Origin of the sequence: Streptomyces sp. NPDC002884 (genome assembly GCF_040295245.1) — a bacterium.
Lineage (GTDB): Bacteria > Actinomycetota > Actinomycetes > Streptomycetales > Streptomycetaceae > Streptomyces.
The window spans coordinates 57,672-115,342 of the sequence record NZ_JBEOVB010000014.1; the positions used below are offsets into that span (position 1 = coordinate 57,672).

Genomic DNA, 57,671 nt, shown 5'->3' on the forward strand with positions numbered 1-57,671 from the left:
ACGAGCTGGCGGGCGGGGCGCACGGCACGGCACGGGTACCGAGGGCGGCCGGCGCGCCGCGTCCCGGCTCGGCACGGAACCGTTCCGCCACCCGACGGCGCCGGATCACGCTGGGCGTCGCGACGGTGGCGTTGGTCGCCGCGGCGGGATTCGGCACCTGGGCGGCCACCTCCGGCGACGACGCGGGGGCGACCCCGCAGGACACGAAGAACTCGGCGCCGGCGTCACCGTGATCCCGGGGCCGCCGCTCCCGGACCTCCGGTTCGGCTGAAGGCGCCTCGTCCTCGAGCTCCCTGGAGGGGGGCGTCCCCGGACGGGCGGTGGACGGGCGCGGGCCGGGGATCCGGGGGCAGTGCCCGCAGGGAGGGGCCGCGGGCGGTGCCCGGCGCTCCCCGGTTGGCGGAGCCGTTACGCTGGAGGCGTGGCAGTCGTCGATGTATCCGAAGAGCTCAAGTCCCTCTCCTCGACCATGGAGTCGATCGAGGCCGTTCTGGACCTCGACAAGCTGAGGGCAGATATCGCCGTGCTCGAGGAGCAGGCGGCCGCGCCGTCCCTGTGGGACAACCCGGACGAGGCGCAGAAGATCACCAGCAAGCTGTCCCACCTCCAGGCCGAGGTCAGGAAGGCGGACACGCTGCGCGGCCGGATCGACGATCTCTCCGTGCTGTTCGAGATGGCCGAGGAGGAGGACGACCCGGACACTCTCGCGGAGGCCGAGTCCGAGCTCACCGCCGTCAAGAAGGCGCTGGACGAGATGGAGGTCCGCACGCTGCTCAGCGGTGAGTACGACTCCCGCGAGGCGCTCGTGAACATCCGCGCCGAGGCCGGTGGCGTCGACGCCGCCGACTTCGCGGAGAAGCTCCAGCGGATGTACCTGCGGTGGGCGGAGCAGAAGGGCTACAAGACCGAGATCTACGAGACGTCGTACGCCGAAGAGGCCGGCATCAAGTCGACCACCTTCGCCGTGCAGGTCCCGTACGCCTACGGCACCCTCTCCGTGGAGCAGGGCACGCACCGGCTGGTGCGGATCTCCCCCTTCGACAACCAGGGGCGTCGGCAGACCTCCTTCGCGGGTGTCGAGATCCTCCCCGTGGTGGAGACCACCGATCACATCGAGATCGACGAGTCCGAGCTGCGGGTGGACGTCTATCGCTCCTCCGGCCCCGGCGGCCAGGGCGTGAACACCACCGACTCCGCGGTGCGCCTCACCCACCTCCCCACCGGCATCGTCGTCTCCTGCCAGAACGAGCGGTCGCAGATCCAGAACAAGGCGTCCGCGATGAACGTCCTCCAGGCCAAGCTGCTCGACCGGCGCCGGCAGGAGGAGCAGGCCAAGATGGACGCGCTCAAGGGCGACGGCGGCAACTCCTGGGGCAACCAGATGCGTTCGTACGTCCTGCACCCGTACCAGATGGTCAAGGACCTGCGCACCGAGTACGAGGTCGGTAACCCCGAGGCCGTGTTCAACGGCGAGATCGAGGGTTTCCTGGAAGCCGGAATTCGCTGGCGCAAGCAGCAAGAGAAGTAGTTTTGTCGACAAGGCAACCGCCCCTGAATCAGGGGCGGTTGCCTTTTTATGTCACATTCACAGCACCAACATCGCGCAAAGCGCCCCGACTTGGACATTGCGTACGCAACGACCTTGACGCTGCTTTGAAAAATGGGGAAGGTGCAGTGTGGCATGCGTATCTCTGGGGCGCATGTGAACCGGGGGCTTCGGCTGCTTCTCAGCTACCCCCGTCGATCACGGCCCCGGACGCGGCCTCATCGACGATTCAGCTACTGGGGGTAGCAGCTATATGACCAAGAAGACGCGGATCCGTTTCGCGCGCATAGCCGCCGGCGCCATGATCGCCGCGGGCGCTTCGCTGACGGTCGCCGGCGTCGCCTCGGCCGACGATGACGCGCTTGTCGACACGAGCACGATCGTCCCCATGGACGGCGAGGACGACTGCACCATCATCGTCACCCCGGAGTGCGAGACCGGCGGTACGGAGAACGGCGGGAGCGAGAACGGCGGCACGGAGACCGGCGGGACCGAGACCGGCGGCACGGAGACCGGCGGGACCGAGACCGGTGGGACCGAGACCGGTGGCACGGAGACCGGTGGGACCGAGACCACGGGCGGTTCCACCACGACCGGTGGCTCCACCACCACGGGCGGTTCGACCACCACGGGCGGCTCCACCACCACGGGTGGCTCCACCACCACGGGCGGGTCCACCACGACCGGTGGCTCCACCACCACGGGCGGCTCCACCACCGGTGGCAGCTCGACCTCCGGCGGCGGCTCGACCACCGGCGGTGACGACTCCACCGGCGGTTCGAGCAGCACCGGCGGTTCCGGCACCACCGGCGGCGGCTCCACCGCGGGCGGTACCGACACCGACGGCACCTCCACCCAGGAGGAGGGCAGCTCCGCGCTGACCGACACCTCGGACGCCGCCGCCGACACCAGCGCGCAGGGTGGCGGCAAGGAGCTCGCCGAGACCGGTGCCGGTGAGACCACGTTCCTGATCATCGGTGCCGCCACGATGATCGCCGGCGGCATCGGCTTCCGGGTGCTGCCGCGCCTCGCGGCCGGCCGCGGCGGGGCCGCTGCCTGACGTCGGGTAGTCGCGTCCGTACGTGACGTACACGCGTAGGGGCCCGGAGCGATCAGCTCCGGGCCCCTTCACGTGCGTGTTCCAGGGGTTACGCGGTCTGGTGGGCCAGCAGCGCCAGCGCCGCCACCAGCACCGCGAGCAGCGCGATCAGCGCCATCGGGTTCAGCCCCGCGAAGAAGTTGTCCTGTTGCTGCAGCCGCTCGCGGTTCGCGCGGCACACCCGGCACCGGCCCTCGCTCACGGGCGCGGCGCAGTTAGCGCACACCAGCCGGTCGTACGTCATGCGCTCGCCCTCCTTGCACCGGTTCCATGTACACAACGCTTCGGGGAACGGGAACGTTCCCCCTCCACTGTGCCAGGTTCTTCCGGGGGCCGCGCGGCTCCCCCGGAGAGCGGGGGGCGTACAAAGTCCCGTACAAAAACGCACAAGCCCCACTCAACCCCTCGCGACGCCTGCGCCGCCCTCCCCGGTTCGCGTATGGTCACGCTCATCTACCCCCGGCGACCCGTGGTGCATCCGTGATCCGATTCGACAACGTCTCCAAGGTCTACCCCAAGCAGACCCGCCCCGCACTCAGGGATGTCTCCCTGGAGGTGGAGAAGGGCGAGTTCGTGTTCCTCGTGGGATCCTCCGGCTCCGGCAAGTCCACCTTTCTGCGGCTGGTCCTCCGCGAGGAGCGCACCAGCCACGGTCAGGTGCACGTCCTGGGCAAGGACCTCGCGCGCCTCTCCAACTGGAAGGTGCCGCAGATGCGCCGCCAGCTGGGGACGGTATTCCAGGACTTCCGGCTGCTGCCGAACAAGACGGTGGCGGAGAACGTCGCCTTCGCACAGGAGGTCATCGGCAAGTCGAAGGGCGAGATCCGCAAGTCCGTGCCGCAGGTGCTCGACCTCGTCGGGCTCGGCGGCAAGGAGGACCGGATGCCCGGTGAGCTGTCCGGCGGTGAGCAGCAGCGCGTCGCCATCGCGCGGGCCTTCGTGAACCGGCCCAAGCTGCTGATCGCGGACGAGCCCACCGGCAACCTCGACCCGCAGACCTCCGTCGGCATCATGAAGCTGCTCGACCGGATCAACCGGACGGGCACGACCGTGCTGATGGCCACGCACGACCAGAACATCGTGGACCAGATGCGCAAGCGCGTCATCGAGCTGGAGCAGGGCCGCCTCGTCCGCGACCAGGCGCGCGGCGTCTACGGCTACCAGCACTGACCGCCCCCGCCATCGCCTCCGCCCTCGCGGACGTCCCCGGAAAGGCCTGAACAACTCGCCATGCGCGCCCAGTTCGTACTGTCGGAGATCGGTGTCGGTCTCCGCCGCAACCTGACGATGACCTTCGCCGTCGTCGTCTCCGTCGCCCTGTCCCTGGCGCTCTTCGGCGGGTCGCTCCTGATGAGCGACCAGGTCACCACGATGAAGGGCTACTGGTACGACAAGGTCAACGTCTCGGTGTTCCTCTGCAACAAGAGCGACGCCGAGTCCGACCCGAACTGCGCCAAGGGCGCGGTCACCGCGGACCAGAAGAAGCAGATCAAGTCCGACCTCGACAAGATGGGGGTCGTCGAGAAGGTGACGTACGAGTCGCAGGACGACGCGTACAAGCACTACAAGGAGCAGTTCGGCGACTCCCCGCTGGCCAGCTCCCTCACTCCGGACCAGATGCAGGAGTCGTACCGCATCAAGCTGGAGGACCCGGAGAAGTACCAGGTCATCGCGACCGCCTTCGACGGGCGGGACGGCGTGCAGTCCGTGCAGGACCAGAAGGGCATCCTGGACAACCTCTTCGGGCTGCTCAACGGCATGAACTGGGCGGCTCGGGCGGTCATGGCGCTGATGCTCGTCGTGGCGCTGATGCTGATCGTCAACACCGTGCGCGTCTCGGCCTTCAGCCGACGGCGTGAGACGGGGATCATGCGGCTCGTCGGCGCCTCGGGCTTCTACATCCAGGCGCCGTTCATCGCCGAGGCCGCGGTCGCCGGACTGATCGGCGGCACGGTCGCCTGCGGATTCCTGGTGATCGCCCGGTACTTCATCATCGACCACGGCCTGGCCCTGTCCGAGAAGCTGAATCTGATCAACTTCATCGGCTGGGACGCCGTGCTGACGAAGCTTCCGCTCATCCTCGCCACGAGCCTGCTGATGCCCGCGTTGGCCGCGTTCTTCGCGCTGCGCAAGTACCTCAAGGTGTGACGCACGCCCCGAGGGCCGTACGGTCAACCGACCGTGCGGCCCTTCGCGTTCCCCTAGACTCACCGCCATGTCAGGCCGTGACCTGTTCTGTCAGCCCCGCCGTTTCGGCCGCGGGGCCGCCCTGACATTGGTGTTCGCGAGCGTGCTCGTCGCCGGCGCCGCCACCGGATCGCTGCCGGGCGACCCCGGAGAGGGCGGGCGGAGCGCCTCGGGCGCGGCCCCCTCCCCGGCCCCCGCCGGCCACTCCGAGGACGTGACGCGGGCCGCCGAGGAGGCCGCCGCGGACGGCAAGTCCCCGATGGAGGCCGCCGAGCGCGCCGTCAGCCGCAGCGGGGACCGCTGGGCGGCCGTCTACTCCGAGGGCGAGTACGAGGAGTTCGAGGCGTCCCTGGACGGCCGGTACACCGGCGTCGGCCTGGAGGCGCGGGGCGACCGGGACGGCCGGATCGAGGTGACCAAGGTGCAGTCGGGGTCGCCCGCGGCCGCCGCCGGGGTCCGCGCGGGCGACCGGCTGCGCAGCGTCGACGGCCGGTCCGTCGAAGGCCTCCCGGTCACCGACGTCGTCTCCTTACTGCGCGGTGACGCCACGGGGGCGACCGCCGGCAGCACCGTACGTCTCGGCCTGGAGCGCGGCACGCGCGCGTGGACCGAGACCCTGCGCCGGGCGCTCCTGTCCACGGACTCCGTCACCGTCCACCGGCTTTCCGACGACACCACCGTCATCACCGTCGCCGCGTTCACCAAGGGTGTCGGCGACAGCGTGCGCAGCGCCGTCAGCCGGACCCCGGCCGGCGCCGGGATCGTCCTCGATCTGCGCGGCAACTCCGGCGGCCTGGTCACCGAGGCCGTCTCCACCGCCTCCGCCTTCCTCGACGGTGGCCTCGTCGCCACCTACGACGTCGACGGCGACCAGCGCGCCCTGCACGCCGACGGCGGCGGCGACACCACCAGCCCCCTGGTCGCACTCGTCGACGGCGGCACGATGAGCGCCGCCGAGCTGCTCACCGGAGCCCTCCAGGACCGCGGCCGCGCGGTCGTCGTGGGCTCCCGCACCTTCGGCAAGGGCTCGGTCCAGATGCCGAGCAGGCTGCCCGACGGCTCGGTCGCCGAGCTGACCGTCGGGCACTACCGCACCCCCTCAGGTCACGGTGTCGACGGCCGGGGCATCACCCCCGACCTGGAAGCGGACGACGGGGCGCTGGAGCGGGCCGAGACCGTGCTGAGCGGACTCGGGGACGTGCCCTGAGCCTCCGGTAATCGACTTTCCCTTCGGCCCCCTCGGGGTGCGAAACTGGCTGCACTATGAGCAAGGGAATGTACGTACCGAAGGAGTCCCAGCCGAAGCAGGGCGGGGCGGCCGTGTCCGGCAAGGTCAAGGACGGCAAGCGCAAGATCGTCGCGCAGAACAAGAAGGCCCGGCACGACTACGCGATCATCGATGTCTACGAGGCTGGTCTCGTCCTCACCGGCACCGAGGTGAAGTCGCTGCGCGAGGGCCGCGCCTCGCTGACCGACGGCTTCGTCCAGATCGAGGGGAACGAGGCGTGGCTGTACGCCGCGCACATCCCCGAGTACTTCCAGGGCAGCTGGACCAACCACTCCGCGCGCCGCAAGCGCAAGCTGCTGCTGCACCGTGAGGAGATCGACAAGCTGTCGGTGAAGTCCGAGGAGACGGGTCACACGATCGTGCCCCTCGCCATCTACTTCAAGGACGGCCGGGCGAAGGCCGAGATCGCGCTGGCGCGCGGCAAGAAGGAGTACGACAAGCGGCAGACCCTGCGCGAGCAGCAGGACCGCCGGGAGACGGACCGGGTGATCGCGGCGGAGAAGCGCAAGCAGCGGCACGCGTAGCCGCCGCACACCGGGCGGCGGGGAATACAGTGGCATCGATGTGCGTTGGTCACGTACGATGGCACTCGTGCTCCACAGCGGGCACGCGGTTTGAAAAATCAACATGGGGATGATCGGTTTCGACAGCGACTGTTGAAGCAGGGGAAGCGTGTCGAGGAAGCGGCAATGATCTCGTAAACCATATGTCGCAAAAAATAATCGCCAATACCAAGAGCGATTCCCAGTCCTACGCCCTCGCTGCCTAATAAGCATCGAGTGTAGGACCCATAATGGGTGTCAGCCCGGAAGTGTTCCCGATCCGGATCCTGGCATAATCTAGGGGACTAAACCATCGAGCCCGGTCACGGGGTTCGATGGGAAATCAAACAGTGACTGGGCCCGTCGGCGACTTGTTCGCGTGATCACCGGGGCCGAGAAAATCACAGCGAACTGCACACGGAGAAGCCCTGATTCTGCACCGTTGGACGCGGGTTCGATTCCCGCCATCTCCACTCATCCCATGTGAACAAGAACCCCGTCGCTCCCGAGCGGCGGGGTTCTTGCCGTGACGACCGAGGGAGGGCCCGGTGGACGACTCGCTGCACATCACGCTCCTGGGCGAGTACCACGCGCGCCCCCTCCGCAGGGGCAGCGCCTCCTACGACGACTTCGCGCCGGACGACCCGGGGGCCGCCCTCGGCCTCTCCGACGTCCTGGTCGCCGATCTTTCCGCCTGGGCGAGGGGCATCGACGCCGCCATGAACACCTGGCTGGCCGACCGCGACGACATCCGCTGGGACGCCGCGTTCCTGCGCCTGCACGAGGAGGGCGAGACGCTGGCCGAACGCCTCGCCCGGGAACTCGCCCCCGGTCGGACCGTGGGTTACGAAGGCGTCCAGGGCGTGTCCTGCGCGCTCCTGGGGACCCGCCTCGGCAACCCGGTCAGCGTGGACTGACCGTCCGCGGCGCCGTGCTCGCCCGCCGGGTCATCGTCGGCGGCAGCAGCGTCGCCTCGGGCACGGTCTCGCCGTCGAGCTTGCGCATCAGCAGTTCCACCGCCCGTTCGCCCACCTCGGCGGACGGCAGCGCGATGGAGGTGACGGGCACCCGGAGCCCCGCCGCGAGCTCGTCCGGGCAGATCGCCGTGACCGACAGGTCGCCGGGGACCCGCAGTCCGAGCTGCTCGAACGCCTCGACGAGGGGCTCCAGGACCGCCTCGTTGTGGACCACCACCCCCGTCAGCGCGGGCTGCTCGCACAGGAGCTGTTCCGCCACCCGGCGGGCCGCCGCCGGGGTCGCCTCGCAGGGGTGGACGGCGGAGGCGAGCCCCGCCCGGTCGGCGGCCGCGGTGAACCCCTGGACCACGCGCTGCGCGAAGGCCGTCCCACGCACGTACACCTCCGGCGGCGACCCGACCAGGCCGACGACCCGGTGTCCGAGCTGCGCCAGATGCTCCACGCACCGCTCGCCAGCCGCCCGGAAGTCGAGGTCGATGCAGGTCAGCCCGTCGGCCTCGAGCGGGAAACCGATCATCACGGACGGCCGGTCCAAGGAGCGCAGCAACGGCAGCCGGGGGTCGTGGAGTTGGACGTCCATCAGGATCAGCGCGTCGACCAGGGCCGTGTCCGCGACCCGGCGCAGCCCCTCCTCGCCCTCCTCCTGGGTCAGCAGCAGCACGTCGTGGTCGTGCCGGCGGGCCGCCGTCACCACCGACACCGCGAACTGCATGACGACCGGGACATGGATGCCGGTCCGCAGCGGCACCACGAGCGCCAGCACGTTCGAGCGGCTGCTGGCCAGCGCGCGGGCGCCGGCGTGCGGCCGGTAGCCCAGGGCGCGGGCGGCCTCCTCGACCCGCCGCCGGGTCTCCTCGGAGATCGGGCGCTTGCCGCTCAGCGCGTACGACACCGTGCTGGGGGAGACCCCGGCGTGCCGCGCCACATCGGTGATCTTCACCATCAGCCCGCCTCCCGGTCGTCCCGGGTCCGCGGGGCCGGGGTCTCCAGGGTCAGGAACCCGGTGCCGGCCGCCGCCCGGGCGATCCGGTCCCCGGCCGCCAGCGCCCACGGCGCCGAGGGGTCGCTCGCGGACGCCCGCAGGGTGTCCCCCTCCCGTACGACGATGAAGGTCACGTCGCCGATCCGGACCGTCACCTGGGCGCCGCGCTCCAGGCCGTACGCGCGCAGGGTGACCCCGTCGGCGTGCGGGTAGTCCGGCCGGTCGGCGTGGGCGCCCACCGGGAGCACCGCGCCCGGCCGCACCAGCAGCGGCGCGCTGAGGAACCCGTGGCGCTCGCGCACCCAGCGCGGCCCGGTCACCGTCCGGCCGGTGAGGTAGTGGGTCCAGGTGCCTTCGGGGACGTAGTACGTCACGTCCCCCTCGTCGTCGAACACCGGCGCGACCAGCAGGTCCGGGCCGAGCATGTACTGCCGTTCCAGGTGCGCGCACCCGGGGTCCGCCGGGAACTCCAGCACCATCGCCCGCATCATCGGCGTGCCCTCCTCGTGGGCGACGCGGGCGGCCTCGTACAGGTAGGGCATGAGGCGCAGCTTCAGCCGGGTGAAGTGCCGGGCCACGTCCACCGACTCCTCGTCGAACAGCCAGGGCACCCGGTACGAGGAGCTGCCGTGCAGTCTGCTGTGCGAGGACAGCAGGCCGAAGGCCAGCCAGCGCTTGAACAGCGCGGGTGTCGGTGTGCCCTCGAAGCCGCCGATGTCGTGGCTCCAGAAGCCGAACCCGGACAGGCCCAGGGACAGCCCGCCGCGCAGCGACTCCGCCATGGACGCGTACGTCGCCTCGCAGTCGCCGCCCCAGTGCACCGGGAACTGCTGGCTGCCGGTGGTCGCCGACCGGGCGAAGACGACCGCCTCCCCCTCGCCCCGGTGTTTGCGCAGCACGTCGAAGACGGTGCGGTTGTAGAGGTACGTGTAGTAGTTGTGCATCCGCTCCGGGTCCGAGCCGTCGGACCAGGTCACGTCGACCGGGACGCGTTCGCCGAAGTCGGTCTTGAAGCAGTCGACGCCCTGCGCGAGCAGCGCCTCCAGCTTGGCCGCGTACCAGTCGCGGGCGGCGGGGCTGGTGAAGTCGACGAGGGCCATGCCGGGCTGCCACAGGTCCCACTGCCAGACACTGCCGTCCGGCCGCCTCAGCAGATGGCCGAGTGCCCTGCCCTCCGCGAAGAGCGGTGACCGCTGGGCGATGTACGGGTTGATCCACACGCTGACGTGCAGACCCTTCGCCTTCAGCCGGGCGAGCATGCCCTCCGGGTCGGGGAAGACCCGTGGGTCCCAGCGGAAGTCGCACCAGTGGAACTCCCGCATCCAGAAGCAGTCGAAGTGGAAGACGGAGAGCGGGAGTTCACGCTCGCGCATGCCCTCGATGAACGAGGTCACCGTCTCCTCGTCGTAGGAGGTGGTGAACGACGTCGAGAGCCACAGCCCGAACGACCAGGCGGGCGGCAGCGCGGGGCGGCCGGTGAGGGCGGTGTACTTGCGCAGGATGTCCTTCGGGGTGGGCCCGTGGATGACGTAGTACGTCAACTCCTGTGTCTCGGCGCTGAACTGGACCCTCGACACGGCCTCCGAGCCGACCTCGAAGGACACCTTGCCGGGGTGGTCGACGAAGACGCCGTAGCCCGCGTCCGTGAGGTAGAACGGCACGTTCTTGTAGGCCTGTTCGGTCGCCGTGCCGCCGTCGGCGTTCCAGATGTCGACGACCTGGCCGTTCCTGACCAGGGGGCCGAAGCGTTCGCCGAGGCCGTAGACGGAGGTCCCCACTCCCAGGTCGAGCTGCTCGCGCAGGTAGTGGCCGCCGGTGGCCGCGTCCCGCATGATGCCCATGCCCTTGGGGCCGCTGGAGGTGAGCGTGCGGCCGTGGGCGAGGAACTCCACGTGCCAGGGGCCGGAACGGGCGACCTTCACGGAGAGCGTGCCGGAGGTCAGGGTCGCGTACGCGTCGTCGTAGGAGAGCTGGGGGGCGGGCTCCGCCTCGGTGAGGCCGAAGGCGGGCTCGCGGGGCCGCTCGCCCGTGAAGTGGGTGAGGGTGAGGCCGACGACGTCGGGCATCGGGGTGTGGGCGGTGATCGTCATGACCGGTCCCGTCATCAGGTCGCCGCGGCTGCGGATGGGCCGGGTCGGCGCGTGGATCTCCAGGGCGCCGTGCGACTCGGTGACGTCGAGGACCTCGGCCGGGTGGGCGGCCGTGATGCCCTCCCGCAGCAGCCAGTAACCGTCGGTGAACTTCATGGGTGGGGGGTCCTTACTGCTCGGTCCTCACTACTTCACGGCACCCACGGCGATGCCACGGGTGAGGGTCCGCTGGAAGACGAGGAAGAAGACGAGGGCCGGGAGTACGCCGAGGAGGGCGGCCGCGTTGGTCATGGTGGCGTCCATCAGGCGCTGCCCCTGGAGGACGCCGAGGGCCACCGACACGGTCTGGTTGTCGTTGGAGATCAGCATGACCAGCGGGAGCAGGAACTCGTTCCAGGTCCAGATGAAGAAGAAGACCAGCAGCACGCCGAGGGTGGGGCGGCTGACGGGGACGACGATCCGCCACAGCACCTGCCACTTGTCGGCGCCGTCGATCCGGGCCGCCTCGATGATCTCGCGCGGGAACCGGCTCAGCACGGACGAGAGCAGATAGGTGCCGAAGGCCGCCTGGATCACCGTGAAGACGATGATCACGCTGAGCCGGGTGTCGTACAGGCCGGCCTGCTTGCTCAGGTAGTACACGGGGTAGACCAGCGCCTCCTGCGGAAGCATGTTGGCCAGCACGAAGAAGGCCAGGATCCAGGTGCGGCCCCTGATCCGCCCGATGCCGATGGCGTACGCGTTCAGCACCGACAGGACGACCGCCCCCACCGCCACCGAGCCGCTGATCAGGACCGAGTTCAGCAGCTTGCGGCTGTAGTCGACGCGTTCCCAGAAGTCCTTCAGACCGTCCAGGTACAGGCCGTCGGGCAGGCTCAGCGGGCCGTTGCGGGAGTACTCCGCCGGGGACTTGACCGCGTTCACGGCGACGACCAGAAACGGCACGATCATGAAGAGGGCGGCCAGGCAGAGGGCCAGCAGGACCGGGTAGCGGTGCAGGGCTCGGGAGGCCTTCATGTGCGCAGTCCTTCCTCCGCGTCCTCCGCCCTGGTCTGCAGCCTCAGGCCGACCAGGGAGAGGGCGAGGATGATCACGGTGAGCACGGTGGAGATCGCGGCGCCGTAGCCGACCTGCGTCTTCTCGAAGAACGTGGCGAAGGAGAAGTAGGAGGGGACGTTCGTCGCGCCGCCGGGACCGCCCTTCGTCAGGACGTACACCGCGCCGAACACCTTCAGCGCGGCGATCGTGCACCAGGTCAGGACGACGTAGATCTCCGGGCGGATCTGCGGCAGCGTGATGTGCAGGAAGCGCCGCCACCAGCCGGCGCCGTCCAGCTCGGCCGCCTCGTACAGCTGCGGGTCGACGCGTTCCAGTCCCGCCATGAAGACGACCAGCGGGAAGCCGAGCTGCACCCACACCATCACGCCCATGACGCTGTAGAGCGCCAGGTCGGGATCGCCGAGCCAGTCCTGCCGCCAGGAGCCGAGACCGACGGCTTGCAGCAGCGCGTTGAGCGAGCCGTCGTCGGGCGCGAGGATCCAGCTCCAGACGATGCCGGCGACCGCGACCGGCAGCACCTGCGGGAGGTAGAAGCAGGCGCGCAGGACGGCCGCCGTCCGGCCGCCGAAGTGCTTGCCGACGTGGTCGAACAGGGCGGCGGCCAGGACCAGTCCGACGGCCGTGGGGACCGCGGCCATCGCGACGACCATGAAGAGGCTGTGCCGGAAGCTCTCCCAGAACTCCGCGTCGTCCATCAGCTCGCGGTAGTTGGCGAGCCCGGACCACTCCGGACTGCCCACCCCCTGCCAGTCGGTGAAGCCCACCCAGGTGTTCATCAGGAACGGGACGACGATCACGGCGAGGAAGGCGAGAGCGCCGGGGAGCAGGAACAGGGCGTAGGAGTTCCCGGCGGGGCGCGGGGAGACGGCCCTGTGCTGTGCGCCGCTCACCCGCCCGCCGCGTTCGACGGTCACCGTCATGTCTTCGGTACGCCCTTGTCGTACGCCTTCTGCAACGCGTCCAGGTAGTCGTCCGGTTTCTCGCTGCCGGTGATCAGCTTCTGGGTCTCGGAGACGAGGACGTCGTAGAAGCCGGGGACCGGCCAGTCCGGGTAGAACGCCAGGCCGTCGCGGCCCGACAGGGTGTTGAAGTGGCCGATCAGCTCCTTGGCCTTCGGGTCGGTGACCGCCGCCGTGTCCGCGGCGACGGGGACCCCGCCCTTGTTGCCGAGCAGGTTCTGGATCTTCTTCGACATGGTGATGTCGATGAAGTCGTAGGCGAGCTCCTTGTTGTGGGCGCTCTCGGGGACCACCCAGAGGTTGCCGCCGGAGCCCGCGGTGAGGTTCGAGCCGGGCCACAGGGTCGTACCCCAGTCGAACTTCGCCTCGTCCTGGAAACGGCCGTACCACCAGCTGCCGGAGAACAGGATCGGCGCCTTGCCCTGGATGAAGGAGACGCCCGCGTCCTCCGCCTTGGCGCTGGTGGAGCTCTTGCCGATGTAGCCCTTCTCCACCCAGTCGGCGAAGGTGTCGGCCGCGTAGGTCCAGGCCGCGTCGTGGAAGTCGGTCTTCCTGCCCTGGTACAGCTCGAAGGAGTCGACCCAGGAGCGGTCCGCCTTCGACAGGGCCAGCTGGTAGACGTACTGGTGGGCGAGGTACTCGGCGCCCGAGTTGGCGAGCGGGGTGATCTTGTTCTCGGTGAAGGTGTCCATCGCCGCGACCAGGTCGTCGAACGTCTTCGGCTCGGCGAGGCGGTACTTCGCGAACAGGTCCTTGTTGAAGTAGACCATCGTGTACTCGGCGTAGTTGGGCACCCCGTACCACTTGCCGGAGCCCATCACGCCGTTCGCGTCGTACCGGCTGGTGGTGCTCACGCCCGGGCTGAGCAGCTTGTCCCAGCCGCGCTTCGTCACCTCGGCGGACAGGTCGGTGAGGAGCCCCTGCCGGGAGAGCAGGCCCGCCGTCGCGTTGCCCTTGTTGTACTCCATGAGGTCGGGTGCGTCGGAGGAGTTGAGGACCATCGGGGCGGTCTTCTGGATCTGGTCGAAGCTCTTCTCCTCGAACTCCACCTTCACTCCCGGGTGCTGGGCCTCGAACTCCTTGATCGCCGCTGTCCAGGCCGCGCCCATCGCGCTGTTCGGGGCCTCGTAGTGCCACAGCCGCAGGGTCTTGGCGTCGGAGGAGCCGCCGCCGTCCGAGCCGCCGCAGGCGGCCAGGAGCAGCGACCCGGCGACGACCGCCGCCGCGCACGCGGTTCCCCGTCCTGCCTTCACACGCCTTCGTGCCGTCAACATCCTGTTCCTCCAGGGGAGTCGGATGGATCTGAGGGCGTCACGGTGCGTCCATCGAATCGATTCGATGGGTGACGTCGAAGCGCTTCGACGGGGGAAGTTATGTGGCTGCTGTGGTCACGTCAATGGGGCGGGTGGGGAAAGCGGGCGATCCGGTGCCGGATCCGATGAACTTTCCGGCCATGCCTGGGACGGATCTCCGCCCGTTCCAGGGAGCTTGCGCTTTGTCGTCCTATGTCACTGATGTGATGAAAGGCTCACATCACTTCGATCTTCGACGTGCATCGAGGGTCACTTTCGGGATCGGGGTGATCGGAGTGCGACCGTCAAGGCTCATGGAGGGGCGGTTTCCAGCCATGGACAGAGGCGTGATTTCTGTCCATGTATGACACATCGCGAACGCGGGGCCCAAGCCTGCGCTAGATTCGTGGACCTGAGCGCAATGGGATAAATGGGGCGCTGGAACCGGGTGGGGGCCTGGTTTCGCCGACGTGCGCTCAGGATCGTCGGCGCACCCGGAACAGTTCCGTGGGGGGAAGTACGCACATGAAGAATTGGCGAGAAGACGCCCAACCGGGCTGGCCGGAGGCGGCATCGCCGACCCGGGATGCGCCGGCCGTGGGGGCGGGGTCCCAGGGCTTTCCCGGAGCCGGAGGGCAGCCCCTGGCGTCCATGGCGGGCGAGAGCACCAGATACCGGTCATTAATGGATGTACCGCGTGACAGCGGCCTGCTGCCGGCCTCGAACACCTCGAACGGTCTTTCCGAAAACGAACGGTCGGGCGATCTCCGTGATCCCTGGGGAGAGCAGCCCGGCGGCGCGGACGGGAAGGGGAGCGACCCGGGCGAGGTGACCGTCCAGCTCGACCCCCTGAAGAAGGGGCGGCCCGACGGCGCGGAAGCAGCCTCCGACGTCCCGGTGTTCGTCGACGAGTCGGGCCGGCGCAGTCGTACGTTCCGCCGTATCGGCATCGTCGTGGCGATCGCGTGCGGGGCGTACGCCGTCGTCATCGTGGCCGCGCTGCTCTCGGGCAACGCGGGCGCGCCCTGGCTGCCGGTTCCCGTGCCGGGCCAGGCCGACGACAAGCCGGCGGCCGGCAAGGTGGACGGCACGTCGTCGCCCGACGAGTCCGCGAGCCCCCGCCCGGGGGTGCCCGGCGGCAAGGTCCCGGGCGGCTCGGGTGCCACCGCCACCGGGTCCGGCGCCGCGTCGGGCAAGCCGGGCGCGAGTACGGCGCCGGGCGCGTCGGGGAGCGCGGCTCCGTCGAGCGGGGCGTCCCCGGCGGCGCGGCCCTCGGCGACCGGGTCCGTCCGTCCCAGCGCGGGCCCCACGGCCACGGCCCCCTCGACGTCCGGCCCGAGCAGCCCGGTGGTCGCGCCGACGCCGTCCACGCCACCGCCGGCCTCCTCGCCCGCCGCCTCTCCCTCGACGCCCTCCTCGCCGTCCCCGGCCGGAGGGGCCTCCAACACGGTCGCCGACGGCCCGCCGGAACCGGTTCCGGCGGCATCGAGCCCGGCAGCCTGAACGGGCCCCGTGAGAGCCGCCGGCCGACGGGCCTCACGGGCGTCACGGGCGTCACCGGCCTCGGCGCGCGGCGGACCCCGCCGGCGGCTCCGGCGACCGGCTTCGGCGGACACGATTCCGCCGGCCGGGCCGGCGGCCGCGCCTTCGGCCGCCCGGGCCGACGGGCCCGGGCAGGCCCTCGGGCGCCGGGTCCGCGACCGGGCCGGGGCCGCGGGCCGCGCTTCTCCGTCACCGTCGCCGGGCTGCCCGAGTCCGGTCACCGGGTGGGGGAGGGCACCGACCGCCGAGCCGGAATCCCGGACCCACGACCCGGGGCCCGACGTAAGGGGGCCCGATGTGTGGGCCCCGGCAATGAAGTCCCGCCTTTGTCAGCGATGTCTCGATACTCGCTCCTCGCCGCTTCAGCTCGCGGCGCGTACCTTCGCCCGACCTCGTCCCCGGAGAACCACCTCTCATGGCACCACGCACCAGCCGCCGCTCGACCCGACGGTCAGCTGTCGGGCAGCCCGCGCACTCGTCCGGCGGCCACGCCGCGTCCGCTGCACCGTCGACGGGGGACGCGCCAGGAGGTGAGTCGGCCGGCGGGCCGCGCGGCAGTGGGCGGCGGTCCGGCCGGCGGTCCGGCCCGAGGCAGGGACGGGGCAGGGCCCCGGGACGTGCCGCGGGCGGCTCCGCGCACGCCGCGCCGCCGTCACCCGATCGCCGGCGTCTGGTGTCGCTCCGGCTGCGTCATCTGCTGCCGCTCGTCGTGCTTCTCGCGATGATGGCGATGCTGATGCTGCGCGGCTATGTGCACAGCGAGATCCTCGCCGACTACCGCATCCGCCCCGAGGCCGCGGCCGACAAGGTGCCGCAGAAGGTGCTCGACGGCGGACCGGTCGTCGACACCCGGAACGGGCAGCAGACCAGCCTGGACGTGCCGGACCACCGGATCGTGCTGACCTTCGACGACGGGCCCGACCCGAAGTGGACCCCCGAGGTCCTCGACGTCCTGAAGAAGCACCACGTACACGCCGTCTTCTTCATCACCGGCACCATGGCCTCCCGCTACCCGGACCTGGTCCGGCGGATGGTGGACGAGGGCCACGAGATCGGGCTGCACACCTTCAACCACCCCGACCTCTCCTACCAGTCGGAGAAGCGCATCGACTGGGAGCTCACCCAGAACCAGCTGGCCCTGGCGGGAGCCGCGGGGATCCGGACGTCGCTCTTCCGGCCGCCCTACTCCTCCAGCACGGACGCCCTCGACAACGCCTCCTGGCCGGTCACCCGGTTCGTCGGCACCCGGGGCTACCTCACCGTCTTCACCACCGCCGACAGCGAGGACTGGCGCAGGCCCGGGGTCCGGGAGATCATCCGCAACTCCACGCCGCAGGGCGGCAAGGGCGCGATCGTCCTCATGCACGACTCCGGCGGCGACCGCCACCAGACGGTCCGGGCCCTCGACACCTACCTCCCCGAACTCCAGGGCAAGGGCTACCGGTTCGAGAACCTCACCGAGGCCCTGAAGGCCCCGAGCGCGCACACCCCGGTCACCGGGCTCGACCTGTGGAAGGGCAAGGCCTGGGTCTTCCTGGTCGAGGCCTCCGACGACATCACCGCCGTCCTGGTCGTGGGCCTCGCCGTCATCGGCGTCCTGGTCTTCGCCCGCTTCGGGCTGATGCTCCTGCTCTCCGCGATCCACACCCGCCGCACCCGCCGCAAAGGCTTCGTCTGGGGGCCCGACGCACCCGTCACCGAACCGGCTTCGGTGCTCGTCCCGGCCTACAACGAGGCCAAGTGCATCGAGAGCACCGTGCGTTCGCTGATGAAGAGCGAGCACCCGATCGAGATCCTCGTCATCGACGACGGCTCCAGTGACGGCACCGCCCGGATCGTCGAGGACCTGCACCTGCCCGGCGTCCGCGTCGTCCGCCAGCTCAACGCGGGCAAGCCCGCCGCCCTCAACCGGGGCATCGCCAACGCCCGGCACGACCTGATCGTGATGATGGACGGCGACACGGTCTTCGAGCCCTCCACGGTCCGTGAGCTCATCCAGCCCTTCGCCGATCCGAAGGTCGGCGCGGTCGCCGGCAACGCCAAGGTCGGCAACAAGGACACCCTGATCGGCGCCTGGCAGCACATCGAGTACGTGATGGGCTTCAACCTCGACCGCCGCATGTACGACGTCCTGCGCTGCATGCCCACCATCCCGGGGGCCGTCGGGGCGTTCCGCCGCACCGCGCTCGACCGGGTCGGCGGCATGAGCGACGACACCCTCGCCGAGGACACCGACATCACCATGGCCATCCACCGGGACGGATGGCACGTCGTGTACGCGGAGAAGGCGCGCGCCTGGACCGAGGCGCCCGAGTCCGTCCAGCAGCTGTGGTCGCAGCGGTACCGCTGGTGCTACGGCACCATGCAGGCGATCTGGAAGCACCGCCGCGCCCTCGTCGAGGGCGGACCGTCGGGCCGCTTCGGCCGTGTCGGCCTCCCGCTCGTCTCCCTCTTCATGGTCGTCGCCCCGCTCCTCGCCCCGCTCATCGACCTCTTCCTCGTCTACGGCCTGCTCTTCGGCCCGACCGGCAAGACGATCGCGGCCTGGTTCGGCGTCCTCGCCGTCCAGGCGGGCTGCGCGGCGTACGCCTTCGTCCTGGACCGGGAACGCCTCGCCCCCCTCATCTCCCTCCCGCTCCAGCAACTCCTCTACCGCCAGCTGATGTACATCGTCCTGCTCCAGTCCTGGATCACCGCCCTCACCGGCGGCCGGCTGCGCTGGCAGAAACTTCGCCGCAAGGGCCAGGTGGCGGCCCCGCCCGGTGCGACGGCGGCGACCGCGGACGGAGGAGCGGCCTGATGAGCACCCACCCGACGGACGCCACGGCCGAGTTGCCCGAACTGCCCCACCCGTCGACCCGGAGCGCCGGGCCGGAGCGGCGGAGTCCGCACCAGCGGGGTTCCGGACAACAGGATTCCGCCCGACAGGGGTCCGAGCACCAGAACTCCGAACAGCAGAGTCCCGAACAGCAGGGCCCCGAACAGCACAGTCCCGAACAGCAGGGTTCCGAGAAGGCGACCGCCGGGAAGAAGGGCGGGGGCCGGGACCGCTACTTCGACCTGCTCCGGGCCATCGCCCTGTTCCGGGTCGTCTTCTACCACCTGATGGGCTGGGCCTGGCTGCCCGTCGTCTTCCCCTCCATGGGCGTGATGTTCGCGCTCGCCGGCAACCTCATGGCCCGCTCGCTGGCCAGCCGCCCCGCGCTGGGAGTCGTGCGCGGCCGGATGCGCAGGCTGCTGCCCCCGCTGTGGCTGCTGGGCGCGGTCGGTGTGACGGGCATGCTGGTGGCGGGCTGGAGTCCGGACGACGAGGGGCACCCCGGCTGGTGGTGGCTCCACCTCGCCTACTGGATCCTGCCGCTGAGCGACCCGCCGTACGGCGAGGGCCTGCCCGGCGCGCACGGGCTGATCAGCGACGGCTGGGCCGTCGACCTGGGCGTACCCCTGTGGTACATCCGCGCCTACCTCTGGTTCGTGCTGCTCTCCCCGCTCCTGCTGCGCGCCCTGCGCCGGCTGCCCTGGCCGACGATCCTCGCGCCCGTCGCGCTGTCCGCCGCCCTGGAGTTCGGCGCGCTGTCGGTGCCGGGCTGGCGGCTGGAGGCCCAGCTCAGCGACTTCGGCGCGTTCGGCGCGTGCTGGCTGCTGGGCATGGCCCACCAGGAGGGAGTCCTGCGCCGGCTGCCCCGTTACGTGGTGCCGTCCCTGGCGCCCGCGGTGGCGGGAATCGGCCTCTGGTACGCCCTGACCCATGACCTCAGGGAGGGGCACGACCTGGACGACATGCCCTTCGCCCAGTCCCTGTGGTCCTTCGCCGCGGTGCTGCTGCTCCTGCACATGAGCCCGTCGTGGTCCGAGTGGCCGGGCCGGCTGCGCCGCTGGGACCGGCTGATCACCCTGCTCAACTCCCGTGCCGTGACGATCTACCTGTGGCACAACGTGTGCATCGGAGTCGTGGAGGCCCTGTGGGACCGGCTGTGGGGCGTCTCCTGGCTGGAGACGAACGCGACCTGGGTCCTGGAGAGCCCGTGGCCGCAGCTGCCGGCCGTCTGGCTGCTCACCGCGGCCTGCGTGGTCTGCTTCGGCTGGGTCGAGGATCTGGCGGCCCGTCGCAGGCCACGCCTGTGGCCGGACGGGCGGGGCGGTGCCGGAACGCACCGGTCCTGAACGACGCCCCCGGCCCCGAACCGGCTCTCGTGCGCGCCTTCGTACGCCGCTGTACGCCGTTCGCCCGGTTCGGGGTGCGTCCCTCGGAAGCCCTGGTGAGTATGGCCCGGTATGCCCGTCGATCGGACGGGTCGGAGCCCAGGGTTCGGGGATGGAGGAACGTGAGCAGGATGCGCCGGTCGATCGTTGTGGCCATGACGGGGGTGCTGGCCGCGGCGCTCTCGGTCGGGACGGCCCTCGCGGGGGCCGTGCCCGACGGCGGAGGACCGAAACCGCCGGGATCGACCCCTCCGCCGGGGCCCCCGCCCTACGGCGAAGGCCCGAAGCCGCCGGGGCCGACCCCTCCGCCCGGGCCCGGCAACCCCAACGGTGAGGCATGGGCATGGACCCAGCTGACCGGCCGGGGTACCCAGATCCGCTATGTGACCACCGACACCTCCGGTACGTGCCCCTCCGTGCGGTACACGCTGGGCACCGTGCGGGCCGCCTACCGGATGCGGCTGCTGAGCCGTCCCGCGCCGCCGCAGTTCCCCACCACGGTGTGCGAGTCGGTCGTGCCCCTCGGGGCCTATGACGCGGTGCTCGCGCAGTCGACGGTCGCCGCGGCCGTGGTGCACCCCGCGAACCGTCAGCTTCCCCTGCCGAACTGGACCGCGAGCACCCGTCCCGGCACCATCGGCGTCATCGGCGACTCGGGGTGCCGCGTCACGACGGCGGGTCCGAACCAGGACTGCGCCGACCACCAGACGGGCTGGCCGTTCCCGCGGATCGCGAACAGCGCGGCCACGGTGACGCAGCCGGATCTCGTGATCCACGTCGGCGACTACCTCTACCGCGACGACCCGGCTCAGGCCGACGACGCGGCGGCGAATCCGGGCTGCACGACCTCGGCGGACAGGTTCTCCTGGGCCTGTGTGGTCGCCGACTTCTTCAGACCGGCGGAGAGTCTGCTGGCCGTGGCGCCGGTCGTGCTGACGCGAGGCAACCACGAGGACTGCCGCACCCCACCCGCGACGGGCGGCGCGGGGGCCGCGTGGTTCCGCTACCTCGCCGACGAACTCAGAGCCAGCGGATCGTGCTCCCTCTACCCCGATCCGGTGGAGATCAGGGCAGGCGTCCTGCACCTTCTCGACGTGGACTCCTCGTTCGCCGACCCGGCCGACAACGGAAGCCTCGCGCAGCAGGCGATCTACACCCGGCAGTTCGAGACCGTGAACCAGACCGCGGCGCAGCAGACGGGCCACGACTACTTCGTCGTCACCCACAAGCCCGTGTGGATGGCGAGATCGGTCGGCCCACCGCTGGAGACATTCACCCCGGTCCTCCAGAACGCCTTCGCCGGTACGACCCTGGGGCGGCCGGCGGACAACATCCGCATGGTGGTCTCGGGCCATGCGCACCTCTACCAGATGATCGATTTCAACACCGCGCGGCCACCGCAGGTGACGGTGGGCTTCTCCGGGGGAGCCCCCCTGGAGCAGGGGCCGAACGACGCCGGCGTCATCGGAAAGACGATCGGGATGCCACCGCAGTCCGTGAATCACTCCGTCACCCAAGGAGGGGTCTTCGGGTACGCGGTCCTGAGCCGCAACGCCGGGACCTGGGACCTCACCGCTCACGACCCGACCGGTGCGGTCCGCGGCCAGACCTGCACGCTGAGCGGGAGCACCGCCAACAAGGAGTTCGTCTGCCACTGAAGGGCTCCGCGGGCCTCGACGGATGCGCCCCCACCTCCCGGTTCGAGTACCGGAGGGTGGGGGCGCATCCGCACACGCACACCCGAACGCCCGGCAAGTCCGCCCCGCCCGGCAAGCCCGGCCCCGGCCCGCCCGGCAAGTCCGGCCCCGGCCCGCTCGGTAAGCCGGGCCCTGGCCCGGCCCGTACGCCCGGCTCTGGCCCGGCCCGTACGCCAGGCCCGTACCCTCGGACCCGGGGCCGCCCGCAGCGGTCCCCGGCCCCGCACCTGCCTCAGGCCCCGCACCTGCCTCAGGCCCCGCACCTGCCTCCGGCCCCGCACCTGCCTCCGGCCCCGCACCTGCCTCCGCACCCCTCCCGGCCCCCCAGCCCCCGGTCCCACCGGCAGGCGCCTCGGCGTCGAGCCCTCCCCAAGACCTCTCACCGGCCCTGCGCGCAAGGTGAGAGCAACGTTCCTTTCCGGTCACCCACAGCCACAGCGCGGAAACGCGCCCTCCCTACCTTCGGGACTCATCACCGCTCATCCCCCCGAACCACCCCAGCCCCGGAGCACCGTGGAGGCGTCATGACAGCCCCGAGTACAGCCCCCGCATCCCCGCCCCCCGCGAAGAAGGGGAGCCACTGGATCGAGGAGTGGGACCCGGAGAACGAGGCCTTCTGGAACGAGAAGGGCGAGAAGATCGCCCGCCGTAACCTCCTCTTCTCGGTCCTCTCCGAGCACATCGGGTTCTCGATCTGGACGATGTGGTCCGTGCTGGTGCTCTTCATGGGCCCGGAGTACGGCCTCACCCCGGCCGACAAGTTCCTGCTGACGTCGATGGTGACGCTGGTCGGCGCGGTCGTGCGGGTGCCCTACACCTTCGCTGTCGCGATCTTCGGCGGCCGGAACTGGACGATCATCTCGGCCGGCCTGCTGCTGATCCCCACGATCGCCGCGTTCACGGTGATGGAGCCGGGGACCTCCTTCAACACGTTCCTCCTGGTCGGCCTGATCGCGGGCATCGGCGGCGGCAACTTCGCCTCCTCGATGACCAACATCAACGCCTTCTTCCCCCTCCGCAAGAAGGGGTGGGCGCTCGGGCTCAACGCGGGCGGCGGCAACATCGGCGTGCCGGTCATCCAGCTGATCGCCCTCGCCGTCATCGGCGCGAGCGGCGGGCCGCGGGTGCTGCTGGGGATCTACATCCCGTTCATCGTCGTCGCCGCCACCCTCGCCGCGCTGTACATGGACAACCTGGCCTCGGTGAAGAACGACACGGGCGCGGCGATCGACTCCGCGAAGGACGCGCACACCTGGATCATGTCCTTCCTCTACGTCGGCACCTTCGGGTCGTTCATCGGCTACAGCTTCGCCTTCGGGCAGGTCCTGACGAACCAGTTCGGCCGGACGCCCCTCCAGGCGGCCTACCTCACCTTCATCGGCCCGCTGCTCGGCTCCCTCATCCGTCCCGTCGGCGGCTGGCTCGCCGACCGCTACGGCGGCGCCCGCATCACCCTGTACAACTACGTCGGCATGGCCGCCGCGACCGCCGTCCTGGTCTTCGCCAGCATGCAGAAGTCGCTGCCGCTCTTCGTCTCCGTCTTCGTGGTGCTGTTCGTGCTCAGCGGCCTCGGCAACGGGTCGACGTACAAGATGATCCCCGGCATCTTCCAGACGAAGGCCGTCGCCAAGGGGCTGACGGGCGAGGAGGCGGCCGCCTACGGCCGGCGTCTCTCCGGCGCCTCCATGGGACTGATCGGCGCGGTCGGCGCGCTCGGCGGTGTCGGGATCAACCTGGCCTTCCGGCAGTCCTTCCTCTCCTACGGTTCCGGAACCGGCGCCTTCGTCGCCTTCCTCGCCTTCTACGCGGCGTGCTTCGGGGTCACCTGGGCCGTATACCTTCGCCGCCCGTCCGGCAGGATTGCCGCAGGAAGCACCGCTTCCGAGGCGAAGCAGCAGCTCAGCTACGCCGAGGTGTGACGTAACACCGGCGACACGTGGCCGAACCGAGCCTGTCACGCACCGTTGACAGGCTCGTCGGCATGTAGGTGCGAACGGGACTCGAGCGGGACGAGAGTGATGTACGAGCAACAGCAGCGATCCGACGCCGGCCCCCAGGGTGCCGTCGAACACGGGCCCCTCGCGGGCTTCACCGTGGGCGTGACGGCCGCGCGCCGGGCCGAGGAGCTCGGCGCTCTGCTCCAGCGGCGGGGTGCGGCGGTGCTGCACGCGCCCGCCCTGCGGATCGTGCCGCTCGCCGACGACGGTGAGCTGCTCGCCGCCACGAAGGAGCTCATCGACCAGGTGCCGGACGTCGTGGTCGCCACCACGGCCATCGGTTTCCGCGGCTGGATCGAGGCCGCCGACGGCTGGGGGCTCGGCGAGCAGCTGCTCGACCGGCTCGGCGGCGTCGAGCTGCTGGCCCGCGGCCCCAAGGTGAAGGGCGCCGTGCGGGCCGCCGGGCTGACGGAGGACTGGTCGCCGTCCAGCGAGTCCATGGCCGAGGTGCTCGACCGGCTCCTGGAGGAGGGCGTCGAGGGGCGCCGGGTCGCCGTCCAGCTGCACGGTGAGCCGCTGCCCGGCTTCGTGGAGTCGCTGCGGGTCGCGGGCGCGGAGGTCGTGGGGGTGCCCGTCTACCGGTGGATGCCGCCGGAGGACGTCTCGCCGCTCGACCGGCTCCTCGACGCGGCCGTCTCGCGCGGACTGGACGCGATCACCTTCACCAGCGCGCCCGCCGCCGCGTCCCTGCTGTCCCGCGCGGAGCAGCGCGGGCTGCTGCCCGAGCTGCTCGCCGCCCTCTCCCACGATGTGCTGCCCGCCTGCGTCGGGCCGGTCACCGCGCTGCCGCTCCAGTCGCGGGGCGTGGACACCGTCCAGCCGGAGCGGTTCCGGCTCGGACCGCTCGTGCAGTTGCTGTGCCAGGAGCTGCCGACGCGGTCCAGGGCGCTGCCGATCGCCGGGTACCGGGTGGAGATCCGGGGGCACGCGGTGCTGGTGGACGGGTGTCTGAAGCCGGTGCCTCCGGCGGGGATGTCGTTGCTGCGGGCGCTGTCCCGGCGGCCGGGATGGGTCGTGCCGCGCTCCGATCTGCTGCGGGCGTTGCCGGGCGCGGGGCGGGACGAGCACGCCGTCGAGACGGCGATGGCCCGGCTGCGGACGGCCCTCGGGGCGCCGAAGCTGATCCAGACGGTGGTGAAGCGGGGGTACCGGCTGGCGCTGGACCCGGCCGCGGACGCGAAGTACGCCGACGAGTAAGGGAGCTTGGCGCCTCTGCTCGTCCGTCCCGGGGGGATGCCGCCCCCGGACCGCCGCCTCGGCCCGAACGGGCCTCGTCCTCGAACTCCTCCCGGAGGGGGGACCTCCGGACGGGTCGAGATGCACTGACCTGCGCCGAAGGGCCCAGGGGGTTCCAGTAACGCCTTCAGCCGGGCACTGTGGGAGGCACGGTTCCTCAACAGTGCCTCTCGGCAGGCGGTGACGCGCGCATGGACGAGCTCCGTTTCGACGCCGGGCGGATCTGTCTCGACCTGCTCGCGACCGCGCATCCCCTCGAACGGCTCGACGCCGTCGCGCCGTTGTGCGCGTGGATCCGCGGTTCCGGACTCGTCCCGCCGGACACCCCGCTCGCCCACGCCGACGCCTCCTGGCCGCCCGCCTTCCGTGAACTGCGGCGGAACACCGGACAATTGGTGCACGGATGGCTCGCCCACAACGACGCCGGGTCGTACGAGCCCGCCCTGGCCCGCGTCAACGACGCCGCCCGGGCGGTGCCCCCGGCCCCCCGTGCCGTGCGGGGCGAAGACGGTGGGCTCGTGCGCGAGTTGGCCGGGCCGCCGGCGTGTGCCGCGCTGCTGGCCGCCGTGGCCCGGGACGCGGTGGAGCTGCTCACCGACTCCGCGGCCCGGGCGGGGCTGCGGCAGTGCGCGGGGGACAACTGCCCGATCGTGTATGTCGACATGTCCCGGGGGCGCCGGCGGCGCTGGTGTTCCAGTGAGGTCTGCGGGAACCGGGAGCGGGTGGCGCGGCACCGCCGGCGGGCGGCGCTCGCCTCACGGTCGTAACTCCCCTGCCGGGTATGCGGCTTTCGTGGAGGCGTCACCGGGCGATCATCGAAGTGATTTCGATTACACACCGTTTACCTGCCCCGTGTGCCGGGCAGTCCGCCCGATCTTGTCGATGTGGCGAAAATGTAAAGAAAAAGCGGTGGGAATGTGCCGCCATGTCCCCGCTCGTCATGACACCCCGAAGAAAAGTGTCTCCCCGGTTTGAACGCTCAACACCCCGCTTCCGTACCCGTCGTCGAGCGACCGACTGGGGGAACCCCCGGACACCGGAGGTGGGCGTGCGCAAGGATGCGGCCGTGGCCAATGAACGTGGATCGAGGGCCCGACATCGCATGTCCCAGCCCTCGGAACCTGACGAGGAGCTGATGCGTGCTCTGTATCGGGAGCATGCCGGACCCCTGCTTGCGTATGTCCTGCGCCTGGTTGCCGGAGACCGGCAGCGCGCCGAGGACGTCGTGCAGGAGACGCTCATCCGTGCCTGGAAGAACGCCGGTCAGCTCAATCGTGCGACCGGATCTGTACGCCCCTGGCTGGTGACGGTCGCACGCCGCATCGTCATCGACGGCCACCGCAGCCGGCAGGCCCGGCCGCAGGAGGTCGACCCGTCGCCGCTGGAGGTCATTCCTGCGGAGGACGAGATCGACAAGGCGCTGTGGCTGATGACGCTGTCCGACGCGCTCGACGACCTGACCCCGGCCCACCGGGAGGTGCTCGTCGAGACGTACTTCAAGGGGCGTACCGTCAACGAGGCGGCCGAGACGCTGGGTATACCCAGCGGCACCGTGCGCTCACGGGTCTTCTATGCCCTGCGGTCGATGAAGCTGGCTCTGGAGGAGCGGGGGGTGACGGCGTGATGAGCGTTTACGGGGGATTCGGAGCAGGTGGTTCGGGTATGTCTGGACCCATGCAGGGATCTACGGGATCTCCGAGCCCGAGCGAACACGAGACCGTCGGCGCCTACGCCCTCGGGATTCTCGACGACGCCGAAGCAACCGCTTTCGAGATGCATCTCGCCGGCTGCGAGTGGTGCGCCCAGCAGCTCGACGAGCTCGCCGGCATGGAACCCATGCTGGCAGCCCTCGCGGACCTGCCGGGCACCGGCACCCCCGCGATCGGCGAGTCCCTGTCCGCCCGCCCCAGCCCGCGGCTCGCGGAACGGCTGGTCGACGAGGTGTCCGAGCGCCGCGCGGTCAAGCGCCGCCGCTCCTTCTTCCTGGTGGCGGCCGCGGCCGCGCTGATCATCGGCGGCCCGCTCACCGTGCTGGCGGCGACCGGCGGCGACAGCGGCACCAAGGGGACCGAGGCGAGCTCCACCAAGTCCGCCAACTCCGCCAAGACCACCTTCGCGACGCTCACCGACCGGGTCTCCGCGACCGACTCCGCGAGCAAGGTCTCCGCGACCGTCGCCATGGGCGAGAAGGCGTGGGGCACGGAGATCGGCGTCGAGCTGAAGAACGTGACGGGCCCGGAGAAGTGCTCGCTCATCGCCGTCGGCAAGAACGGCGAGCGCGAGACGGTCTCCTCCTGGTCGGTCCCCGAGTGGGGCTACGGCATCGCGAACGCCAAGACCGAGCAGGCCAAGAACCCGCTCTACGTCGTGGGCGGCGCCGCCTTCAAGACCAACGAGATCGACCACTTCGAGGTCATGACCTTCGATGGCAAGAAGCTCGTCCAGATCGACGCGTAACTTCCTACAGCGGGTCCCCTTCGCGTACGGTTGACGGCTGCCCAGCACGTCAGAAGGGGGCCCGGTGGCCGTTCAGGCACAGCAGGAAACCGCGGTCGGATCGGTTCGGCATTCCGCGCCGGATTCGGTGCGGGACCGAGAGATCGGCATCGAACAGGAACACCTCGACCAGGTGTACCGGCGTCTCGAGGAGAAGATCCACGAGGCGGAGTTCCTCATGCACGACGCGGCCAAGCGCGGGCAGGTCGGCACGCCCGGCGCCCTCGCCGAGCGGGACGCCCAGGTGTTCCGCGCGGGCGTCCACCTCAACCGCCTCAACAACGAGTTCGAGGACTTCCTGTTCGGGCGGATCGATCTGCTCGCCGGGAAGGACGGCAAGAAGGGCCCCGACGGCGCCTACACCGCCGTGGAGCCCGCCGAGGGGGCCGTCCGCCCCGACAACACCGCCGACATCGCCGAAACGCTCCACATCGGCCGTATCGGCGTCCTCGACTCCGACTACTCCCCGCTGGTCATCGACTGGCGGGCACCGGCCGCGGCGCCGTTCTACCGGTCCACCCCGGTCGATCCGGGGCGCGTCGTACGGCGCCGGGTGATCCGCTCGAAGGGGCGCCGCGTCCTGGGCGTCGAGGACGACCTGATGCGTCCCGAGCTCACGGCGGTCCTGGACGGCGGCGAACTGCCCGTCATCGGCGACGGCGCCCTCATGGCCGCCCTCGGGCAGGCCCGCAGCCACACCATGCGCGACATCGTCGCCTCCATCCAGGCCGAGCAGGACCTGGTCATCCGCGCCCCCGCCGCCTCCGTGACCTACGTCGAGGGCGGGCCGGGCACCGGAAAGACCGCCGTCGCGCTGCACCGGGCCGCCTATCTGCTCTACCAGGACCGGCGCCGGTACGCGGGCGGCATCCTGATCGTCTCGCCCACGCCGCTGCTGGTGGCGTACACCGAGGGCGTGCTGCCCTCGCTCGGCGAGGAGGGCCAGGTCGCCATCCGCGCCATCGGCTCCCTCGTCGACGGCGCCGAGGCGACCCTGTACGACTCCCCGGCGGTGGCCCGGGCCAAGGGGTCGCACCGGATGCTGAAGGTGCTGCGGAAGGCGGCGCGCGGCGCGCTGGAGAGCGGCGGCCGGGCCGCGGCGCAGCTGACCCTCGGCGAGCCCGACGAGGCCCCCGCACCCTCGGTGACCCCCACCCGGCTGCGGGTCGTCGCCTTCGGCCGCAGGCTGGAGCTGGAGGCCGCCGACCTGGACCGCGTCCGGCAGAGCGCCCTCAGCGGCACCGCCCCGGTGAACCTCCTGCGCCCCCGCGCCCGCAAGCTGCTCCTGGACGCCCTGTGGGAGCGCTCCGGCGCGGCCGGCCGGCACAGCGACCCCGAGCTCGCCGCCGAGCTGCGCTCCTCCTTCGACGAGGACGTGACCACCGAGGACTCGTTCATCGCGTTCCTCGACGCCTGGTGGCCCGAGCTGACCCCGGAGGCGATCCTCACCGCCATGGCCGACGAACGGCGGCTCGGCCGCTGGGCCCGGCGCATCCTCAACCCGGGCGAGGTCCGCAAGGTCGCCCGGGCCCTCAAGCGGGACGGCCGCTCGGTGCACGACATCGCCATGCTCGACGAGCTCCAGGCGATCCTCGGCGCCCCGCTCCGCCCGCGGAAGCGGCGCGAGTACGACCCGCTGGACCAGCTCACCGGTCTGGAGGAGCTGATGCCGGTGCGCGAGGAGACACAGCGCGAGCGCGCCGAGCGGCTCGCCCAGGAGCGCACCGAGTACGCGCACGTCATCGTGGACGAGGCGCAGGACCTCACCCCGATGCAGTGGCGCATGGTCGGCCGCCGTGGCCGGCATGCCACCTGGACGGTCGTCGGCGACCCGGCCCAGTCCTCCTGGTCCGACCCCGACGAGGCCGCCGAGGCCCGTGACGAGGCCCTCGGCACCCGCCCGCGCCGCCGCTTCGAGCTGACCGTGAACTACCGCAACCCGGCCGAGATCGCCGAGCTGGCCGCGAAGGTGCTGGCCCTGGCCATGCCCGGCGCCGAATCCCCGTCGGCGGTCAGGTCGACGGGGGTCGTGCCCCGCTTCGAGGCCGTCACCGGCAGCCTGGGCGCCACCGTCCGCGCGGAGGCCGGGCGGCTTCTGGAGCGGGTCGACGGCACCGTCGGCGTCGTGGTCGCCATGAACCGCCGCGAGGAGGCGAGACGCTGGCTCGCCGGGCTCGGCGACCGGGTCGTGGCCCTCGGCAGCCTCGAGGCCAAGGGCCTGGAGTACGACGCCACGGTCGTCGTCTCACCTGCGGAGATCGCGGACGAGAGCCCGGCCGGCCTGCGGGTGCTGTACGTGGCCCTCACCCGGGCCACGCAGCAGCTCACGGTGGTCTCCGGGGACCGTGACGAGCCGGACGCGAACGGCGTCCCGGACCTTCTGAGGGACTGAACAGCTGACGGTTTCCTGTGAACTCCCCGGACGGGAATGGTCTTCGGGCATCCGTTTGTTAGCCTGGTCGTGACACCGGCTCGATCCAAGCCCCCGGGCCCAACCTTCGTCGCTACGAGCGACCACTTGCCGCGAGGCGAGCATGGCGGGTCGGTGTCATGAACGCGAGAGAGGCCCACGTCACCTGTGATGTGGGCCTCTCTCGTTGCCTTCTCCCGGGCGCCTCCCGGTGCCCTCGGCGACTTGATTGAGAACAAAACGATCGCAATCCGGGGCGGCTTTCACGTACTCGTGGGTAGGTGCGACGATCGGACGGCAAACCCGCGACCCAGCAGTGCAGAGGAAGTCGGCCATGGCAACGGCGCCCAGCGTCTCCTACTCGATCACGGTCCGTCTGGAGGTGCCCGCGAGCGGAACGGCGGTCTCCCAGATCACCACGGCCGTGGAGTCCCACGGAGGCTCGGTGACCGGCCTCGACGTCACCGCCTCCGGCCACGAGAAGCTCCGCATCGACGTCACCATCGCCGCCACCTCCACCGCCCACGCCGACGAGATCGTCGTGCAGCTGCGCGGCATCGAGGGCGTCACCCTCGGCAAGGTCTCCGACCGTACGTTCCTGATGCACCTCGGCGGCAAGATCGAGATGGCGTCCAAGCACCCCATCCGCAACCGTGACGACCTCTCGATGATCTACACGCCGGGCGTGGCCCGGGTCTGCATGGCGATCGCCGAGAACCCCGAGGACGCCCGCCGCCTCACCATCAAGCGCAACTCCGTTGCGGTCGTGACGGACGGCTCGGCCGTGCTGGGCCTCGGCAACATCGGCCCGAAGGCCGCGCTGCCGGTCATGGAGGGCAAGGCGGCCCTCTTCAAGCGGTTCGCCGGCATCGACGCCTGGCCGCTGTGCCTGGACACCCAGGACACCGACGCGATCGTCGAGATCGTCAAGGCCATCGCCCCCGGCTTCGCGGGCATCAACCTCGAGGACATCTCCGCCCCCCGCTGCTTCGAGATCGAGGCCCGGCTGCGCGAGGCCCTCGACATCCCCGTCTTCCACGACGACCAGCACGGCACCGCCATCGTCGTCCTCGCCTCCCTCACGAACGCCCTGCGTGTCGTGAACAAGGGCATAGGGGACGTGCGGGTCGTCATGTCCGGCGCCGGCGCGGCCGGCACCGCCATCCTCAAGCTGCTGCTCGCGGCCGGCGTGAAGAACGCGGTCGTCGCCGACATCCACGGCGTCGTGCACGCGGACCGCGCGGACCTGGTCGACGCGGCCCCGGACTCGGCGCTGCGCTGGATCGCCGACAACACCAACCCCGAGGGCCTCACCGGCACCCTGAAGGAGGCCGTGCGCGGCGCGGACGTCTTCATCGGCGTCTCCGCCCCGAACGTCCTCGACGGCGACGACGTGGCCGCCATGGCCGACGACTCGATCGTGTTCGCGCTCGCGAATCCGGACCCCGAGGTCGACCCGGCGATCGCCCGCCAGACGGCCGCCGTCGTGGCCACCGGCCGCTCCGACTTCCCCAACCAGATCAACAACGTGCTGGTCTTCCCGGGCGTCTTCCGCGGCCTGCTGGACGCGCAGTCCCGCACCGTCAACACCGAGATGATGCTCGCGGCCGCGAAGGCCCTCGCGGACGTCGTGAGCGACGACGAGCTCAACCCGAACTACATCATCCCGAGCGTCTTCAACGACAAGGTCGCCGGCGCGGTGGCGGGTGCGGTGCGGGACGCCGCGAAGGCGGCGGGAGCGTCGGCCTCGTAGGCTCGGGGCACCGGGCGCGGGGGTTGTGAGGCTCGCCACGGCGGCCCCCGCCACGGCGCGTCGCGGAACCTCGCGCCGCGGACGGCCCTCTAGGGTTGCGCCCGACCCAACCGCCCATCGTGTGACTCCCAAGGGTTGTCATACGACTCCGTGCGGGTGCCGGATTGGCTTTCGCGCCGCTGGTAGGGGCAGGATGCGTCTCTGGGCGCGTGCACAACGACTTTCGCTGTGCCCAACATGCGGCTCCGCCGCGTGGCACGCCGCAACGGCAAGAAGAACACGGGAGTAACAACATGAACCGCAGTGAGCTGGTGGCCGCGCTGGCCGACCGCGCCGAGGTGACCCGCAAGGACGCCGACGCAGTGCTGGCCGCGTTCGCCGAGGTCGTCGGCGACATCGTCTCCAAGGGCGACGAGAAGGTCACGATCCCCGGCTTCCTGACCTTCGAGCGCACCCACCGTGCCGCTCGCACCGCCCGCAACCCGCAGACCGGCGACCCGATCCAGATCCCGGCCGGCTACAGCGTCAAGGTCTCCGCGGGCTCGAAGCTCAAGGAAGCGGCAAAGGGCAAGTGACCTTGCCGTCTACGCCTCACCGGACGGTGTACGGCGCGTAGGCAACGTGATGGGGCGGCACCCGGTTTTCCGGGTGCCGCCCCATCGTTGTGCGCAGGCGGAGGGCCTCGAGCGCCGACCGGGCCGGTTTCTGCCGGCCCGGTCGGACGAGGAGTGCTAGCCCAGTGCCTTCCCCGGCAGCTCGACCTTCGCGCCGAGCTCCACGAGCTTCTCCATGAAGTTCTCGTAGCCGCGGTTGATCAGGTCGATGCCGTGGACCCGGGAGGTGCCCTGGGCCGCGAGGGCGGCGATCAGGTACGAGAAGCCGCCGCGGAGGTCGGGGATGACCAGATCGGCGCCCTGGAGCTTCGTGGGGCCGGACACGACCGCCGAGTGGAGGAAGTTGCGCTGGCCGAAGCGGCAGTTCGAGCCGCCCAGGCACTCGCGGTACAGCTGGATGTGGGCGCCCATCTGGTTGAGCGCGGAGGTGAAGCCCAGACGGGACTCGTAGACCGTCTCGTGGATGATCGACAGGCCCGTGGCCTGCGTCAGGGCGACGACCAGCGGCTGCTGCCAGTCCGTCTGGAAACCGGGGTGGACGTCCGTCTCCAGCGCGATGGACTTCAGCTGGCCGCCCGGGTGCCAGAAGCGGATGCCCTCGTCGTCGATCTCGAAGGCACCGCCCACCTTGCGGTAGGTGTTCAGGAAGGTCATCATCGAGCGCTGCTGGGCGCCGCGGACGTAGATGTTGCCCTCGGTCGCCAGCGCCGCGGACGCCCAGGAGGCGGCCTCCAGACGGTCCGACAGGGCGGCGTGGTTGTAGCCGCCGAGCTTGTCGACGCCGGTGATGCGGATCGTGCGGTCGGTGTCCATCGCGATGATGGCACCCATCTTCTGGAGCACGCAGATGAGATCCTCGATCTCCGGCTCCACGGCCGCGTTCGCGAGCTCGGTGACGCCCTCCGCCAGGACGGCCGTCAGCAGCACCTGCTCGGTCGCGCCGACCGACGGGTACGGCAGCACGATCTTCGTGCCGCGCAGCCGCTGCGGGGCCTCCAGGTACTGGCCGTCCTCCCGCTTCTCGATCTTCGCGCCGAACTGACGCAGCACGTCGAAGTGGAAGTCGATGGGCCGGCCGCCGATGTCGCAGCCGCCCAGGCCCGGGATGAACGCGTGGCCGAGGCGGTGCAGGAGCGGGCCGCAGAACAGGATCGGGATCCGGCTCGAGCCCGCGTGGGCGTCGATGTCGGCGACGTTGGCGCTCTCCACGTAGGTCGGGTCGAGCACCAGCTCGCCCGGCTCCTCGCCCGGCCGGACCGTCACACCGTGCAGCTGGAGCAGGCCGCGTACGACCCGCACGTCACGGATGTCCGGAACATTGCGCAGCCGACTCGGCTCACTGCCCAGCAGGGCGGCGACCATGGCCTTGGGTACGAGGTTCTTCGCACCGCGGACACGGATCTCGCCCTCGAGCGGGGTGCCGCCGTGGACAAGCAGTACGTCGTCAGAGCCGTTGACGGTCATGTATCTCGCGTTCCATGGATGGTGGATTGGGGCAAGGGCCGGTTGGTGTCGGGGCAGGGCCAGATGAGACAGAGTAATCGCCGTCGCCCCCTGTCCCGTAAGCCCAGGGACCACCCAGCTACGTCATAGCTGTGTCACAACACGAACCGTTTCCCACCGGGCACATGGGGTCACCAACGGCCGCCGCGCGGGCCTGTGCGCCCGGACCGCGCCCGTGCGCGTCCCGTGTGCCCGCATTGCCTCCCCACTTCGCCGGAAGATGCGGGATCATGTCTGGCATGACCGAGGTGTCCTCGCTCACAGGGCGGCTGCTCGTGGCAACGCCCGCCCTGGCGGACCCGAACTTCGACCGTGCGGTGGTGCTCCTCCTCGACCACGACGAGGAGGGCTCCCTCGGTGTCGTCCTCAACCGGCCCACGCCGGTGGGCGTGAGCGACATCCTGGAGGGCTGGGCGGATCTCACCGGTGAACCCGGCGTCGTCTTCCAGGGCGGCCCGGTGTCCCTGGACTCGGCCCTCGGGATCGCCGTCATCCCCGGCGGCGCGGCCGTCGACGGCACCCCGCTCGGCTGGCGCCGGGTGCACGGCGCGATCGGCCTCGTCGACCTGGAGGCCCCGCCGGAGCTGCTGGCCTCGGCCCTCGGCTCCCTGCGGATCTTCGCCGGATACGCCGGCTGGGGTCCGGGCCAGCTGGAGGACGAGCTGGGCGAGGGCGCCTGGTACGTCGTGGAGTCCGAGCCCGGCGACGTCTCCTCGCCGTCCCCCGAGAGACTCTGGCGCGAGGTCCTGCGCCGCCAGCGCAGCGAACTCGCGATGGTGGCGACCTATCCGGACGACGCTTCGCTCAACTGACGCGGGGCGGGTGATCAGGGAACACTCGTCAACCTGGATCACCCGTTCGGGTGTCTGTGGCAGTGTTCGAATCCGGTGTCTCGGCGTGGGGCGTAGCGTCACCGGCATGAAGCAGGTGGTGCAGGTCAGGCTCTTGCCGACGCCGGAAGAGGCGACGGCGCTGGAGGCGACCCTGCGTGCCTGCAACGAAGCGGCGACCTGGGTCAGTCGCGTCGCCTTCGAAGCGAATGTGAAGAGGAACTTTCCGCTGCGCAAGCTCGTCTACGACGAAGCGAAGACGCGGTGGGGCCTGGGCGCGCAGGCTGCCCAGCATGTGATCAAGAAGACGTGTGACGCATATGCCGCACTCCATGCCAATCTGAAGGCCGGGAATCTGGGGAAGCCAGGGTCGAGGCGGTATCGGCGGGTGGTGGAGAGGCCGATCACTTTTCGGCCGGAGGGTGCGCAGCCGTACGACGACCGGATGCTGTCCTGGCGGATCGACGAGTGCCAGGTGTCGATCTGGACTGTGTTCGGGCGGTTGAAGGGCGTGGCGTTCACTGCCTGGGCGGAGGGCCTGGCCGCGCTGACCCTGTATCGCAAGGGCGAGTCTGATCTTGTCTGCCGGGGCGAGGTGTGGTTCTTGTCGGCCACCTGCGAGGTCCCCGAGGCTCCGCTGAACGCCCAGCCGGTCGACTTCCTCGGCGTTGACCTCGGGATCGTGAACATCGCCACCACCAGCGACGGCGAGATCATGGCGGGACGCGAGCTGAACCGGTTTCGAGGCCGGGAACGCAGGCTCCGCAGCAAGCTGCGGAGGAAGGGCACCACCTCCGCGAAGCGGCGGTTGAAGAGACGGGGCCGCAGGGAATCGCGGCGGGCGAGAGAGGTCAATCACAAGATCGCGAAGCGCGTGGTGGCCGAGGCGGAACGCACCGATCGCGGGATTGCTCTGGAAGATCTCACGGGCATCCGCGAGCGGGTACGGCTTCGAAAGCCCCAACGGGCCACCCACTCCTCCTGGGCTTTTGCCCAGTTGGGGACGTTCATCGCGTACAAGGCCCGTCGTGCGGGAGTACCGGTGGTGTACGTCGATCCGGCGTACACCTCGCGTACCTGTGCCGAGTGCGGGCACATCGACAGGGCGAACAGGGTCTCCCAGGCCTGGTTCGCGTGCCGGAACTGCGGATTCGTTGATCACGCGGACCGGAACAGCTCCCGTAACATCCGCGCGCGAGCGTGGATGTTGTGGCGAAGCGGGGCGCAATCAGCCGCCTCTGCCCCACCGGGAAAGCCTCCGGATGGGGCTGGACGCAAGCGACGTGCCACAGCCGGTGGCGCCCGTTGTGCAAGCACGGGAACCATAGTCCCGAGCAGTTGATTACCCTTGGCGCCATGAGCACTCTTGAGCCTGAGACCCAGCCCCAGCGCGGCACTGGGACGGGAACCCTCGTAGAGCCGACGCCGCAGGTGTCGCACGGCGACGGGGACCACGAGCGCTACGCCCACTACGTCCAGAAGGACAAGATCATGGCGAGCGCCCTCGACGGGACGCCCGTCGTGGCGCTGTGCGGCAAGGTCTGGGTGCCCGGCCGCGACCCGAAGAAGTACCCCGTCTGCCCCATGTGCAAGGAGATCTTCGAGTCGATGGCCGGTGGCGGCGACGACAAGGGCAAGGGCGGCGGCGACAAGAAGTAGCCGTAGGGACTTTCCGAGGCCCCCGGGGTGCGCTGCGACGCGCCGCGGGGGCCTTTGCGTGGTTCCGGCGCTTTCGGCCGCCTTTGCCGTTGCACGGGGTGCGTCGGGTGGTCACAGAGTGGTTGAGACCTCTTGTCGGCGTGTTCATGTAGTCCCTAGCCTCCGATGTGTTGTGCAGAGCGAAACAGTCATTGCGTATGTTGCAACGCTCGGAGGATCGCGCCATGAAGCTCCCCACCCGACTGGCCGCGCTCGCGGCCGCCGCCCTGGTCGCCACCGCCTGCGCCCCCCAGACATCCGACAACTCCTCTTCCGACACGGACGACAAGACGGGCACGCTGCGCGTCTGGCTCTTCCAGGAAGTCGGCAACACGCCCAAGGAGAGGGTCGTCGACTCGGTCGTCGCCGCCTTCGAGAAGGCCCACGAGGGCGCGAAGGTCGACGTCGAGTACATCCCGGTCGAGACCCGCGCCCAGCGCGTCAAGGCCGCGTTCAACGACCCCGGGTCCGCCCCCGACGTCATGGAGTACGGCAACACCGACACGGCCGGCTACGTCCACGACGGCGGACTCCTGGACGTCACCGAGGAGTTCGGCGACTGGAGCGAGGCCAAGGCGACCGACCCCACCGCCAAGCAGTCCGTCACCGTCGACGGAAAGCTCTACGGCGCCCCCTTCTACGTCGGCGTCCGCGCCCTCTACTACCGCACGGACGTCTTCGCGGAACTCGGTCTGCAGGTCCCGAAGACCATGGCCGAGCTGGCGACGACCGCCCGCAGGATCCGCGCCGCGAAGCCCGATCTGTACGGCCTGGTCGTCGGCGGCGCCTACACCTACGGCGCGATGCCCTTCGTGTGGGCCAACGGCGGTGAACTCGCCACCGGCAAGAGCGGCTCGTACGCCTCCGGCATCGACAGCGCGGCCGCCCGCAAGGGCATCACCGCGTACACGTCCCTCTTCTCCGACGACAACTGTCCCGCCGCCAAGTGCGCGGGCATGGGCGGCAACGACACCGTCACCGCGTTCGCCGCGGGCAAGGCGGGCATGGCGATCGGCGGCGACTTCAGCCACACGGCCGTGGAGGCCGGCAAGGTGAAGGGCGAGTACGCCGTCGTACCGCTGCCGGGTGTGACGGCCGGCTCGATCGCCCCGGCCTTCGCGGGCGGCAACAACATCGGCGTCCTGAAGAGCACCTCGCACCGCACCCTCGCCGTCCGGCTGATGGAGGCCCTCGCCTCGAAGAAGACGCAGGCCGCGCTGTTCGACGCGATGGGCTTCCTGCCCACCTTCACGGACGTCCGCGACCAGGCCGCCGCGAAGGAACCCTTCGTGAAGCCCTTCGTGCGGACCCTGGCCGCCGGAACCGAGTTCGTGCCCGCGTCGCCCGCGTGGTCGCAGATCGACTCGTCCCTCGTCCTGCCGACGATGTTCCAGGAGGTCGTCAGCGGCAAGAAGGACGTGGCCGCGGCTTCGGCGGAGGCGGCGAAGAAGATGGACGCCGCGTTCGGCAGCGTGGGCTGAACCGGTGACCGTGACCGACACGGCGGTCGTGGAGAAGCGCACCGCGCCCTCCGCGCCGCCGGTACGAAGGAGGCGGAGCCGGGCCGGCCTGACCCCCTGGCTCTACCTCGCGCCCGCTCTCGTCGTGCTGGCCGCGCTGCTCGCCTACCCCGTCTACCAGCTCGGCCTCATCTCGCTCTTCCGGTACACCCAGGCCCAGGTCAGCGGCGGACAGCCCACCACCTTCCGGGGTTTCGGCAACTACGCGGACGTCTTCTCCGACGACCGGTTCTGGCAGGTGCTCCTGTCGACGGTCGTCTTCGCGGCGGCCTGTGTGGTCTGCACCCTCGCCGTCGGCTGCGCGCTCGCCGTGCTCCTCACCCGCGTGCGCGCCGTGCCCCGGCTCGCGCTGATGCTGGCCGCGATGGGCGCCTGGGCGACCCCCGCGGTCACCGGCTCCACGGTCTGGCTGTTCCTGTTCGACCCCGACTTCGGCCCGGTCGACCGGCTGTTGGGCCTCGGCGACCACTCATGGACGTACGGCCGCTTCAGCGCCTTCTTCCTCGTCCTGCTCGAAGTGGTCTGGTGCTCCTTCCCGTTCGTGATGGTCACCGTCTACGCCGGGATCCGCTCCGTGCCGTCCGAGGTCCTGGAGGCGGCCGCCCTGGACGGCGCCTCGCAGTGGCGGATCTGGCGGTCCGTGCTGGCCCCGATGCTGCGGCCGATCCTCGTGGTCGTCACCGTCCAGTCGGTCATCTGGGACTTCAAGGTCTTCACCCAGATCTACGTGATGACGAACGGGGGCGGCATCGCCGGCCAGAACCTCGTCCTGAACGTCTACGCCTACCAACAGGCCTTCGCGTCCTCGCAGTACGGCCTCGGCTCGGCGATCGGCGTCGTGATGCTGCTGATCTTGCTCGCCGTGACGCTGGTGTACCTGCGGCTGCTGCGCCGGCAGGGGGAGGAACTGTGAAGGGAGCAGGTGTGCGTTCCGTGCGGGGCCTGGCGACCCGTCCGTGGCGGCTCGCCGCCGAGGCCTGCGCGCTGCTGGTCGCGGTGGTCGTCGCCTTCCCGCTCTACTGGATGGTGCTGGGCGCCTTCAAACCGGCCGGGGAGATCCGCTCGAGCGAACCACGGCCGTGGACCCTCGCGCCCTCTCTGGATTCCTTCCGGCGCGTCTTCGGGCAGCAGGAATTCGGCCGCTACTTCCTCAACAGCCTTGTCGTGGCCGGCGCGGTGGTGATCGCCTCCGGGCTGATCGCGTTTCTCGCCGCGACCGCCGTGACCCGATTCCGGTTCCGCTTCCGGACCACCCTGCTGATCATGTTCCTGGTGGCCCAGATGGTCCCCGTGGAGGCGCTCACGATCCCGTTGTTCTTCCTCATGCGGGACTTCGGTCAGTTGAACACCCTGGGGTCCCTGATCCTGCCTCACATCGCCTTCTCGCTGCCCTTCGCGATCTGGATGCTGAGAGGGTTCGTGAAAGCGGTTCCGGAGGCGCTGGAGGAGACCGCGTACCTCGACGGGGCGAGCCGCGCGCGCTTTCTGTGGCAGATCCTTTTCCCGCTCGTCCTGCCGGGCCTGGTGGCCACGAGCGTGTTTTCCTTCATCTCCGCCTGGAACGACTTCCTGTTCGCCAAGTCCTTCATCATCAGCGACACCTCGCAGTCGACACTGCCGATGGCCCTGCTGGTCTTCTACAAGCCGGACGACCCCGACTGGGGCGGCGTGATGGCGGGCTCCACGGTCATGACGATTCCGGTTCTGGTGTTCTTCGTACTCGTACAGCGACGGCTGGTCTCCGGGCTGGGCGGAGCGGTAAAGGACTGATGTGACTTCTGCGATCGACCTCGTCGACCTCGTCCCCGCGCCGCGTGCCGTCGACGGCCCCAAGCGCTGCGGTGTCGTCATCGACGAGCACACCACCGTGTGGGCCGCGCCCGGCACGGAGGGCACCGAACGCTGGCTGCGCGCGACCCTGGGCGCGGCCTTCGGCGTGCCCCTGCGACCCGGGCCGCAGGGCGCCCGCGACTCCGTACAGCTGTGTCTGGACGACACGATGGAACCGGAGGCGTACAAGCTGAGCGTCCTCGCCACCTGCGGCATCGAGATCCGCGGCGGAGGCCCGGCCGGCGTCTTCTGGGGCGCGCAGACGCTGCGCCAACTGCTCGGCCGGCACGCCTTCCGGCGCGCCCCCGTGCGGCCCGGCATCACCTACGGCGTCCCGCACCAGGTCATCGAGGACGCCCCCCGCTTCCGCTGGCGCGGCCTCATGCTCGACGTGGCCCGGCACTTCATGCCCAAGGACGGTGTCCTGCGCTACCTGGACCTGATGGCGGCGCACAAACTCAACGTCTTCCACTTTCATCTGACGGACGATCAGGGCTGGCGGATCGAGATCGAGCGGTACCCGCGGCTGACCGAGGTCGGTTCCTGGCGGGCGCGCACGAAATTCGGCCACCGGGCCTCACCGCTGTGGGAGGAGAAGCCGCACGGTGGCTTCTACACGCGCGACGACATCCGGGAGATCGTCGCCTACGCCGCCGAGCGGCATATCACCGTGGTCCCCGAAATCGACGTCCCCGGCCACTCGCAGGCCGCGATCGCCGCGTATCCGGAACTCGGCAACACCGACGTCGTCGACACGACCGCCCTCTCCGTGTGGGACACCTGGGGGATCAATCCCAACGTACTCGCCCCCACCGACAACACCCTGCGCTTCTACGAGGGGGTCTTCGAGGAACTGCTGGAGCTGTTCCCCTCGGAGTTCATTCACGTGGGGGGTGACGAATGTCCCAAGGACCAGTGGCGGCGGTCGCCGGCCGCGCAGGCCCGCATCGAAGAACTCGGACTCGCCGACGAGGACGGGCTCCAGTCCTGGTTCGTCCGGCACTTCGACAAGTGGCTCTCCGCGCGCGGGCGCCGGCTCATCGGCTGGGACGAGATCCTGGAGGGCGGGCTCGCGGACGGGGCGGCCGTGTCGTCCTGGCGGGGCTACGCGGGCGGGATCGCCGCCGCGCGGGCCGGGCACGACGTCGTGATGTGCCCCGAGCAACAGGTGTACCTGGACCACCGGCAGGACGGCGGCGCGGACGAGCCCGTGCCGATCGGGTTCGTGCGCACCCTGGAGGACGTCTACCGGTTCGAACCCGTTCCCGCGGAGCTGACATCCGAGGAGGCGGAGCATGTGCTCGGCACGCAGGCCAACCTGTGGACCGAGGTGATGGAGGACCCCGCGCGCGTGGATTACCAGGCCTTCCCCCGGCTCGCGGCCTTCGCCGAGGTCGCGTGGAGCGCCCTGCCCGCCCCGGAGGAACGGGACTTCGCCGACTTCGAGCGACGGATGGAGGCCCACTACGAGCGGCTGGACGCGCTGGGCGTCGGCTACCGCCCGCCCGCCGGCCCCAGGCCGTGGCAGCGGCGGCCGGGTGTCCCGGGGCGTCCGATCGACGGCCCGCCCCCGAACCGGTGATACCGCGCGTCCTGGACAAACCCCGCCATAGCCGCCGAAGAGTGGCGATTCGCTCGCACCGGTGATGCCGTACAAAACGGACCATCTCCTCGGTGAGGTGGGCGAATGCCTCCTAGCGGACCCCCGCGTTCGGGTGTTGCGAAGATGTGCCAGAGTTGCCACGTCCGCCCTGTCAGCACGTACCGTACGGCAGCACAGGTGGGACCAGGTGGGGCAGCGGGAAGGGGCAGCCGGTTTTGACCACGCACGCACCGCAGGCGGGGCAGGCCGTCACGCTGCCCACGACGCTGGACGAGGCCGTGGCGGCGCTTGCCGCCATGCCCGCCGCCGTGCCCGTGGCCGGCGGCACCGACCTCATGGCCGCCGTCAACTCGGGACAGCTCAGGCCCACCGCACTGGTCGGCCTCGGCCGCATCAGCGAGATCCGCGGCTGGCAGTACCAGGACGGCCACGCGCTGCTCGGCGCCGGACTCACCCACGCACGCATGGGCCGCCCCGACTTCGCCGCCCTGATCCCGGCGCTCGCCGCGGCCGCGCGCGCCGCGGGACCGCCGCAGATCCGCAACGCGGGCACCCTCGGCGGCAACATCGCCTCGGCCGCTCCCACGGGCGACGCGCTGCCCGTGCTGGCCGCGCTGGAGGCGACCCTGATCATCGTGGGCCCGGGCGGAGCCCGCCGTGAGATGCCGGTGTCGCACCTGCTGGCCGGCATGGAGATGCTGCGCGGCGGCGAACTCATCGGGTACGTGCGCGTGCCCCTGCTGCACGCGCCGCAGATCTTCCTGAAGGCGACCGGCCGCACCGGCCCGGGCCGTGCGGTGGCCTCCGTGGCGCTGGTCCTCGACCCCGCCCGGCGCGGTGTCAGGTGCGCCGTCGGAGCCATAGCGCCGATGCCGCTGCGGCCGCTGGAGGCCGAGCAGTGGGTCGCCCGGCTCATCGACTGGGACAACAGCCGCACCATCGTCCCCGAGGCGCTGACCGCCTTCGGGGAGTACGTCGCCGCCGCCTGCATCCCCGACCCGGTGCCGGGCGTGGACGGCTCCGTACCGGAACTTCCGCCTGCCGTACTGCACCTGCGGCGCACTGTCGCCGCGCTGGCCCGACGAGCACTGGGGAGGGCGCTGTCGTGAGCGACGACCAGCACGGACCCGGACACGGACACGGACAGGAAGACGGGCAGGGCCAGGGCGCGCCGCAGGGCGGCGGCCGCTGGGACCCGCTGCCCCAGGGGGACTACGACGACGGCGCGACCGCCTTCGTGAAACTCCCCGAGGGCGGCATCGACGCCTTCCTGGCCGCCCGCGGCGACAGCCCGCTCGCCGCGCCCGGCCACGGGTACGTGCCGCCGCAGATAGCGGTGGCGCCCCCCACGGACGGCACCGGAACCTGGGCCGCCCCGGCCGGCGGCTCCGACTGGCCCGCCCCGCAGGACACCCCGCAGACGGTGGGCGACGACCGGTTCACGTACCACCCCGGCGCGACCGGCCAGTGGGCCTTCGAGGACACCTCCGGGCCGTCGGACGCACCGCGGTCGGCGCCCGGCCACGACGTGACGGGCCAGTGGTCGATCCCCGTCGCGGGCGGCGACCTGCCCGACGAGTCGGGCGAGTTCACCACCTCGGCCCTGGTCGAACAGTGGGGCGGCACGCCCCCGGCCACCCTGCCCGGCGGCGCGTCCGCGCCCTGGGCGACGGAACCGGCCGGCCCGGGCGACCAGGCGTGGGGGCAGCACACCGGCGAGGCGGACACGGCCGCGCGACCGGCGACGGACCTGCCCGCGTACGGGCACGCGCCGGAGCACGGCCCGGTGGCCGTGGACCCCGACCGGCACCGTCCCGCAGCCGAGCACACCGGGCAGCACACGCACCCGACCGGGACGTTCGCCCCGGAGATCTCCGCCGAGGCGTACACGGTGGCCCCGAACGGCCCCCGGGAGACCGCCGGGCGGGACGCTCAGCGGGCCGCTGAGGCCGAGGGGACCGCCGAGGCGCCCGAGGACGCCGAGCGCGCCCACGAGGCCGCTCACGAGCCCGCTGAGGCCGCCCACGGCCCCGCGGAGCCGCCCACCGAACCCGCCGCCCCGCACGGACAGGCACGCGGCCCGGCCGAGACGCCCGAGGACCGGTCCGCCACCGCGGACACCTCGCACGATCCCGAGGCGGACGCGGCCCACGACACCGCCGCCCCGCGGCACACCGACGCCGCCGGGTCCGCTGAGTCCGACGGGCCCGCCGAGGAGACGGACGACGCCCCGGCGCCGTTCCACGAGGAACACCCCCTCGCCGCCTACGTGCTGCGCGTCAACGGCTCCGACCGCCCCGTCACCGACGCCTGGATCGGCGAGTCCCTGCTCTACGTCCTGCGCGAGCGGCTCGGCCTCGCGGGCGCCAAGGACGGCTGCTCGCAGGGCGAGTGCGGGGCCTGCAACGTCCAGGTGGACGGGCGGCTCGTCGCCTCCTGCCTGGTCCCGGCCGTCACCACCGCCGGCAGCGAGATCCGCACCGTCGAGGGCCTGGCCGTCGACGGCCGGCCCTCGGACGTGCAGCGGGCGCTCGCCAGGTGCGGCGCCGTGCAGTGCGGCTTCTGCGTGCCCGGCATGGCGATGACCGTGCACGACCTGCTGGAGGGCAACCCGGCCCCCACCGAACTGGAGGCCCGCCAGGCCCTGTGCGGCAACCTGTGCCGCTGCTCCGGCTACCGGGGCGTCCTGCGGGCCGTCCAGGACGTCGTCGCCGAACGCGAGGCGGTCGCCGCCGCCGACGCCGACACGGACGGCGACGAGGCACGGATCCCGCACCAGGCGGGACCGGGCGCCGGAGGCGTCCACCCGTCGGCGTTCGAGAACCCGGCACAGCCCCACCCGCACGACCCGGCGTACGGACAGGGCCAGGACGGAGGCCAGTCATGAGCAACGAGACAGTCACCGCGACGACCCCCGTGGATCCCGCCTCGGCCCCCGAGCCGATCCCGCACGGCCTCGGCGCCTCCCTGCAGCCCGCCGACGCGCGCGCCAAGACGGAGGGCACCTTCCCGTACGCGGCCGACCTGTGGGCCGAGGGACTGCTGTGGGCGGCCGTGCTGCGCTCACCGCACCCGCACGCGCGCATCGTGTCCATCGACACGTCCCACGCGCGTGAGATGCCCGGCGTCCGGGCCGTCATCACCCACGAGGACGTCCCCGGCCGCACCCTGCACGGGCGCGGCAAGGCCGACCGCCCGGTGTTCGCCTCCGACGTCGTACGCCACCACGGCGAGCCCATCGCGGCCGTCGCCGCCGACCACCCGGACACCGCGCGGATGGCCGCCGCGGCCGTCATCGTCGAGTACGAGGTGCTCGACCCGGTCATCGACCCCGAACAGGCCTTCGAGGCGGAGGCGCTGCACCCCGACGGCAACCTGATCCGGCACATCCCGCTCCACCACGGCGACCCGTCCGCGGCCGGCGAGGTCGTCGTCGAGGGCCAGTACCGCATCGGCCGCGCCGACCCCGCCCCGATCGGCGCCGAGGCCGGCCTCGCCGTGCCCCGCCCCGACGGCGGTGTGGAGCTCTACCTCGCCTCCACCGACCCGCACGCCGACCGGGACACCGCCGCCGCCTGCTACGGCCTCGAACCCGAGCGCGTGAAGATCGTCGTCACCGGGGTGCCCGGCGCCACCGCCGACCGCGAGGACCAGGGCTTCCAGCTCCCGCTCGGCCTGCTCGCGCTGAAGACCGGCTGCCCGGTGAAACTCACGGCCACGCGCGAGGAGTCCTTCCTCGGCCACGCCCACAGACATCCGACGCTGCTGCGCTACCGCCACCACGCCGACGCCGACGGCCGGCTCGTGAAGGTCGAGGCGCAGATCCTGCTGGACGCGGGCGCGTACGCCGACACCTCCGCCGAGGCCCTGGCCGCCGCCGTCTCCTTCGCCTGCGGCCCCTACGTCGTCCCGAACGCCTTCATCGAGGGCTGGGCGGTACGCACCAACAACCCGCCGTCGGGCCATGTGCGCGGCGAGGGCGCGATGCAGGTCTGCGCCGCCTACGAGGCGCAGATGGACAAACTGGCGAAGAAGCTCGGCGTCGACCCGGCGGAGCTGCGGCTGCGCAACGCCATGGCGACCGGCGACGTCCTGCCGACCGGCCAGACGGTGACCTGCCCGGCCCCCGTGGCCGAACTCCTCCAGGCCGTCCAGGAGTTCCCTCTCCCGGCGCTCCCCAAGGACACGCCCGAGGAGGACTGGCTGCTGCCCGGCGGCCCCGAGGGCGCGGGCGAACCGGGCGCGGTGCGCCGGGGCGTCGGCTACGGCCTCGGCATGGTGCACATGCTGGGCGCGGAGGGCGCCGACGAGGTCTCCACGGCGACCGTGAAGGTCCAGGACGGTGTCGCCACGGTCCTGTGCGCGGCAGTGGAGACCGGCCAGGGCTTCACGACGCTGGCCCGCCAGATCGTCCAGGAGACGCTGGGCGTCGACGAGGTCCACGTGGCCCCCGTCGACACCGACCAGCCCCCCGCCGGCCCCGGCTGCCGGGGCCGCCACACGTGGGTCTCGGGCGGCGCGGTGGAGCGCGCGGCGAAGATGGTCCGCACGCAGCTGCTCCAGCCCCTGGCGCACAAGTTCGGCATGTCCACGGAGCTGCTCCAGATCACCGACGGCAAGATCACCTCGTACGACGGCGTCCTGTCGACGACCGTCACCGAGGAGATGCACGGCAAGGAGCTGTGGGCGACGGCCCAGTGCCGCCCGCACCCGACCGAGCCGCTGGACGCGGCCGGCCAGGGCGACGCCTTCGTCGGCCTCGCCTTCTGCGCGATCCGCGCGGTCGTGGACGTCGACATCGAGCTCGGCTCGGTCCGGGTCGTCGAACTGGCGGTCGCCCAGGACGTCGGCCGGATCCTCAACCCGGCGCAGCTCACCGCACGCATCGAGGCCGGTGTGACGCAGGGCGTCGGCATCGCGCTCACCGAGAACCTCCGCACGCCGAGGGGCCTGATCCGCCACCCCGACCTCACCGGCTACGCGCTGCCCACGGCCCTGGACGCCCCGGACATCCGGATCGTCAAGCTGGTCGAGGAACGCGATGTGGTCGCCCCGTTCGGCGCGAAAGCCGCCAGCGCGGTCCCGGTGGTGACCTCGCCCGCGGCGATCGCCTCCGCCGTGCGGGCCGCGACGGGCCGCCCGGTGAACCGGCTGCCGATAAGGCCCCAGGCGGCGGTGGTGACGGACCGGTGAGCGAGCGGCGCCCGGAGCCGGACCCGGACTCCCTCGCGGATTCCGGTTCGGGTTCCGGTTCGGACTCGGATCCGGATTCCCGACGGTACGAACCTTCGCCCGGCGTGGGCAAGCTGCTGGGCTGGATCCTGCTGTTCGTGGTGGCGGCGGTGGTCGTGGTGCTCGGCGGCGTGTACCTCACCTGAGAGGCGATCGGGGCGGAAAGGGAACTCGCGAGGCCGCCCCGACGTCTGTCAGTGCGGGACCGGTGTCGGGTGTGTTGGGTGCTGTCGCTGGTCAGAGCCGTTGTCAGTGGTGCCGCATAGGCTGCGGAGCAGTGGGACGGCGCACGCAACTTTCCGCACGGGGGACCCGATGGGCACGACCAGGACCACCACCACGACGAAGATCATCTTCACCGAGGACGAGCTGTACCCGTACGTCACGCACGCGCCGACGCGCCGCTGGCTCACCGGCCCCGGCCTGCCCGCGACTCCGGGCGACGCCGGCCTGCTGACGTTCGAGGCGCTGCGCACGGACGGTCTGCGCACGGTCGGGGACTCCACGGGCGACCCCGACGGCCGGCTGGCGGCGGAGCTGCGCGACCGGCTGGTGATAGGCGGGCTCCTGGGCGCCGACGGCCGGGAGACGGAGTCCGTCCTGCTCGACGGCATCACGGGCGAGATCTCCACGACGTACTTCCTGCACGACCGCCCCGACCTGATGGACCTCCGTCCGCTCGCGCCCTCCCTGGAGAAGCTGGTGCGCTTCTCGACCGCGGTGGACGAACTGGCGGCCCTGCGCGGCCAGTTCGCCTGCTACGCGAGCCGGCTCGGGCCGAAGGCGGTGGCGGAGGCGTCACGGCAGCTGCTGGCGGTCTTCGAGGAGGGCGCGAAGGACACGGGCGGCGCGTCCGGCCCCTTCTGGAAGCTGGCCGCGGTGATCCGCCCGCTGGCCCTGATCGCGGGCCCCGGCACGACGTCCGGGCTGGCCCTGGATCTGCCGGTCCGTCTCCTGGACGAGGAGTTCGGCTCCGGCGAGGTCGTCCGCTTCGAGGACGTCGACTGCCCGAGGGCGCTCACACACGCCCCGACCCGCCGCTTCCTGCGCGAGGTGGGCCTGCCGGAGGAGGTCGTCTGGTTCTCGCTGGAGACGGACACGCCGCTCCAGACCCTCGCCGAGTACTACGCGGACGACCGCGGCGACGCCCTCACCGAGGAGCGGCTGCCCGCGAACGCCGACCGGCTGATCCGCCTGGGCCGTCTCCTGGAGGACATCAGCCTGGTCGTCGACGGCGCCACGGGCGCGGTGCTGAGCTGGAGCGAGCCGGACCTCGGCCTGCGCCCGCTCAACGCCGACATCTCGACGCTGGCGTTCACCCTGTGGCTGATACGCCGTGAGCGGGCCCTGGACGCGGTGCACCGGCTGACCGAGGCCTACGACCAGCTCGCCGAGACGATGGCCCGCACCCTGGCCGCGGTCGACCCGGTCGCCTGCGACCCGACCCCGGTGCCGGCCCTCCCCACGGACGACGGCCGGCGCTACTGGCCGGACGTCTTCGAGGACGAGGCGGGCGGGGGCCTGTACGCGTAGCCCCCCGCCCGCACCGGCTGTGCCGCTCCGCGGTCAGCCCCTGCGGCACCGGCTGACGTCGATCCGCACGATCTGCGGGTCGTGATCGCTGGCCTGGTCGGCGAACTCGGCGTTGATGTGCACCACGTCGTAGTCGTAGTGCGTGACGGCCGGGCTCGTGAGGATGTGGTCCAGGGTCTGCGAGTTGCCGTCGTAGACGTAGGTGTACCGCTCGGCGGCCGGCAGGGTGGTGATCAGCGGGGTGAGGACACGGCCGGCGGTGAGAGTGCTCACGGTCTGCGAGAACTCGTAGTCGTTGAGGTCGCCGAGCACCACGGTCTTGGCGTTCTTGTCCGCCGCGAGGAGGGACTTGACGAAGGAGTTCACCTCGGCCGCCTGTGCCTGGCGCTGCGTCTCGGAGCTGCGTGACGGCGGCTGGTAGCGGCCGTGCAGGGGCTGGTCGCCGCCCTTTGAGGTGAAGTGGTTGGCGATCACGAAGACCGTCTCGCCGTGGAAGACGAACTCGCCGACCAGCGGCTTGCGGCTGTTGTCCCAGGCGTCCGAGGCCGGGTCGATGCGCCCGGGGGAGGCGGTGAGCCGCACGCCCTTCCTGGTCTTCACCACGCCGGTGGCCGTGACGGCGTCACCGCCGGCCCGGTCGGCGAAGGAGACCCGCTTGGGGTTGAAGAGGAAGACCTGACGGATGTTGCCGCCGGGCTCGCCGCCGTCCTGGTTGTCGGTGGGGGCGATGTACCGCCACTGGTAGCGGGGGCCGCCGGCGGCGCGGATGGCGTCGGTGAACCGCTTCAAGGTGGCCTCGGAGGTGACGGTGCCGTCGTTGGTGGCTCCGTTGTCGTCCTGGATCTCCTCCAGGGCAACGACATCGGGGGAGTTCAGGTTGACGGCGACACCGTGCGCGAGCCGGTCGATCTTCTCCTGGGGGTCCAGCGCGTCCAGGTTCTCCACGTTGTACGTGGCGACCGCGAGCTCGTCGCCCTTCTGCCGACGGGTCACTTCCTGCTTCAGCCCGTTGTCGACGAGGGTGCCGAGCTGTGTGGCCTGGACGTTGTAGCCGCCGTAGGTGGAGTAGTCGAGCGGCCCGGTGGTGGTGCCGGACAGCTCGTCGCCGACATCGGCGGAGGGGAAGGCGGTGGCGGTGTCGAGCGACATGACCTCCAGCCGGCCGGTGTTCGGCTGATCGTAGGACGAGTACAGCGTCCCGCCGCGGACCGTGGCGTTCTCGTCCGGCTTGACGGTCACCCACAGCTCGCCGTACGCGTCGCTCGCGCCGACGACCCGGGCGTCGGAGAACGCGACCCGCATCCCCTCCGTCGACTCGTAGAAGTCCTGCGCGTACACGCCCGGTTCGAGGGCGAGCGACTCGATGCTGCCGCCCCCGGCGGTGGGGATGTACGCGCCGGGGACGCTGGTGGCGTCCACGGTGACGGCGGCGGGCAGCGCGTTGCCGCCGGACAGCACGGTCGCGGTCGGCGCGGTGAGTTCGGTGACCGACTGGCTGGTGCTGCTCGGGTAGTACTCGCTGATCTTGCCGCTGACCAGCACGGAGTCACCGACGGCGACGGTGGGCGCAGCGGACCCGGTGTACACGAACACGCCCTCGCTGGTGCGGGGGTCGGCGTCCGCCGCCGGATCCTGGATCCAGTACCCCTTGGACCCGGAGGTCCGCACCCCGGTGACGATGCCCGGCACCCGGCTGACGGTCTGCCCGGCGAGCGGGGAGAGCCGGGTGGTGCCCTGGATGTCGTGGACGCGGACGGTACCGGGCGTGGTCGGATCGCCACCGCCGTCCCCGCCGTCCCCGCCGCCGTCCCCCGAACCCGGCGTCTGCCCGGCGGAGTTGACCGGCGAGGGCGTGCCGGCCGTGAGGTCGGCGGCGTTGTCGTCGGTGTCGCCCAGGGCGGCGCCCCGAGCGACGGCGGCGGTGTTGGAGGCCCCGGTGACCGGCCCGCCGCCCTCCCGTACGAGGGCGCTGCCGTAACCGACCAGGTCGACGATCCGCCCGTCGGCGGCGCAGTCGGCGGCGGTCCTGCACGTCAGGGCGGTGGTGCCGGAGACGAGCGCGACGGTGCCGCTGGTGGCGCTCATGGCGACGGACCCGGTGGCGTCGGCGGTGGGCAGCGCGGTACTCCCTCCGGTCCCGGCGGCCTCGGCGACGAGGTAGCGTCCGCCGGGCGCGACGGCCCCGCTCAGCGCCGTCACCTGCCACAACGAGGACGCCGACGGCGTACCCGGCAGGTACTGCACGCTGTACCCGGCCAGGTCATAGGCCGCCGACCCCGCGTTGCCCAGCTCGACGAAGTCCCGGGTCAGGGTCGCCCCCGAGTTCCCGCCACCGCCGTACACCTCGGAGATCACCGCGGTGGCGGACGGCGTCGCGTAGGCGGCGGGCAGCGAGGTGATGGCGAACGCGCTCGCCACACCCACGGATATGAGCGCGTAGGCGGCACGGCGGGGTCTGTTCCCTGCGGATCTGGACACGCTGGAGGTCTCCTCGTACGTCGTCGTGTACGGCCGGTGGCGGTGTGGGGGAGTCGGCTCAAGTTACGCGCGTAGAGAGGGGCTTGTTAAGGGGTCGTAGGTTAAATCGGGGGAACGGAAAGGTGTGTTGCCTCGGTGAGGGAGGAGGCGTCGGCAGGTTGTGCGCCGCAGCGAACCAAACGCCGATCGAAGCAAGAAAGAGGGGCTGCGCCTCTCCAGCCTCCTGAGACACCCGTCGGCAGGCCCTGTTCGCTACCTTGGCCGCGAGGTGACAGAACTATGGGGGAGGGTCCATGGCCGGTCCCCGGCGCCGACCGAAGCCGAGCCCGCAGGCAACGCCGAGCCCGCAGGCAGCACCGAGTCCGCAGGCGCCGCCGAGCCCACGGGCAACGTCGAGTCCGAGTCCGCGGGTGCCGTCGAGTCCACGGGCAACGTCGAGTCCGAGTCCGCGGGTGCCGTCGAGTCCACGGGCAACGTCGAGTCCGAGTCCGCGGGTGCCGCCGAGCCCACGGGCAACGTCGAGTCCGAGTCCGAGTCCGCAGGCTTCGCAGGGGCAACGTACGTCGCAACCGGTGCGGCAGGGGACTCCAGAGCTTCTGTGGGGTCCGGGAACACGGCAGGGGACGCCACCGCGGCAGGCACCGCAGGGGGCTCCACAATCTGCCGCGCCGCCTGCTCCCCATTCGGGCGTCCGGTCGCAAACCGGTGGGACCTCAAACGATCGCGAACCGCAGCGGTCGGTGGTGGTGTTCCTCGGACAGATCACCAACAGCCAAGTGGCGATCAACAACGGCACGGTGACCCAGACCATGACGAGGCAACTGTCCGAGTCGCGGTGGGCGAGCACGAATCGGCCACCGGCAGAGCCGGAGAGCACCTTCCCGCGCCGGGGAAGCTCGTTGCCTGGCAAGCCGGCGTGGAAGCCCATGCCGACGGACCTGGCCGGCATGCGCAACGAGCCCCGGATCAGCGCCGAAGTCTGCTGCCAGGTGCTGCTCTTCCATGTGCTCACCGGTCTGCTGGCCCGGATCGACCGGCTGCCGCTGAGCCGCGAGGAGCGGAATGCCGTGCGGCGGGAGGTACTAGCGCTTCAGGCCGACCTGGTGCGAACTCCCTTCGACGAAGCACGTGTTGACTTGAAGATCGAGGAACTCCGGGCCCGACTGGAACCGACAGGGCTGCTGCGGGCAAGTTCTGCCGAACGAGAGCTGAGCCGCCCCCGCATGCTGACGACAGGCTGACGCCCGAGAGGGCGGCACCCCCGAAGGGGTGCCGCCCTCTCGTACTGCCTGGTCAGGCCGGTCAGAGGCCGTGGCGGGAATTGAACCCACGTACCTCGCTTTGCAGGTTTGTCCGTGCTGGGCAGAGCGAGGCCCGGGCGCGTTCACCGGAGTTCAAACCGGTCCAGCGGCTGTACCCGCCGAGTCACGGTGAACGGTTCCGGATCGTCGCGTACGACGATGAACGAGACGGAAACTGAGACGGGGCGAGGCCCCCTAGGGGCCGGCTCAGCCGATGCAGGGCGTCGAACCGCGGGCTACTTGGGGCCACTTGGGACATGTGTGCTCGTGTACGCTTGAAGTGCGCCGTATCCCAAAATCCCGGCTATGCCGAATCATCCACCCAACGCGGCGCTGAAGGGCACAACCATGCCTAAGGCTCGGTACAACTTCGAGCTCCCCGCCCACCAAGTGGACTACGGGGTTGAGGTTGACATCAAGGACCTCAAGCTTGACGCACAGGCGCAGCGGACCCTCAATGAGAGGCGCGCTCAGCACATCGCGGACCACCTGGTCGCTGAGGCTGTCGGAACGGTCATCGTCTCGAAGCGCTCCAACGGCGACCTATATCTCGTCGACGGACAGCACCGCGCACGTGCGTGCACCCTCGCCAACGTCAAGACCATCAGGGCTGAGATCCATCACGATCTGACGCAGGCCCAGGAAGCCATGCTCTTCCTGATCAAGAACAAGGAATCCCACAAGCCGCGACCCATCGATGAGTACCACGTGGGTTTGGTTGGCGGGGTACCCCTGTTCGTCGACACTCAGAGGATCCTGGAGAAGCACAACCTGACCCTCGGGTCGACATCCGTCAACGGCGTGGGCGCAGTATCCGGGGTGCTGAACATCACCGAACGCTATGGCGCCGACATCCTTGATCGTACTCTCACGGTCGCGGAGACCTCCTGGGAGCGCTCGCCGGAAACCTGGGACGGTATGCTCCTCGGTGGCATCGGTATGTTCCTGGGCCGGTTTGGTGACCTTGTCGACGACAAGGAACTTGCCAAGAAGATCCAGGACATGGGCACGGCGGCTAAGTGGCGCTCCGAGATTCTGAGCCTGTCTTCTCGGGGCGGCTTCAATCACAGCGGTACGGGGTCGCGCACCGTCACGGCCTTCCGCAGCGTCGTGAACGCTTGGAACAGGGGTCGCAGGGCTTCGAACCGCATCGAAGCCTAACTCGACGATAAGCCGGCGCCTTCCTCGTGAGCAGGTAGGCGATAGTCCACCGGCTTGACCTGAGCGTGCGCTGCTCCGAGTTTGCGCCCGCTGACTCCGTTGTGTCGTAACGAGTCAGAGCAGCGCCCTGCGTCACGGGCACCCTGCGGTCTGTCCATGCGGCGACCGTAGCGTTCCGTCTATCACAGGCGTCGAGTCCTCCCTCACCCATGTGTTGGGTCTGCTTCCGATGTCGCTCTCGTCTTGCCGACCGCAGCGAAAAGGTCAGCAAACCGTGTTCCCTCAACTTCTCGATGGTGCGCCCGTGTGGGCCCTCATCCCCGTAGGTGCCGTCGGGCTGGTGCTCGCCCTGGCTCGGGTGGTTAAGAACCTTCCCAGCAATGCGATCAACAAGTTCTTCGAGCACCAGACGACGAAGTATCAGATCATCGCGAGTGACTCGAAGGGGCGGGTGGTAGCGATGCATAAGCAGCGACTCGTCTTCTTCGGCTTCGTCTTCACGTGCATCGTCGTCGTCGTACTCGTCTTCATCTTCATCAACTCGACGACGAAGGAGGCCGATGTCCCGGCACGGGGGCCGGCTCCGACAGTTGCCACGGCCTCGCCTCCAGTCCGCTAGACCTCGCTCCCGTCTGCGCAGAGAGAACGGCCCCCTGGGGTTGTGCCGGACCGACGCATGACATACAGAAGGCGGGGCCAAGGCCCCGCCTTCTGTATGTCCCTCAGCAGGGGCAGTCCACTGTCAGTGGGGGCACATACCCTGCTCACCATGACACTGCGGGAGTACTTGCATGAAGTCGCTTCTACGTACGACCGGGCCGCGGGCACCGGGTCCCCGGCCGCGAAGAGGTTGAGGTCGGCGCCTACCGTCTTCGAGCCCTGTGTTCCCGCGAGTTACCTGATCAAGGGGAGTGGTGGGAACGGTGCCGGTGCCTTCTGCCCGTGGGTATCGTTCTTCGACCCCGACGAGACGACCACCGCTACGCGTGGCATGTACCTCGTCTACCTCTTCGCGGAGGACATGAAGACGGTCTCGCTCAGTCTGAACCAGGGTGTGACGGAGTTGCGCGAGACGTTCGGGGCCCGCGAAGCTGAGCAACGACTCCGAAGCGAGGCCGCGGCCATCCGAGGCGCTCTCCCCACCGACGTGGCCGAGGAGCTGGAGGACGTCATCGATCTCGGTGGGAGGGCTGGTCTGCCGCGGGCTTACGAGGCTGGGAACATTCTCGCAAGCGTCTACCGGATCGACTCGCTGCCGACTGAGGATGCGCTGAAGGCAGATCTCCGTAGGATGATCCAGCTTTACCAGGATGCCTTGGTTCTGCGCGAGGATCTTCGAGGCACCACGCGAGACCTGATCACTACGATCAAGCCGAAGGTCACTGGCGGGCAAGATCCGCTCCTGTACTTTGCTCCGAAGAGTGACGGTGAGTACGTCCAGAAGATCACCGCCCGCGAGATCAAGAAGAGCCGAAAGCATGAGACGCTGGTCAAACGCTATGGAGCGTTTCTCGCAGATGCGGGGTTCGATGCTGGAACGAACGTTCACCCCCGCGATGTCGTCGCGAGGCGCGACGGTGGTGACTGGCTGATTGAAGCGAAGGTTGTCCGACGTGGCAATGCAAGCCACGCTGTCCGTGAAGCGATTGGCCAACTCGCCACTTACGCCTTCTTGCTCTACTCGGCGGATGCCCAGCCCAGCCGAATGGCCCTCTTCACCGAAGCTATCGGTGACGTGTATGTGCGCCTACTCAGCCACCAGGGAATTGCGTCGGTCTGGCCCACAGAGACTGGCTGGGCTGGATCACCGGAGGCTGTGAATGCGGGCCTTGCTCAGAGAGAGGGATAGACAGGAACGCGCCTCGGCATCCGGTGCCTGCTCCCCGAGTCGCTGGATGCCCGCCAGACTCAAGAGTATTACCTGTCATGTCCTTTTCATATCTCTGAGTCCGCTAAACCGGTTGTCGATAGAGTCGAACCTCTGGCATCCTGTAAGGCTTTGCTTCAACTCCTTGAGGATGGTCGTGAGCGGACGCCGAATCACTGACTGGCACTTGGGCCACCTGGTGCTGGATCCCGCAACCGGGAAGGGCACTACGTGGGACATGGGAAAGCCTGTGAGCCCGGACGTTGTGGAGAAGTATCAGGAATGCGTGAACTTCCTCGAGGATCTGCTCTCAGAGTCCCCCTACTCGGGGCTGGAGAAGCGCTACGTGGAACTTAAGTCTGCGATATCCGCGATGTGGGGGCCGGATTACGAGGTTGGTAGTGCCCCGTCCCACCGCAGTGAGATCCTTTCGCGCCTGGACAACATGCTGTCGGCGCTGCGGGCGTTCGACGATCGGACATCGCGTGATCTGAAGCACCGGTGTGGTGATGGCTCTACTCCCTTCCGCACCTTCAAGGAGGCCCTGTCGTACGAGTACGACAACGAGTTCGCCTACCGATTCATGTACAGGCTGAGGAACTACAGCCAGCACTGCGGACAGCCGGAACTTACAGGCTCAGTGAAGGGTCGTCGGACAGCGGACGGAAAGATCGTCCGGCAGGTTTCCATGACGTTTGATCTTCCCGCTCTGTTGAGGCGCTTTAACAAGTGGGGGCCGCAGGTCAAAGGCGAACTGGAAGGAATGGGTGAGGGTCTTGAAGTTGAACCCGTGGTTGACCGACTTTTTCTGTCCTGTGGCAGGGCGTACGGAAAGTTGCTGGTTTCGCTGGCAACGGACATTCGTTCGGCGGTCGACTTCATCCGTAGTTGTGACAAGAGCCCCGACGGTTCTGGGACGGTTCCGTGCTTCTACGGGTTGAACCGTGATGAATGGCTCAGCGCCGGTTCCAGGGATACGAACGTTCGGCTTGTCCGCGTTGACCTCGCCGATCTCGCTGACAACGTCCTTGTCGCAGCGGCCGGCACGGCTAGCTGACGCGGGCGCCCATCTGCCCCGTCCGCTCAACCGCTTCTACGAGTTGTCTCCTGCTCGGCATGCGAGGCTTGAGCATGACGACGGGAGATGGAGAGGGAGGGTGAGTGGCGCAGCAGGCTAGCCCGCGCGGGACCTTTGAGAAGATCGCGGATCAACTCAAGGCGCAGATGGATCGTGACCCGGAGATGGTGGAGCTACCGCCGATCGCAGAGGTCATGGATGATCACCAGGTCTCGCGCGGTGTGGTGCTTCGGGCGTTCGCGGCGCTTCAGAGCGTTGGTGCTGCGGAGCCGGTTCCGGGCGGACGCTGGCGGGTGGTCAGAGAGGGGCAGATGACCGACCGCCGCCCCCTCGCAGAGCGGCTCACCGACGTCTTCACGGATGACGGCCTGGAAGTCGGGGCAGCGTTCCCGAGTGCTTCCACGCTGTGCGAGAGGTTCGGTGTCTCGCGTCCGACGGTCACCAAGGCGTTGGGGAAGCTGGAAGCCGCAGGATGGCTGTCAGCAGGGGGGCAGGGCAAGCTACGTACTGTGCGGGCCCTGCCGAATCGAGAGGAGAGTTCCTAACCGTGACGGGACTGACGGAGTGGGCATACCCGCTCGCTGAATCGCTGCTTTCCGGCCCACTGCCGCGTCGGTGGAAGCACTCGGTTGGGGTCGCCGAGCGCGCACGCACCATCGCGCCGATCCTCGGTGTGGACGCGGAGCTGTTGGAGGCGGCGGCGGTCCTGCACGACATCGGTTACGCACCGGACCTCGCCAAAACGGGATTTCACCCGATCGACGGGGCCCGCTACCTTCGCGACATCGCGCACGCCGACGAGCGGGTGGTGAACCTGGTGGCTCACCATTCCTGCTCATGGATGGAGGCAGATGCCCGGGGGCTGCGCGAGGAACTTGAAGGCGAGTTTCCACGCGAGCACGCGCACCTCAATGACGCGCTGTGCTACTGCGACATGAACACGACCCCGGACGGGGTGCCCACCAATCCAGTGGACCGGATCAACGAGATTGCCGGCCGCTACGGGCCGGACAGCCTGATCGGGACGTTCATCCGCCGAGCTGAACCGGAGATCCTCGCGAGCACTTCACGAGTGCTCGAACGCGTCGCCGCCGAGAAGCGTCAGCCGACGTAAGGGGCCGTGCGGGTCCGGTCCATCGCGTGCTCGATCCGGAGCCGCATGGTCGGGTGGACGTCTAGCTTTGTCAGGTCCGATGGGGTGACCCATCGGACCTGCGTCGTCTCATTGCTCGTTCGCACCTCGCCCCCGACCGGACGCGCGCGGAAACAGATGCTGAACTGCTGCCGGACCTCGCCGTCGTCGTACTGCATCACGTGGCCGGGGTCGGTGTAGATCCCGGACATGTCGACGACTTCCGCCTTGATTCCGGTCTCCTCCCAGACCTCGCGAACCACGGTGTCACTGATGGACTCGCCGACATCGTGGCCGCCGCCGGGCAGTGCCCACCGGCCGTTGTCAGACCGCTGGATCATCAACACCTGTCCCGCGTCGTTCTGCACGAACGCAACGACGGACGGCACCACCGAGTTGGCCGGCGGGGCTTGGGGGTCATGCAGGTAGTCAATGCGTCCCATGGTCAGACTCCTGTGATGCTTGCGATGTCTTGATCTGTGATCGGCCGGGCGTTGTCCCAGGTGTGTTCGATGCTATTCGCGTACGTGTCGAACAGGCCGCCGCCGGGCAGACGGCGCAGATGCAGGACCGGGGCCATGTACGCGCCGATGCCGTAGACGTGGGGGTTCACGAGCATCTCGTCATCGGACCGGTAGATGGAGTTGTAGAGCGTGGAATCGTGCAGCCGGACCCCGATGTCGGGGTGACTTCTCATGAGCGGGCGGTAGTGCAGTAGGGCGTTCCGAATCTTGCCGCCCATGATCCGATGTCCCTCGTCTATGCCGCGCTGCTCGACTGCCGCACAGTCGGGGTCCCCGAGCAGGATCCGCACCTGGGCGCCTGCCTCAACCTTTGCCTTGGTGAGGTCATGAAAGGCGGGGTCCTCAGACAGGAAGAGCCCGGAGTAGACGAGCACGTCTACGTTCCGTCGAGCCCGCCCGTAGATCTCTCGCC

At 70.1% G+C, this 57,671-nt stretch carries 49 protein-coding genes and 1 other RNA gene (2 of these 50 cut by a window edge); 40 read left to right on the plus strand and 10 right to left on the minus strand.

Annotation, left to right across the window (positions count from 1 at the left end):
- From ABT070_RS26075 to ABT070_RS26085, 3 genes are all read left to right on the plus strand, one after another.
- A protein-coding gene (locus ABT070_RS26075; RefSeq protein WP_351764291.1) for a serine/threonine-protein kinase crosses the window boundary here: on the plus strand, positions 1 to 233 show its 3' end. Its footprint begins 1,015 nt before the window's first position; the window shows 233 of its 1,248 coding nt (coding positions 1,016–1,248); its start codon lies beyond the left edge, outside the window; its stop codon occupies positions 231 to 233.
- Positions 234 to 421: 188 nt separating this feature from the next.
- Positions 422 to 1,528, plus strand: a complete 1,107-nt coding sequence (gene prfB, locus ABT070_RS26080; RefSeq protein WP_351764292.1) for a peptide chain release factor 2 — start codon at positions 422 to 424, stop codon at positions 1,526 to 1,528.
- A gap of 271 nt (positions 1,529 to 1,799) precedes the next feature.
- Positions 1,800 to 2,606, plus strand: coding sequence for a hypothetical protein (locus ABT070_RS26085; RefSeq protein ID WP_351764293.1), 807 nt, complete (start codon positions 1,800 to 1,802; stop codon positions 2,604 to 2,606).
- Between the two features lie 88 nt (positions 2,607 to 2,694).
- Here the strand turns inward: ABT070_RS26085 and ABT070_RS26090 are convergent, their stop codons facing one another.
- Complete coding sequence (locus ABT070_RS26090; protein ID WP_351764294.1) at positions 2,695 to 2,889, minus strand: hypothetical protein; 195 nt, start codon at positions 2,887 to 2,889, stop codon at positions 2,695 to 2,697.
- 236 nt (positions 2,890 to 3,125) lie between these two features.
- Here ABT070_RS26090 and ftsE point away from each other — a divergent pair, with 236 nt between their 5' ends.
- The 6 genes from ftsE (at position 3,126) to ABT070_RS26120 (ending at position 7,579) form a co-directional block, all read left to right on the plus strand.
- Positions 3,126 to 3,815 carry a cell division ATP-binding protein FtsE gene (gene ftsE / locus ABT070_RS26095; RefSeq protein ID WP_020132390.1) on the plus strand — a complete coding sequence of 230 codons (690 nt, stop codon included), beginning with the start codon at positions 3,126 to 3,128 and terminating at the stop codon, positions 3,813 to 3,815.
- Between the two features lie 60 nt (positions 3,816 to 3,875).
- On the plus strand, positions 3,876 to 4,793 hold the full coding sequence (gene ftsX, locus ABT070_RS26100; protein ID WP_351764295.1) for a permease-like cell division protein FtsX: 918 nt from the start codon (positions 3,876 to 3,878) through the stop codon (positions 4,791 to 4,793).
- A gap of 67 nt (positions 4,794 to 4,860) precedes the next feature.
- Complete coding sequence (locus tag ABT070_RS26105; RefSeq protein WP_351764296.1) at positions 4,861 to 6,039, plus strand: S41 family peptidase; 1,179 nt, start codon at positions 4,861 to 4,863, stop codon at positions 6,037 to 6,039.
- A gap of 68 nt (positions 6,040 to 6,107) precedes the next feature.
- The gene (gene smpB, locus ABT070_RS26110) at positions 6,108 to 6,644 is read left to right on the plus strand and encodes an SsrA-binding protein SmpB (protein WP_351764426.1); all 537 of its coding nucleotides are present in this window, start codon (positions 6,108 to 6,110) and stop codon (positions 6,642 to 6,644) included.
- A gap of 105 nt (positions 6,645 to 6,749) precedes the next feature.
- Positions 6,750 to 7,138: a transfer-messenger RNA gene (gene ssrA / locus ABT070_RS26115) on the plus strand.
- Positions 7,139 to 7,210: 72 nt separating this feature from the next.
- Positions 7,211 to 7,579 (plus strand): immunity protein CdiI family protein, encoded by a 369-nt coding sequence (locus ABT070_RS26120; RefSeq protein WP_351764297.1) that lies wholly within the window; start codon positions 7,211 to 7,213, stop codon positions 7,577 to 7,579.
- Here ABT070_RS26120 and ABT070_RS26125 read toward each other — a convergent pair.
- The 5 genes from ABT070_RS26125 to ABT070_RS26145 are packed head-to-tail and all read right to left on the minus strand — an operon-like array spanning position 7,566 to position 14,003.
- Positions 7,566 to 8,582 (minus strand): LacI family DNA-binding transcriptional regulator, encoded by a 1,017-nt coding sequence (locus tag ABT070_RS26125; protein ID WP_351764298.1) that lies wholly within the window; start codon positions 8,580 to 8,582, stop codon positions 7,566 to 7,568. The two genes, ABT070_RS26120 and ABT070_RS26125, sit on opposite strands and share 14 nt — an antisense overlap.
- Positions 8,582 to 10,867 (minus strand): alpha-xylosidase, encoded by a 2,286-nt coding sequence (yicI, locus tag ABT070_RS26130; RefSeq protein WP_351764299.1) that lies wholly within the window; start codon positions 10,865 to 10,867, stop codon positions 8,582 to 8,584. The genes ABT070_RS26125 and yicI overlap by 1 nt, the downstream gene beginning before the upstream one ends.
- 30 nt (positions 10,868 to 10,897) lie before the next feature.
- Positions 10,898 to 11,728 carry a carbohydrate ABC transporter permease gene (locus tag ABT070_RS26135; RefSeq protein ID WP_351764300.1) on the minus strand — a complete coding sequence of 277 codons (831 nt, stop codon included), beginning with the start codon at positions 11,726 to 11,728 and terminating at the stop codon, positions 10,898 to 10,900.
- A complete protein-coding gene (locus ABT070_RS26140) occupies positions 11,725 to 12,690 on the minus strand; it encodes a carbohydrate ABC transporter permease (protein ID WP_351764301.1) in 966 nt (321 codons plus the stop codon). The genes ABT070_RS26135 and ABT070_RS26140 overlap by 4 nt, the downstream gene beginning before the upstream one ends.
- The gene (locus tag ABT070_RS26145) at positions 12,687 to 14,003 is read right to left on the minus strand and encodes an ABC transporter substrate-binding protein (RefSeq protein WP_351764302.1); all 1,317 of its coding nucleotides are present in this window, start codon (positions 14,001 to 14,003) and stop codon (positions 12,687 to 12,689) included. Before ABT070_RS26145 ends, ABT070_RS26140 begins: the two co-directional genes overlap by 4 nt.
- 702 nt (positions 14,004 to 14,705) lie before the next feature.
- Here ABT070_RS26145 and ABT070_RS26150 point away from each other — a divergent pair.
- From ABT070_RS26150 to ABT070_RS26205, 12 genes are all read left to right on the plus strand, one after another.
- On the plus strand, positions 14,706 to 15,524 hold the full coding sequence (locus ABT070_RS26150) for a hypothetical protein (RefSeq protein WP_351764303.1): 819 nt from the start codon (positions 14,706 to 14,708) through the stop codon (positions 15,522 to 15,524).
- A gap of 760 nt (positions 15,525 to 16,284) precedes the next feature.
- The gene (locus ABT070_RS26155) at positions 16,285 to 18,363 is read left to right on the plus strand and encodes a bifunctional polysaccharide deacetylase/glycosyltransferase family 2 protein (protein ID WP_351764427.1); all 2,079 of its coding nucleotides are present in this window, start codon (positions 16,285 to 16,287) and stop codon (positions 18,361 to 18,363) included.
- On the plus strand, positions 18,363 to 19,727 hold the full coding sequence (locus ABT070_RS26160; protein ID WP_351764304.1) for an acyltransferase family protein: 1,365 nt from the start codon (positions 18,363 to 18,365) through the stop codon (positions 19,725 to 19,727). The genes ABT070_RS26155 and ABT070_RS26160 overlap by 1 nt, the downstream gene beginning before the upstream one ends.
- 170 nt (positions 19,728 to 19,897) lie before the next feature.
- Positions 19,898 to 21,424: a metallophosphoesterase gene (locus ABT070_RS26165; protein ID WP_351764428.1), complete on the plus strand. Its 1,527-nt coding sequence runs from the start codon at positions 19,898 to 19,900 to the stop codon at positions 21,422 to 21,424.
- Positions 21,425 to 21,987: 563 nt separating this feature from the next.
- Positions 21,988 to 23,382, plus strand: a complete 1,395-nt coding sequence (locus ABT070_RS26170; RefSeq protein ID WP_351764305.1) for a nitrate/nitrite transporter — start codon at positions 21,988 to 21,990, stop codon at positions 23,380 to 23,382.
- 99 nt (positions 23,383 to 23,481) lie between these two features.
- Positions 23,482 to 24,657, plus strand: coding sequence for a uroporphyrinogen-III synthase (locus tag ABT070_RS26175; protein ID WP_351764306.1), 1,176 nt, complete (start codon positions 23,482 to 23,484; stop codon positions 24,655 to 24,657).
- Between the two features lie 230 nt (positions 24,658 to 24,887).
- Positions 24,888 to 25,463 carry a CGNR zinc finger domain-containing protein gene (locus tag ABT070_RS26180; RefSeq protein ID WP_351764307.1) on the plus strand — a complete coding sequence of 192 codons (576 nt, stop codon included), beginning with the start codon at positions 24,888 to 24,890 and terminating at the stop codon, positions 25,461 to 25,463.
- Between the two features lie 335 nt (positions 25,464 to 25,798).
- Complete coding sequence (locus ABT070_RS26185) at positions 25,799 to 26,320, plus strand: sigma-70 family RNA polymerase sigma factor (RefSeq protein WP_010039908.1); 522 nt, start codon at positions 25,799 to 25,801, stop codon at positions 26,318 to 26,320.
- A gap of 50 nt (positions 26,321 to 26,370) precedes the next feature.
- The gene (locus tag ABT070_RS26190) at positions 26,371 to 27,153 is read left to right on the plus strand and encodes an anti-sigma factor family protein (RefSeq protein ID WP_351764429.1); all 783 of its coding nucleotides are present in this window, start codon (positions 26,371 to 26,373) and stop codon (positions 27,151 to 27,153) included.
- A 64-nt stretch (positions 27,154 to 27,217) separates the two neighbouring features.
- Positions 27,218 to 29,584: a HelD family protein gene (locus ABT070_RS26195; RefSeq protein ID WP_351764308.1), complete on the plus strand. Its 2,367-nt coding sequence runs from the start codon at positions 27,218 to 27,220 to the stop codon at positions 29,582 to 29,584.
- A 352-nt stretch (positions 29,585 to 29,936) separates the two neighbouring features.
- The gene (locus ABT070_RS26200) at positions 29,937 to 31,355 is read left to right on the plus strand and encodes an NAD-dependent malic enzyme (RefSeq protein ID WP_351764309.1); all 1,419 of its coding nucleotides are present in this window, start codon (positions 29,937 to 29,939) and stop codon (positions 31,353 to 31,355) included.
- A 293-nt stretch (positions 31,356 to 31,648) separates the two neighbouring features.
- A complete protein-coding gene (locus ABT070_RS26205) occupies positions 31,649 to 31,930 on the plus strand; it encodes an HU family DNA-binding protein (RefSeq protein ID WP_004000874.1) in 282 nt (93 codons plus the stop codon).
- Between the two features lie 156 nt (positions 31,931 to 32,086).
- Here the strand turns inward: ABT070_RS26205 and murA are convergent, their stop codons facing one another.
- A complete protein-coding gene (murA, locus tag ABT070_RS26210) occupies positions 32,087 to 33,433 on the minus strand; it encodes a UDP-N-acetylglucosamine 1-carboxyvinyltransferase (protein ID WP_093772597.1) in 1,347 nt (448 codons plus the stop codon).
- Between the two features lie 278 nt (positions 33,434 to 33,711).
- On the opposite strand from murA, the gene ABT070_RS26215 reads away from it, so the two are divergent.
- From ABT070_RS26215 to ABT070_RS26270, 12 genes are all read left to right on the plus strand, one after another.
- On the plus strand, positions 33,712 to 34,284 hold the full coding sequence (locus ABT070_RS26215; protein ID WP_057600444.1) for a YqgE/AlgH family protein: 573 nt from the start codon (positions 33,712 to 33,714) through the stop codon (positions 34,282 to 34,284).
- Between the two features lie 106 nt (positions 34,285 to 34,390).
- Positions 34,391 to 35,644, plus strand: a complete 1,254-nt coding sequence (locus ABT070_RS26220; RefSeq protein WP_351764310.1) for an RNA-guided endonuclease InsQ/TnpB family protein — start codon at positions 34,391 to 34,393, stop codon at positions 35,642 to 35,644.
- Between the two features lie 14 nt (positions 35,645 to 35,658).
- Entirely contained in the window at positions 35,659 to 35,961 is a 303-nt protein-coding gene (locus tag ABT070_RS26225) for a DUF3039 domain-containing protein (RefSeq protein ID WP_062647990.1), read from the plus strand.
- A gap of 224 nt (positions 35,962 to 36,185) precedes the next feature.
- On the plus strand, positions 36,186 to 37,481 hold the full coding sequence (locus tag ABT070_RS26230; protein WP_351764311.1) for an extracellular solute-binding protein: 1,296 nt from the start codon (positions 36,186 to 36,188) through the stop codon (positions 37,479 to 37,481).
- 4 nt (positions 37,482 to 37,485) lie between these two features.
- Positions 37,486 to 38,433, plus strand: coding sequence for a carbohydrate ABC transporter permease (locus ABT070_RS26235; protein WP_451099049.1), 948 nt, complete (start codon positions 37,486 to 37,488; stop codon positions 38,431 to 38,433).
- Between the two features lie 11 nt (positions 38,434 to 38,444).
- A complete protein-coding gene (locus ABT070_RS26240; protein ID WP_351764312.1) occupies positions 38,445 to 39,290 on the plus strand; it encodes a carbohydrate ABC transporter permease in 846 nt (281 codons plus the stop codon).
- Between the two features lies 1 nt (position 39,291).
- Complete coding sequence (locus tag ABT070_RS26245; protein WP_351764313.1) at positions 39,292 to 40,932, plus strand: beta-N-acetylhexosaminidase; 1,641 nt, start codon at positions 39,292 to 39,294, stop codon at positions 40,930 to 40,932.
- A 236-nt stretch (positions 40,933 to 41,168) separates the two neighbouring features.
- Complete coding sequence (locus tag ABT070_RS26250) at positions 41,169 to 42,062, plus strand: FAD binding domain-containing protein (protein WP_351764314.1); 894 nt, start codon at positions 41,169 to 41,171, stop codon at positions 42,060 to 42,062.
- Entirely contained in the window at positions 42,059 to 43,840 is a 1,782-nt protein-coding gene (locus ABT070_RS26255) for a 2Fe-2S iron-sulfur cluster-binding protein (protein WP_351764315.1), read from the plus strand. The genes ABT070_RS26250 and ABT070_RS26255 overlap by 4 nt, the downstream gene beginning before the upstream one ends.
- On the plus strand, positions 43,837 to 46,146 hold the full coding sequence (locus ABT070_RS26260) for a xanthine dehydrogenase family protein molybdopterin-binding subunit (RefSeq protein ID WP_351764316.1): 2,310 nt from the start codon (positions 43,837 to 43,839) through the stop codon (positions 46,144 to 46,146). Before ABT070_RS26255 ends, ABT070_RS26260 begins: the two co-directional genes overlap by 4 nt.
- Positions 46,143 to 46,331 carry a hypothetical protein gene (locus ABT070_RS26265; protein ID WP_351764317.1) on the plus strand — a complete coding sequence of 63 codons (189 nt, stop codon included), beginning with the start codon at positions 46,143 to 46,145 and terminating at the stop codon, positions 46,329 to 46,331. Before ABT070_RS26260 ends, ABT070_RS26265 begins: the two co-directional genes overlap by 4 nt.
- Positions 46,332 to 46,500: 169 nt before the next feature.
- A complete protein-coding gene (locus ABT070_RS26270; protein ID WP_351764318.1) occupies positions 46,501 to 47,718 on the plus strand; it encodes an SUKH-4 family immunity protein in 1,218 nt (405 codons plus the stop codon).
- Between the two features lie 33 nt (positions 47,719 to 47,751).
- Here ABT070_RS26270 and ABT070_RS26275 read toward each other — a convergent pair whose 3' ends face one another.
- Entirely contained in the window at positions 47,752 to 50,142 is a 2,391-nt protein-coding gene (locus tag ABT070_RS26275) for a DUF8508 domain-containing protein (protein WP_451099377.1), read from the minus strand.
- A 794-nt stretch (positions 50,143 to 50,936) separates the two neighbouring features.
- On the opposite strand from ABT070_RS26275, the gene ABT070_RS26280 reads away from it, so the two are divergent.
- From ABT070_RS26280 to ABT070_RS26310, 7 genes are all read left to right on the plus strand, one after another.
- Positions 50,937 to 51,437, plus strand: a complete 501-nt coding sequence (locus ABT070_RS26280) for a hypothetical protein (RefSeq protein ID WP_351764320.1) — start codon at positions 50,937 to 50,939, stop codon at positions 51,435 to 51,437.
- Positions 51,438 to 51,803: 366 nt separating this feature from the next.
- Complete coding sequence (locus tag ABT070_RS26285) at positions 51,804 to 52,658, plus strand: DUF6551 family protein (protein WP_351764321.1); 855 nt, start codon at positions 51,804 to 51,806, stop codon at positions 52,656 to 52,658.
- Positions 52,659 to 52,962: 304 nt separating this feature from the next.
- Positions 52,963 to 53,277, plus strand: a complete 315-nt coding sequence (locus tag ABT070_RS26290; RefSeq protein WP_351764322.1) for a hypothetical protein — start codon at positions 52,963 to 52,965, stop codon at positions 53,275 to 53,277.
- A gap of 150 nt (positions 53,278 to 53,427) precedes the next feature.
- Positions 53,428 to 54,507, plus strand: coding sequence for an MrcB family domain-containing protein (locus ABT070_RS26295; RefSeq protein WP_351764323.1), 1,080 nt, complete (start codon positions 53,428 to 53,430; stop codon positions 54,505 to 54,507).
- A 175-nt stretch (positions 54,508 to 54,682) separates the two neighbouring features.
- Entirely contained in the window at positions 54,683 to 55,582 is a 900-nt protein-coding gene (locus tag ABT070_RS26300; RefSeq protein ID WP_351764324.1) for a hypothetical protein, read from the plus strand.
- Between the two features lie 104 nt (positions 55,583 to 55,686).
- A complete protein-coding gene (locus tag ABT070_RS26305) occupies positions 55,687 to 56,148 on the plus strand; it encodes a GntR family transcriptional regulator (RefSeq protein WP_351764325.1) in 462 nt (153 codons plus the stop codon).
- Positions 56,149 to 56,150: 2 nt separating this feature from the next.
- Entirely contained in the window at positions 56,151 to 56,717 is a 567-nt protein-coding gene (locus ABT070_RS26310; RefSeq protein ID WP_351764326.1) for an HD domain-containing protein, read from the plus strand.
- Here the strand turns inward: ABT070_RS26310 and ABT070_RS26315 are convergent.
- Positions 56,705 to 57,178 (minus strand): NUDIX domain-containing protein, encoded by a 474-nt coding sequence (locus ABT070_RS26315; protein WP_351764327.1) that lies wholly within the window; start codon positions 57,176 to 57,178, stop codon positions 56,705 to 56,707. The genes ABT070_RS26310 and ABT070_RS26315 overlap by 13 nt on opposite strands.
- Before the next feature lie 2 nt (positions 57,179 to 57,180).
- Positions 57,181 to 57,671: the 3' portion of an XRE family transcriptional regulator gene (locus tag ABT070_RS26320; protein WP_351764328.1), read on the minus strand. Its footprint extends 277 nt past the window's final position; 491 of the gene's 768 nt are visible here — the last part of the coding sequence; its start codon lies off the right edge, out of view — the gene reads right to left on this strand; its stop codon occupies positions 57,181 to 57,183.

Coding starts and splice junctions, on each gene's coding strand:
- ABT070_RS26085 (WP_351764293.1), top strand. CDS start 1,800: ATGACCAAGAAGACGCGGATCCGTTTCGCGCGCATAGCCGCCGGCGCC.
- ABT070_RS26090 (WP_351764294.1), bottom strand. CDS start 2,889: ATGACGTACGACCGGCTGGTGTGCGCTAACTGCGCCGCGCCCGTGAGC.
- ftsX (WP_351764295.1), top strand. CDS start 3,876: ATGCGCGCCCAGTTCGTACTGTCGGAGATCGGTGTCGGTCTCCGCCGC.
- ABT070_RS26105 (WP_351764296.1), top strand. CDS start 4,861: ATGTCAGGCCGTGACCTGTTCTGTCAGCCCCGCCGTTTCGGCCGCGGG.
- smpB (WP_351764426.1), top strand. CDS start 6,108: ATGTACGTACCGAAGGAGTCCCAGCCGAAGCAGGGCGGGGCGGCCGTG.
- ABT070_RS26125 (WP_351764298.1), bottom strand. CDS start 8,582: ATGGTGAAGATCACCGATGTGGCGCGGCACGCCGGGGTCTCCCCCAGC.
- yicI (WP_351764299.1), bottom strand. CDS start 10,867: ATGAAGTTCACCGACGGTTACTGGCTGCTGCGGGAGGGCATCACGGCC.
- ABT070_RS26135 (WP_351764300.1), bottom strand. CDS start 11,728: ATGAAGGCCTCCCGAGCCCTGCACCGCTACCCGGTCCTGCTGGCCCTC.
- ABT070_RS26140 (WP_351764301.1), bottom strand. CDS start 12,690: ATGACGGTGACCGTCGAACGCGGCGGGCGGGTGAGCGGCGCACAGCAC.
- ABT070_RS26145 (WP_351764302.1), bottom strand. CDS start 14,003: ATGTTGACGGCACGAAGGCGTGTGAAGGCAGGACGGGGAACCGCGTGC.
- ABT070_RS26150 (WP_351764303.1), top strand. CDS start 14,706: ATGGATGTACCGCGTGACAGCGGCCTGCTGCCGGCCTCGAACACCTCG.
- ABT070_RS26155 (WP_351764427.1), top strand. CDS start 16,285: ATGATGGCGATGCTGATGCTGCGCGGCTATGTGCACAGCGAGATCCTC.
- ABT070_RS26160 (WP_351764304.1), top strand. CDS start 18,363: ATGAGCACCCACCCGACGGACGCCACGGCCGAGTTGCCCGAACTGCCC.
- ABT070_RS26165 (WP_351764428.1), top strand. CDS start 19,898: ATGCGCCGGTCGATCGTTGTGGCCATGACGGGGGTGCTGGCCGCGGCG.
- ABT070_RS26170 (WP_351764305.1), top strand. CDS start 21,988: ATGACAGCCCCGAGTACAGCCCCCGCATCCCCGCCCCCCGCGAAGAAG.
- ABT070_RS26175 (WP_351764306.1), top strand. CDS start 23,482: ATGTACGAGCAACAGCAGCGATCCGACGCCGGCCCCCAGGGTGCCGTC.
- ABT070_RS26180 (WP_351764307.1), top strand. CDS start 24,888: ATGGACGAGCTCCGTTTCGACGCCGGGCGGATCTGTCTCGACCTGCTC.
- ABT070_RS26185 (WP_010039908.1), top strand. CDS start 25,799: ATGTCCCAGCCCTCGGAACCTGACGAGGAGCTGATGCGTGCTCTGTAT.
- ABT070_RS26190 (WP_351764429.1), top strand. CDS start 26,371: ATGCAGGGATCTACGGGATCTCCGAGCCCGAGCGAACACGAGACCGTC.
- ABT070_RS26200 (WP_351764309.1), top strand. CDS start 29,937: ATGGCAACGGCGCCCAGCGTCTCCTACTCGATCACGGTCCGTCTGGAG.
- ABT070_RS26205 (WP_004000874.1), top strand. CDS start 31,649: ATGAACCGCAGTGAGCTGGTGGCCGCGCTGGCCGACCGCGCCGAGGTG.
- murA (WP_093772597.1), bottom strand. CDS start 33,433: ATGACCGTCAACGGCTCTGACGACGTACTGCTTGTCCACGGCGGCACC.
- ABT070_RS26215 (WP_057600444.1), top strand. CDS start 33,712: ATGACCGAGGTGTCCTCGCTCACAGGGCGGCTGCTCGTGGCAACGCCC.
- ABT070_RS26220 (WP_351764310.1), top strand. CDS start 34,391: ATGAAGCAGGTGGTGCAGGTCAGGCTCTTGCCGACGCCGGAAGAGGCG.
- ABT070_RS26225 (WP_062647990.1), top strand. CDS start 35,659: ATGAGCACTCTTGAGCCTGAGACCCAGCCCCAGCGCGGCACTGGGACG.
- ABT070_RS26230 (WP_351764311.1), top strand. CDS start 36,186: ATGAAGCTCCCCACCCGACTGGCCGCGCTCGCGGCCGCCGCCCTGGTC.
- ABT070_RS26260 (WP_351764316.1), top strand. CDS start 43,837: ATGAGCAACGAGACAGTCACCGCGACGACCCCCGTGGATCCCGCCTCG.
- ABT070_RS26270 (WP_351764318.1), top strand. CDS start 46,501: ATGGGCACGACCAGGACCACCACCACGACGAAGATCATCTTCACCGAG.
- ABT070_RS26285 (WP_351764321.1), top strand. CDS start 51,804: ATGCCGAATCATCCACCCAACGCGGCGCTGAAGGGCACAACCATGCCT.
- ABT070_RS26295 (WP_351764323.1), top strand. CDS start 53,428: ATGACACTGCGGGAGTACTTGCATGAAGTCGCTTCTACGTACGACCGG.
- ABT070_RS26315 (WP_351764327.1), bottom strand. CDS start 57,178: ATGGGACGCATTGACTACCTGCATGACCCCCAAGCCCCGCCGGCCAAC.